Source organism: Streptomyces sp. NPDC042364 (assembly GCF_056437585.1).
Window position 1 is genome coordinate 1 of sequence record NZ_JBWKAJ010000018.1, and the last position, 57,671, is coordinate 57,671.

General features: G+C 72.0%; 49 protein-coding genes and 2 pseudogenes (1 of these 51 running past the window's edge). 35 read left to right on the top strand and 16 right to left on the bottom strand.

What is annotated here, in order from left to right; translation table 11 throughout:
* Window positions 1–265 precede the first annotated feature (265 nt).
* Window positions 266–1,405, top strand: coding sequence for a site-2 protease family protein (locus AC067N_RS28980; protein WP_478681838.1), 1,140 nt, complete (start codon window positions 266–268; stop codon window positions 1,403–1,405).
* Between the two features lie 1,049 nt (window positions 1,406–2,454).
* Here AC067N_RS28980 and AC067N_RS28985 read toward each other — a convergent pair.
* Both AC067N_RS28985 and AC067N_RS28990 read right to left on the bottom strand, forming a co-directional pair.
* A pseudogene (locus tag AC067N_RS28985) lies at window positions 2,455–2,673 on the bottom strand (IS110 family transposase); the annotation flags it as partial.
* 75 nt (window positions 2,674–2,748) lie between these two features.
* Window positions 2,749–3,228: an Hsp20/alpha crystallin family protein gene (locus tag AC067N_RS28990; protein WP_478681839.1), complete on the bottom strand. Its 480-nt coding sequence runs from the start codon at window positions 3,226–3,228 to the stop codon at window positions 2,749–2,751.
* A 442-nt stretch (window positions 3,229–3,670) separates the two neighbouring features.
* Between AC067N_RS28990 and AC067N_RS28995 the strand changes: the two genes are divergently transcribed.
* Together AC067N_RS28995 and AC067N_RS29000 are read left to right on the top strand one after the other, a co-directional pair.
* Entirely contained in the window at window positions 3,671–4,285 is a 615-nt protein-coding gene (locus AC067N_RS28995) for an Rv1733c family protein (protein WP_478681840.1), read from the top strand.
* Between the two features lie 434 nt (window positions 4,286–4,719).
* Window positions 4,720–4,887, top strand: a complete 168-nt coding sequence (locus tag AC067N_RS29000) for an Hsp20/alpha crystallin family protein (protein ID WP_478681841.1) — start codon at window positions 4,720–4,722, stop codon at window positions 4,885–4,887.
* Between the two features lie 95 nt (window positions 4,888–4,982).
* Here the strand turns inward: AC067N_RS29000 and AC067N_RS29005 are convergent, their stop codons facing one another.
* On the bottom strand, window positions 4,983–5,660 hold the full coding sequence (locus tag AC067N_RS29005; RefSeq protein ID WP_478681842.1) for a CBS domain-containing protein: 678 nt from the start codon (window positions 5,658–5,660) through the stop codon (window positions 4,983–4,985).
* A 147-nt stretch (window positions 5,661–5,807) separates the two neighbouring features.
* On the opposite strand from AC067N_RS29005, the gene AC067N_RS29010 reads away from it, so the two are divergent.
* On the top strand, window positions 5,808–6,119 hold the full coding sequence (locus tag AC067N_RS29010; protein WP_478681843.1) for a DUF1918 domain-containing protein: 312 nt from the start codon (window positions 5,808–5,810) through the stop codon (window positions 6,117–6,119).
* 330 nt (window positions 6,120–6,449) lie between these two features.
* On the opposite strand, the gene AC067N_RS29015 is transcribed toward AC067N_RS29010, so the two are convergent.
* Entirely contained in the window at window positions 6,450–7,127 is a 678-nt protein-coding gene (locus AC067N_RS29015; protein ID WP_478681844.1) for a CBS domain-containing protein, read from the bottom strand.
* Window positions 7,128–7,151: 24 nt separating this feature from the next.
* Window positions 7,152–7,553, bottom strand: a complete 402-nt coding sequence (locus tag AC067N_RS29020; protein WP_478681969.1) for a cyclic nucleotide-binding domain-containing protein — start codon at window positions 7,551–7,553, stop codon at window positions 7,152–7,154.
* Between the two features lie 254 nt (window positions 7,554–7,807).
* On the opposite strand from AC067N_RS29020, the pseudogene AC067N_RS29025 reads away from it, so the two are divergent.
* The 12 genes and pseudogenes from AC067N_RS29025 to AC067N_RS29080 form a co-directional block, all read left to right on the top strand.
* Window positions 7,808–8,192, top strand: a pseudogene (locus AC067N_RS29025) (universal stress protein); the annotation flags it as partial.
* A 285-nt stretch (window positions 8,193–8,477) separates the two neighbouring features.
* A complete protein-coding gene (locus AC067N_RS29030; RefSeq protein WP_478681845.1) occupies window positions 8,478–9,359 on the top strand; it encodes an oxygenase MpaB family protein in 882 nt (293 codons plus the stop codon).
* 272 nt (window positions 9,360–9,631) lie between these two features.
* The gene (locus tag AC067N_RS29035) at window positions 9,632–11,242 is read left to right on the top strand and encodes a phytoene desaturase family protein (protein ID WP_478681846.1); all 1,611 of its coding nucleotides are present in this window, start codon (window positions 9,632–9,634) and stop codon (window positions 11,240–11,242) included.
* A 150-nt stretch (window positions 11,243–11,392) separates the two neighbouring features.
* Window positions 11,393–13,945 carry a PAS domain S-box protein gene (locus AC067N_RS29040; protein WP_478681847.1) on the top strand — a complete coding sequence of 851 codons (2,553 nt, stop codon included), beginning with the start codon at window positions 11,393–11,395 and terminating at the stop codon, window positions 13,943–13,945.
* Between the two features lie 133 nt (window positions 13,946–14,078).
* Window positions 14,079–14,816, top strand: coding sequence for a flavodoxin family protein (locus AC067N_RS29045; RefSeq protein WP_478681848.1), 738 nt, complete (start codon window positions 14,079–14,081; stop codon window positions 14,814–14,816).
* 152 nt (window positions 14,817–14,968) lie between these two features.
* On the top strand, window positions 14,969–16,285 hold the full coding sequence (locus tag AC067N_RS29050) for an NAD(P)/FAD-dependent oxidoreductase (protein WP_478681849.1): 1,317 nt from the start codon (window positions 14,969–14,971) through the stop codon (window positions 16,283–16,285).
* Window positions 16,282–17,040, top strand: coding sequence for a DUF1365 domain-containing protein (locus tag AC067N_RS29055; protein ID WP_478681850.1), 759 nt, complete (start codon window positions 16,282–16,284; stop codon window positions 17,038–17,040). Before AC067N_RS29050 ends, AC067N_RS29055 begins: the two co-directional genes overlap by 4 nt.
* Complete coding sequence (locus tag AC067N_RS29060) at window positions 17,037–18,308, top strand: class I SAM-dependent methyltransferase (RefSeq protein ID WP_478681851.1); 1,272 nt, start codon at window positions 17,037–17,039, stop codon at window positions 18,306–18,308. Before AC067N_RS29055 ends, AC067N_RS29060 begins: the two co-directional genes overlap by 4 nt.
* Window positions 18,305–19,624, top strand: coding sequence for a class I SAM-dependent methyltransferase (locus AC067N_RS29065; protein WP_478681852.1), 1,320 nt, complete (start codon window positions 18,305–18,307; stop codon window positions 19,622–19,624). Before AC067N_RS29060 ends, AC067N_RS29065 begins: the two co-directional genes overlap by 4 nt.
* On the top strand, window positions 19,621–20,445 hold the full coding sequence (locus AC067N_RS29070; RefSeq protein ID WP_478681853.1) for a DUF1295 domain-containing protein: 825 nt from the start codon (window positions 19,621–19,623) through the stop codon (window positions 20,443–20,445). Before AC067N_RS29065 ends, AC067N_RS29070 begins: the two co-directional genes overlap by 4 nt.
* The gene (locus AC067N_RS29075; RefSeq protein ID WP_478681854.1) at window positions 20,442–21,137 is read left to right on the top strand and encodes an alpha/beta family hydrolase; all 696 of its coding nucleotides are present in this window, start codon (window positions 20,442–20,444) and stop codon (window positions 21,135–21,137) included. Before AC067N_RS29070 ends, AC067N_RS29075 begins: the two co-directional genes overlap by 4 nt.
* A 120-nt stretch (window positions 21,138–21,257) precedes the next feature.
* A complete protein-coding gene (locus tag AC067N_RS29080; protein WP_478681855.1) occupies window positions 21,258–21,680 on the top strand; it encodes a DUF6924 domain-containing protein in 423 nt (140 codons plus the stop codon).
* Between the two features lie 287 nt (window positions 21,681–21,967).
* Here the strand turns inward: AC067N_RS29080 and AC067N_RS29085 are convergent, their stop codons facing one another.
* Together AC067N_RS29085 and sigK are read right to left on the bottom strand one after the other, a co-directional pair.
* Window positions 21,968–22,720 carry an anti-sigma factor gene (locus AC067N_RS29085; protein WP_478681856.1) on the bottom strand — a complete coding sequence of 251 codons (753 nt, stop codon included), beginning with the start codon at window positions 22,718–22,720 and terminating at the stop codon, window positions 21,968–21,970.
* Window positions 22,717–23,301, bottom strand: coding sequence for an ECF RNA polymerase sigma factor SigK (sigK, locus tag AC067N_RS29090; protein WP_478681857.1), 585 nt, complete (start codon window positions 23,299–23,301; stop codon window positions 22,717–22,719). Before sigK ends, AC067N_RS29085 begins: the two co-directional genes overlap by 4 nt.
* A 202-nt stretch (window positions 23,302–23,503) precedes the next feature.
* Here sigK and AC067N_RS29095 point away from each other — a divergent pair, with 202 nt between their 5' ends.
* Together AC067N_RS29095 and AC067N_RS29100 are read left to right on the top strand one after the other, a co-directional pair.
* The gene (locus AC067N_RS29095; protein ID WP_478681858.1) at window positions 23,504–25,144 is read left to right on the top strand and encodes a serine/threonine-protein kinase; all 1,641 of its coding nucleotides are present in this window, start codon (window positions 23,504–23,506) and stop codon (window positions 25,142–25,144) included.
* A complete protein-coding gene (locus tag AC067N_RS29100; RefSeq protein WP_478681859.1) occupies window positions 25,141–25,995 on the top strand; it encodes a hypothetical protein in 855 nt (284 codons plus the stop codon). Before AC067N_RS29095 ends, AC067N_RS29100 begins: the two co-directional genes overlap by 4 nt.
* A gap of 63 nt (window positions 25,996–26,058) precedes the next feature.
* Here the strand turns inward: AC067N_RS29100 and AC067N_RS29105 are convergent, their stop codons facing one another.
* Window positions 26,059–26,655, bottom strand: coding sequence for a TetR/AcrR family transcriptional regulator (locus tag AC067N_RS29105; protein ID WP_478681860.1), 597 nt, complete (start codon window positions 26,653–26,655; stop codon window positions 26,059–26,061).
* Between the two features lie 86 nt (window positions 26,656–26,741).
* Here AC067N_RS29105 and AC067N_RS29110 point away from each other — a divergent pair, with 86 nt between their 5' ends.
* From AC067N_RS29110 to AC067N_RS29120, 3 genes are all read left to right on the top strand, one after another.
* Window positions 26,742–27,158: a DUF1707 SHOCT-like domain-containing protein gene (locus AC067N_RS29110; protein ID WP_478681861.1), complete on the top strand. Its 417-nt coding sequence runs from the start codon at window positions 26,742–26,744 to the stop codon at window positions 27,156–27,158.
* A gap of 108 nt (window positions 27,159–27,266) precedes the next feature.
* Window positions 27,267–28,379 (top strand): NAD(P)H-dependent flavin oxidoreductase, encoded by a 1,113-nt coding sequence (locus tag AC067N_RS29115; RefSeq protein WP_478681862.1) that lies wholly within the window; start codon window positions 27,267–27,269, stop codon window positions 28,377–28,379.
* Window positions 28,376–29,956 carry an acyl-CoA synthetase gene (locus AC067N_RS29120; protein WP_478681863.1) on the top strand — a complete coding sequence of 527 codons (1,581 nt, stop codon included), beginning with the start codon at window positions 28,376–28,378 and terminating at the stop codon, window positions 29,954–29,956. Before AC067N_RS29115 ends, AC067N_RS29120 begins: the two co-directional genes overlap by 4 nt.
* A 3-nt stretch (window positions 29,957–29,959) precedes the next feature.
* Here the strand turns inward: AC067N_RS29120 and AC067N_RS29125 are convergent, their stop codons facing one another.
* Window positions 29,960–30,778, bottom strand: a complete 819-nt coding sequence (locus AC067N_RS29125) for an SAM-dependent methyltransferase (protein WP_478681864.1) — start codon at window positions 30,776–30,778, stop codon at window positions 29,960–29,962.
* An 82-nt stretch (window positions 30,779–30,860) separates the two neighbouring features.
* Window positions 30,861–33,278, bottom strand: a complete 2,418-nt coding sequence (locus tag AC067N_RS29130; protein ID WP_478681865.1) for a penicillin acylase family protein — start codon at window positions 33,276–33,278, stop codon at window positions 30,861–30,863.
* Window positions 33,279–33,507: 229 nt separating this feature from the next.
* On the opposite strand from AC067N_RS29130, the gene AC067N_RS29135 reads away from it, so the two are divergent.
* Complete coding sequence (locus AC067N_RS29135; protein ID WP_478681866.1) at window positions 33,508–35,007, top strand: acyl-CoA synthetase; 1,500 nt, start codon at window positions 33,508–33,510, stop codon at window positions 35,005–35,007.
* 68 nt (window positions 35,008–35,075) lie between these two features.
* Window positions 35,076–35,981: an alpha/beta fold hydrolase gene (locus AC067N_RS29140; protein ID WP_478681867.1), complete on the top strand. Its 906-nt coding sequence runs from the start codon at window positions 35,076–35,078 to the stop codon at window positions 35,979–35,981.
* Here the strand turns inward: AC067N_RS29140 and AC067N_RS29145 are convergent.
* Complete coding sequence (locus tag AC067N_RS29145) at window positions 35,939–37,558, bottom strand: acyl-CoA synthetase (protein WP_478681868.1); 1,620 nt, start codon at window positions 37,556–37,558, stop codon at window positions 35,939–35,941. The genes AC067N_RS29140 and AC067N_RS29145 overlap by 43 nt on opposite strands.
* Window positions 37,559–37,771: 213 nt before the next feature.
* Between AC067N_RS29145 and AC067N_RS29150 the strand changes: the two genes are divergently transcribed.
* From AC067N_RS29150 to AC067N_RS29170, 5 genes are all read left to right on the top strand, one after another.
* Window positions 37,772–38,572 carry a crotonase/enoyl-CoA hydratase family protein gene (locus AC067N_RS29150; protein WP_478681869.1) on the top strand — a complete coding sequence of 267 codons (801 nt, stop codon included), beginning with the start codon at window positions 37,772–37,774 and terminating at the stop codon, window positions 38,570–38,572.
* A gap of 130 nt (window positions 38,573–38,702) precedes the next feature.
* A complete protein-coding gene (locus AC067N_RS29155) occupies window positions 38,703–39,644 on the top strand; it encodes a Zn-ribbon domain-containing OB-fold protein (RefSeq protein ID WP_478681870.1) in 942 nt (313 codons plus the stop codon).
* Window positions 39,641–40,690, top strand: coding sequence for a thiolase domain-containing protein (locus tag AC067N_RS29160; RefSeq protein WP_478681871.1), 1,050 nt, complete (start codon window positions 39,641–39,643; stop codon window positions 40,688–40,690). Before AC067N_RS29155 ends, AC067N_RS29160 begins: the two co-directional genes overlap by 4 nt.
* Window positions 40,687–41,853: a thiolase domain-containing protein gene (locus AC067N_RS29165; protein ID WP_478681872.1), complete on the top strand. Its 1,167-nt coding sequence runs from the start codon at window positions 40,687–40,689 to the stop codon at window positions 41,851–41,853. The genes AC067N_RS29160 and AC067N_RS29165 overlap by 4 nt, the downstream gene beginning before the upstream one ends.
* Window positions 41,854–41,935: 82 nt before the next feature.
* Window positions 41,936–42,184, top strand: a complete 249-nt coding sequence (locus AC067N_RS29170) for a DUF397 domain-containing protein (RefSeq protein WP_159765505.1) — start codon at window positions 41,936–41,938, stop codon at window positions 42,182–42,184.
* 100 nt (window positions 42,185–42,284) lie between these two features.
* On the opposite strand, the gene AC067N_RS29175 is transcribed toward AC067N_RS29170, so the two are convergent.
* Window positions 42,285–43,283: a glycosyltransferase family 2 protein gene (locus AC067N_RS29175; protein ID WP_478681873.1), complete on the bottom strand. Its 999-nt coding sequence runs from the start codon at window positions 43,281–43,283 to the stop codon at window positions 42,285–42,287.
* 93 nt (window positions 43,284–43,376) lie between these two features.
* Between AC067N_RS29175 and AC067N_RS29180 the strand changes: the two genes are divergently transcribed.
* From AC067N_RS29180 to AC067N_RS29200, 5 genes are all read left to right on the top strand, one after another.
* On the top strand, window positions 43,377–43,847 hold the full coding sequence (locus tag AC067N_RS29180) for a GtrA family protein (protein ID WP_478681874.1): 471 nt from the start codon (window positions 43,377–43,379) through the stop codon (window positions 43,845–43,847).
* Window positions 43,848–43,884: 37 nt separating this feature from the next.
* Window positions 43,885–45,327, top strand: coding sequence for a hypothetical protein (locus tag AC067N_RS29185; protein WP_478681875.1), 1,443 nt, complete (start codon window positions 43,885–43,887; stop codon window positions 45,325–45,327).
* A 120-nt stretch (window positions 45,328–45,447) separates the two neighbouring features.
* On the top strand, window positions 45,448–46,053 hold the full coding sequence (locus AC067N_RS29190; protein ID WP_478681876.1) for a CGNR zinc finger domain-containing protein: 606 nt from the start codon (window positions 45,448–45,450) through the stop codon (window positions 46,051–46,053).
* Between the two features lie 77 nt (window positions 46,054–46,130).
* Window positions 46,131–46,628 (top strand): hypothetical protein, encoded by a 498-nt coding sequence (locus AC067N_RS29195; RefSeq protein WP_478681877.1) that lies wholly within the window; start codon window positions 46,131–46,133, stop codon window positions 46,626–46,628.
* Between the two features lie 94 nt (window positions 46,629–46,722).
* On the top strand, window positions 46,723–49,107 hold the full coding sequence (locus AC067N_RS29200) for a glycoside hydrolase family 95 protein (RefSeq protein WP_478681878.1): 2,385 nt from the start codon (window positions 46,723–46,725) through the stop codon (window positions 49,105–49,107).
* A 74-nt stretch (window positions 49,108–49,181) separates the two neighbouring features.
* Here AC067N_RS29200 and AC067N_RS29205 read toward each other — a convergent pair whose 3' ends face one another.
* Together AC067N_RS29205 and AC067N_RS29210 are read right to left on the bottom strand one after the other, a co-directional pair.
* On the bottom strand, window positions 49,182–51,155 hold the full coding sequence (locus AC067N_RS29205) for an N-acetylmuramoyl-L-alanine amidase (RefSeq protein ID WP_478681879.1): 1,974 nt from the start codon (window positions 51,153–51,155) through the stop codon (window positions 49,182–49,184).
* Between the two features lie 220 nt (window positions 51,156–51,375).
* The gene (locus tag AC067N_RS29210; protein WP_478681880.1) at window positions 51,376–52,518 is read right to left on the bottom strand and encodes an aminoglycoside phosphotransferase family protein; all 1,143 of its coding nucleotides are present in this window, start codon (window positions 52,516–52,518) and stop codon (window positions 51,376–51,378) included.
* Window positions 52,519–52,752: 234 nt separating this feature from the next.
* On the opposite strand from AC067N_RS29210, the gene AC067N_RS29215 reads away from it, so the two are divergent.
* Window positions 52,753–54,249: a DNA-binding protein NsdB gene (locus AC067N_RS29215; protein ID WP_478681881.1), complete on the top strand. Its 1,497-nt coding sequence runs from the start codon at window positions 52,753–52,755 to the stop codon at window positions 54,247–54,249.
* 95 nt (window positions 54,250–54,344) lie between these two features.
* On the opposite strand, the gene AC067N_RS29220 is transcribed toward AC067N_RS29215, so the two are convergent.
* Complete coding sequence (locus AC067N_RS29220; RefSeq protein ID WP_478681882.1) at window positions 54,345–55,769, bottom strand: PP2C family protein-serine/threonine phosphatase; 1,425 nt, start codon at window positions 55,767–55,769, stop codon at window positions 54,345–54,347.
* Window positions 55,770–56,241: 472 nt separating this feature from the next.
* Here AC067N_RS29220 and AC067N_RS29225 point away from each other — a divergent pair, with 472 nt between their 5' ends.
* The gene (locus tag AC067N_RS29225) at window positions 56,242–56,655 is read left to right on the top strand and encodes an SsgA family sporulation/cell division regulator (protein ID WP_055540398.1); all 414 of its coding nucleotides are present in this window, start codon (window positions 56,242–56,244) and stop codon (window positions 56,653–56,655) included.
* A 55-nt stretch (window positions 56,656–56,710) separates the two neighbouring features.
* Here the strand turns inward: AC067N_RS29225 and AC067N_RS29230 are convergent, their stop codons facing one another.
* Window positions 56,711–57,671, bottom strand: partial view of a baeRF3 domain-containing protein gene (locus AC067N_RS29230; RefSeq protein WP_478681883.1) — the 3' portion only. Its footprint extends 101 nt past the window's final position; the window shows 961 of its 1,062 coding nt (coding positions 102–1,062); its start codon lies off the right edge, out of view; it ends in the stop codon at window positions 56,711–56,713.

Consider the following 57,671-nt stretch of genomic DNA (forward strand, 5'->3'; position numbering starts at 1 on the left):
GCCGACAAATCCGAAACAGGACAGTCAGCGACGTCAGTCAGAGGGTGAGTCAGGCTCATCAGCAGAACCACCAGTCACATGATCACTGTCAGAGGGTGTACTGGGATCAGAGGGATCAGTTCGGCGAGAGGTCCGGGGCGAGCGCGGCCGACCCGTGGCACTGCCATGGGGGATGGGGCCCAGGTGCTCGTGCCGGCGACCGTGGCAGATGGGACGGGGCGGGACGGCTGTCCGTCGGGTGACGGCCTGAGCAGGGGAGAGCGCTGTGCGGGCGACGTTCGTTCTGGGCCGGATCGCCGGGGTCCGGGTGGGCGTGCACTGGAGTGTCCTGTTCATCTTCGGCGTCGTCGCGTTCGGTCTGTCCCAGGGCCGCCTCCCGGAGACGTATCCGGGGCGTGCCTGGGCGGTGTACTGGGCGGCCGGCCTGTGCACCGCAGTGATCTTCTTCGCTTCCCTCCTCGCGCATGAGCTGGCGCACGCCGTCGTGGCCCGGCGCAACGGGGTCGAGGTGGACGACATCGTGCTGTGGCTGCTGGGCGGAGCCGCTCGGCTCAAGTCCGAGGCGTCCAGCCCCGGCAGGGAGCTGCGGATCGCCGGTGTCGGCCCCCTCGTCAGTCTCCTGCTGGGCGGGCTGTTCACCCTCGCCACCTGGCTGCTCGACCTGGCATCCGCCTCCGGCATCGTGGTGGAGATGGCCGCCTGGCTCGCGGGCATCAATGTGCTGCTCGCCGTCTTCAACGCGCTGCCCGCCGCCCCGCTCGACGGGGGCAGGCTGCTGCGCGCGTTCCTGTGGTGGCGTACGGGAGACCGGCTGCGGGCAACCGCCGGCGCCACCGCGGCGGGGAGGGTCCTCGGGTGGCTGCTGGTGGTCCTCGGGCTGGTCGCGTTCATGCGGACCGGCGCGTTCGGCGGTCTGTGGCTCGCGCTGATCGGCTGGTTCCTCATCGCCGCTGCCACCGCCGAGGGACGGCAGGCCCAGCTGCGCGGCGTGCTCGCCGGAGTCCCTGTGCGGCACGCCATGACGCCCGAACCGCTCACAGTTCCCGCGGACACCACGGTCGCCGGCTTCCTCACCGATGCGCGCTACCGCTATCGCCACTCGGCGTTCCCGGTGACCGAGGACGGGGCCTCGGTCGGGCTGGTGAGCCTCGACAGAGCCCGGAAGGTGCCGCAGGCCGAGGCCCATGCCGTGGCGGTGAGGGACGTCATGGTGCCGCTGTCGCAGACGACCGTGGTCGAGCCGGACAGCCCACTGGCGGATCTGCTGCCGCGCATGGAGCCGGGAGCCGAGCACCGGGTCCTGGTCATGGATCACGGCAGGCTCGTCGGAATCGTCTCGCTCTCGGACGTCAGCCGCACGGTGACCTGGCTGATGAACACCGCCGGGCGGCGCGGTGGTCCGTGACCGTGGCACATCACCACCGGGCGGGCCAGAGCGGGCAGTGCCCCGCTTTGACCTGTTCGCCCGCCTCCCGACCGCGCTCGCTGGGATTGCTGCCGACCGACGGTCGTCGCGGCGGCGGGAGCACGTCGAAGAGAGGGTGACGGGAATGGACATCGCACCGGTGGAAGAGAGCCCGTTCCGCTTCCGCGTCGAACGGCAGGGCCCGATGCGTGTGCGGGGGTCGTCTTCGCGACGCGGGAGCTTCTTCTGCCGCAGGCCGCCGAGGACAAGGCACTGGAGCAGGTCGCCCAACGTGGCGACCCTGCCCGGCAGTGCTTCGTATGTGGCGAGATGGTCCCCGCAACCGACCGAGCCAGAACGAACCGGATCCGGCGCCGTCCTGTGCGAAGACATCGCGGAGCTGCTCCGGACGCCAGGAGCGCTCTGGTAAGCAGGGGCAGGCGGCGCCGGTCCGCTTCGTCGGCGGCCCAGGCGAGCGCCGCGCGTCTGCCGGGGTCAGGGTCGAGGCCGACCACGATCGGGCTTCGTCCTTGTGCATGGGCCATCGCCGTCTCCCTCGGTTTCTTGGGCCGGCGGATCGGGCCGGGTGTCGGTCACCGGCGGCCGAATCGGTCTCTTCCGGCGTCGGAGAGCGTCTACAGGCCCTGGGAGAGCAGGAGTTCGTGGGCGAGTCGTGCACCGCGGGCCGCTTCCTCGGGGGGGACGTCCTTCGACGGGATGTCCTCCAGGCCACGGGCGAGTACCCGGACGGCCTCGGCCAGGGTCGCGACCTGTGCCTCCAGCCGGCTCAACCTGGCCTCCGGTCCGGGCGTGGCATTGGCTTCGTCGGGATGGGGCTGTGCCATGTCGTGCCTCCTTACGTTGTAGGTGGGTTGATTCCGGTCACTCGTAGGATCGGGAGGCCCAGGGATGCCGGGTGTGGCTTGGTGCCTCCAGCCCGTCGGTGGCTTGAAAGGATTGGCCGCTCGGCATCCCGCGACGACTCGACCACTCATTGGGATGCGCGCGACAAGATCGCTTGGTAAGGACACGCTGGCGAGGTCGTCTGCGAGGACCCGCTGGCTATTGCCGGTCAGCAGCGCGATCATCAGCGCGGCTCCGCCGGCGTTGAGGTCGATGGCCCAGGTCACCGGCTCGCCCTCGCTCAGCGCAAGGACATCGGCGATCAGTTTGAGCAGGGCGGCCTCGTCGTTGGCCACCCTGCGCGACAACTTCCGTCTGCCGCCGGTGTCGATCACCACGCAGTGATGTTCGGCCTTGCCCGCGTCCGTGGAAGGGGGATCGCCACTCGAGCGGTGGGGCGGGTGGCACGGTCCGCCCCGCCACCGAGCGCCTGCGCGGCCTCAGGCTTGGGAGACCTCGATGTGTTTGGGCTTGGCCGCCTGGGCCTTGGGCACGGTGACGGTCAGCACCCCGTCGGCCAGCGTCGCTGTGATCTCGTCCGTCTCGACTGAGGCCGGCAGTAGGGCCCGGTACTCGAAGCGTCCGGTGCGCCGGGTGCTGCGGCGCATAACGCCCTCGCGCTCGCTCTCCTTGTACTCTCCCTCGATGCACAGTTCCCGCTCGCTGATCTCGACGTCGATGTCCTCGCGCTTGATCCCGGGAAGCTCCGCCTCGACCACGTAGGCATCGTCGGTCTCGTGCAGGTCGGCCAAGGGCGAGAAGGCCCTGAGGGCGGGCGCGGCGCCGGCGGTGGCTTCCAGGAAACGGTTCATCCGCTCGAAGAGGTCGTCGAACTCGGCGGCGATCGGCTCGCCCCAGCCCAGCGAGTGGAAGGGCCGTTCCAGGCGCTGGCCGGGCCGGCGGTGTACGGGCAGAGTCATCGAGGTTCACCTCCGCGAAACGACGGCTGTCGGGTCAACTTCCATGCTGCGCGCCCGCACCTCCCCCCGCGAATCGACCACCGAACCCCCGCGTCTTCGACATCGGGGCGGGGCGCCATGGCGGCGATCCGCGCAGGACGGGACATCGGTACCCGCATCACCGCCGACTGACGTCGGGGCAGCGCCCGGTCTGCGCCGGCGCGTGATGCCGCTGCATCGCCGGCGCGTGCCGATGTCGTCTCGGCCCGGGCGCAGCCCTGGTCGGCGGTGGTTGTTCCCCGGATCTGACCGGACGGGCGGAGACGGACCACGTCGACGGTCGGCCCCCGGGGCCGGAAGTCGTCCCCGCAGGGACCTTCGGCCCTGTGACCGGAGGCCGGTGCCGTCCCATGGTGGGACGAGTGGTGGGAGAACGGACCAGCGACCTGCTGGAGGCCGAGTCATGAGTGCACAGAATTCGCCGCACGCGTCCGGTCCGCTCCCGCCGCACCAGGAGCATGCGTCAAAGGGGGCTAAGGGGGCGAACCCGCTGCGACGTACGTCCGACAGGTTCGAGTCCTGGTTCCGCGGCTTGCTGATGCTGCTCCTCGTCCTCGGCCTGCCGGTGGCCGCGCTCAGCGCGGGGCTGGCGGCGTACGAGTCGTCGATGCGCACCGTGCAAGCCCAGTCGGCGCAGCGGCAGGAGGTCACGGCGCGACTGACGTCGAACGTCAAGGGCGTCAGCACAGATGGGAAGCAAACGGCGCAGGTCCGCTGGACCGACGACAACGGCACGGTGCGGACGGGGACGACCCTCGTGAAGTCGGGAACGACGAAGGGTGCCACCGTGCGGGTGTGGGTGGACCGGGACGGCGGACTCACGAGTCCGCCGATGAGTGAACTCAACGCGACGACCACCGGCTGGTTCGTGGGCGGTATGGCCGCGCTCGGTGTGGGCGCCGCGTTCTGCGCGGCCCGGGCAGGCATGCGCCATGTGCTGGACCGGAGAAGGTACGCACAGTGGGACACCGAGTGGGACTTGGTCGAGCCCCTGTGGTCCGCGCGCTTCCGCCGGTGACGGGCAGGAAATCCGGAGGGGGACGAGGAGACCACGCCGATGCCCGACGCGACGATCACCGACCCGTACGAAGTGAGGATGGCGGTTGCCCTGCCTCCGCGAGGGAACGAGCGGCCCCGCAAACGCTCCGCCTCATTCGCCCGCGACCTGCTCTTCCAGCGCGGCTTCCTGGTAGCCGCGGGGGCTGGAGTCGGTCCGGGACCAGCTGTCAGGTCTTCATGTCGGCGCGGAGAACGTCACCCCTGCGCGTCCGCGGAGTACCGGCCGCGGCGGGATCTTCAGCCCCTGCTCGGCCTGGAATCCACCGGCGACGTACGGGCGGCGGCGGAGGGGCGGATCGTGGCGGCGGGAGAGCCCGTGCCGGAGGCGACGGCGCCTCTCCCGCAGGCGCGGCCGGCATCCACGGTGAGGCCAAGGAAAAGGAACACACCGGGGTGGTCCGAAGGCATACCCGCCGCACAGGGCAGTTCGACTACCGCGCGACTCCGCCGCCGAACTCCGACACCGAGGCGATCACCGCGGACCTGGCGAGCGGAGTCCTCACGGCGCGCGTCCCGAGAACGGAGGCGGCGAAGGCGCACCGCATCGCGATCACGGGCTGAGCCGGGGTGGCTCAGCCGTGCGCCGGGCAGCGTTCCGGGGCCGGCAGGCAAGGGCCCGTTCCCTCCACGCGAGGCCGACGGCTCCGCCGGCTCCCTCAGGTGGCAGTGGTGGAGGACCGTCGGGCGTCGTCGGTCCGGTACGCGAGGTGCTCGGAGACCGAGACCACGCCGTCGACGCTCCGGCACAGTCGCTCGATGACGGGGATCAGAGTCCTGAACTCGACCGAGCCCCTGAGGTCGACCCGTCCGTCGCGCACCTCGACCGTCACCTCGGAGGGAGCCAGCATCATCGTGCGTCGCAGCACGTCCTCGGTGATCTCGTCGCGGATGGCGTCGTCACGGCGCAGGAAGATCCGCAGCAGGTCGCCACGGCTGACGATGCCCAAGAGGCGGTCCGTCTCGTCCACTACGGGCAGCCGCTTGACGTGCTGGGCCTCCATCAGGCGGGCGGCCTCCACCACGCTCCACTCCGGACGCGCGCACACGGCGGGAGCCGACATCAGTTCCTCGGCGCGCGAGCCCTCGGCCTTGGCCCGCTCCCATGCCTCCAGGTGGGGAACTGGAACCCTGCCCGAAGGGTCGGCCTGGTCGGCGCTCTTGCGCAGCAGGTCCGCCTCGGACACCACACCCATGGGGCGGTCCAGTTCGTCCACCACGGGCACAGCGGTGACGTCGTTCTCCGCCAGCAGCCTGACGATCTCCTTGAAGGGCAGGTCACGCCGCGCCTTGACGACGTCTCGGGTCATGAGTTCCGCGACCGTTCGGTGCTGCATGTCGCCTCTCCCGTTCTAGGTCGTGACCGTGTCATGCCCTTCGGGTCAGCCCGCCTCCGCGGATACGGGCCGGTCGTCCCAAGCGGCTGCGTGCCACGCGTGGCACGTTGGATACAGCACCACCATTCTGAGGAGAGTACGGCGATCATGCGAGCTCACCTCGGCGACCAGCTCGTCATCGAGAGTCAGAAGACCGGCGCGACCAGGCGCGATGGCGAGATCGTCGGACTCCACCACGAGGACGGAACGCCCCCTATCGACGTGCGCTGGTCGGACACGGACGAAGTGACACTCCTGTTCCCCGGGCCCGGGCGCACATCCGGCAGGTGGAGCACGGGCGGCCCGGGACGACCCGCGGGCCTTCCCAACCGGAACCGGACACGGGTGAGGCGGAAGCGGTGGCAGACGCCGCTCCGCGGGCCGGGACACCCAACCGAGGCGACATCGGCCGGCGTGTGACCGTCGAACGCCGCAGGCACCGGCTCAGCCGAGACCGGCCCCGCACCGGTCAGGCCATGGAATGCGTCTTCCTGCTGCCGGCCACCCCGAGGCCCTGTCCGGTTCCCTCGCCACCCCCACCTCTCGAATGGACCGGCCTGCGTCGGCCGTTGGGCGACCCGTGCCCGCGACGGGCCACACCCAGTTGCTCCCGCGCCTGGTTCGGCCCCGGAGGGCCCGGCACGCCGCGCCGCGCGGTCTCGGACGTTCTCGACATCCAGCCCCGACCCGCCATCCGGCCCCGGCTCGCCCGAGGGGCCGCAGCCGGCCGGCTGCCGGCCTCGCACCCGGTCACCGAGTCGACCCGGGCCCGTCCCGACCGGCCGACTCGCCGGTGAGCTGTGGCTCGACGTCCACGACGCCCTCCACGGCGCGCACGAGGCGCACGGCGACCGAGATGAGCGAGGTGTCACGGATGTGTCCACGGAGCGTGACGACTCCCTCATGAACGTTCACGTGGATGCCGTGGCTGAAGGCGGGGAACAGGTACGACACCACGGTGCGGCGGACCTCCTCCTCGATCTCCTCGTCCGGCCGCAGGAAGACCTTCAGCAGGTCGGCGCGGCTGACGATGCCCTGGAGCATGTCGAGTTCGTCGACCACGGGCAGCCGTTTGACGTGCCGGACGGCCATGATCCTGGCCGCCTGCGCCAGGGTGACGTCCGGGTGGACCGTGATCGCGGGGGTGCTCATGAGCTCCCCCGCCGTCACCGCCCCGGCCTTGGCGACATCGGACAGGCGCCGACGTTGCTCGAAGAGACTCGGGTCGCTGTCACGGAACTCCTCCTTGGGTAGCAGGTCGGCCTCGGAGACGACGCCGATGACACGCCCTTCTCCTTCCAGGACCGGCATGGCGCTGACCTTCCACCGCTCCATGGTCTGCACGATCTCCTTGAAGGGAGCGTCGCGTCCGACGGCCACGACCGTCTGGGTCATCACATCGCTGACGATGTGCGGGGTCTCAGGCACGGCGATACTCCTCGTCTCGCCTTGTCAGGGCACCTCGCCGGAGCCCTGGGGGGCGTACAGGTCGAGCAGCCGCACCCGGGCGGACCTGAGCCGGTCCGCGATCACGCCTACGACGTAGGTCAACAGCGCGTGATCCAACTCCGGTTCGTTTGCGCACAGCTCACGGACCGCAGCCGCGTCGAACTCGTGGGCGCGCACCGGGCTGCTTGCCTGGGCCCCCAAGTGCCAGCGATGGGGAGGGATCAGCCAGGACCAGCCCAGCAGCCCCCCGGCACCGAGATTCTCGATGACCACTGCGCGGCGGCCGGGCACATGTACGTCGAGGGCGACGGTACCCGTGTGGATGATCCAGAAGCGGTCGGCCTTGCCGCCCTCGTTGAAGATGCGCTCGTCGGTCGCGAACGACACCTCACGAGCGAGGGACATGAGCTGCTCGCGATGTTCCTTGGTCAGGGCGCCGAAGACGCCGGTCCTGGCAACCACGATCGCCCTCCTTCACCGCGCCCCGGAAGCGGAAGCGGACTCGTATCAGGCCGATGCGACGGCCGTGGCGGCGACAAGAGGAAGGAAACCCCGTTCTCGCTCCCGCCGCATGACTCCACGATCGCCGCAAAACGCGACAGTGCAACCTGGGCCGAGGGCCCCCTTCGACGGCCGGTCCATGTGTCGCGACGGAACCCATGCGGTGCGACGGTACTGACAGGGGCTTCCGGCACGACGCCGTGGACTGGACGGTGGACGAGGCCGCGCGCCCCGGGCTGTCCCCTGCGGCTCGTTCACGCCTCTTTGCGGGAGCGGTACGAGTGAGGCAGCCCGTACTTCGGTACTGACCGTCCAGCCGGAGAGGTCATGGCCCAGCACATCGCGGCGTCCTGCGCGGAACGCGCCCGGCTGCGCAACCCAGAGGTGACGGTCTCCAGCGATGTACTGCCCGATGACGCCGCGCCCGCGCTGCTGGACGCGGCTCATGAATCCTCTGCGTTGGTCACGGGCTCCCGCGGCCGGGGTGGGATCGCCGGGCTCCTGCTGGGGTCGGTCCGACCAGCGGTGGCCGCCCGTGCCCGCCCGTGCCGTGTGAAACACGACCGTGCGGCTGAACCCGCGGTCATCGACCCCGTCGGTGCCATGAGCATCGACGTCTGTGCCATGAGCATCGAGAAGGCGTCCGCGTCTCGGTAGCGCAACACCGGCGTGGACACCTACCACTTCTGCTCCGCCCACTGCGCCACCGCATTCGACGCCGGCCCGGAGCGCTACACCTCCGGCGCTTGTTCGGCCACCCCTTCGAGGGGAATGATGCTGAACGGTCGACCACATGCGCGAGCCGACAGCGACTCGAGAGGGCCTCACATGACCGTGATCCGACCCGAGGGCGTGGACGCCCTGCACAGAGGCGATCCCGGACTCTTCGGCCCCGACTCGGTGACCTGGCAGACCCACGGCGACCCCATGATGTGGATCGCCGGGATCCGCGCGCTCTACCTCCAGGCCCTGCACCCCCGGGCCGTACGCGGGGTCATGCAGAACTCCGACTTCCGCAAGGACGCCTGGGGTCGGCTGTTGCGCACGGCGAACTTCGTCGGCACTGTGTCGTACGGCACCACGGAGGCCGCGGAGAGGGCCGCCGCCCGCGTCCGGAAGATCCACAGCATGCTCACGGCCACCGACCCCGACACGGGGGAGTGCTACGGCGTCGACGAACCCGGTCTGCTGCTGTGGGTGCACTGCGCCGAGATCGACTCCTATGTGCACATCCTGCTCCGCTCGGGTTTCCCCCTCGGCGAGGCGGCAGCCGACCGGTATGTGGCCGAACACCGGGTCAGCGCCCGCCTGGTGGGTCTCGACCCGGCCGAAGCGCCCGGCAGCCGAGCCGAGCTGGCCGCGTACTTCGAGAGGGTCCGCCCCGAACTGGCCGCCGGACCGGAAGCGCGCGACGTGGACGCCTTCCTGCGCCGCCCGCCCACACACCCGTTGCTCGTACCGGCACGCGAAGCACTCTGGCGGCGCGTGGCCGACCTGGCGTACGCCTCCCTGCCACCGTATGCCCACCAGTTGTACGGCAGGCCGGCCCCCGCACCGGCGGTCGTCACCCGCCGGCTGCGGCGCACCGGCTTCCTGCTGCGCCGCGTTCCGGCACGCGTGCGCTGGCAACTCCCGCCCCAACACATCATCCGGGCCATGGCGCGACTCGGCCCCGGCACGCGACCGGCACCGCACAAAGTCATGAGATAGGCCGCCGTACCGGACCGCCGCCCCGTCCCCGTGTCCTCGGCGCCGACCACTCCGGCGCCCTCGCGCGGCCGCGACGACGAGGGCGCCCTGCCCGGAGCCGCTCGGGCCCGGCCCGAACCGGTGAAGCGGTACCGCAGGGTGGCGGAGCCACGACAACAGTGGGCCCCGGCCCCGGCCGCGGGCGCGCGGCCCCCCGACTTCCCGAACCGCGGCGTTGGTCCACCTGCCCCGGCCCCCTGGCCGACCCCGATCAACGCGTGTTACCAAGAGCCATGCCTGCCACCCCCGCCCCCCAAGCGCACCCCGGCCGCCCCGCGGCCCGCCCCCACGGCTCCTACGACGCGGTGATCGTCGGCGGCGGCCACAACGGCCTGGTCGCCGCCGCCTACCTGGCCCGTGCCGGGCAGTCCGTCCTGGTCCTGGAGCGGCTCGGGCACACGGGCGGCGCCGCCGTCTCCACCCGCCCCTTCGCCGGGGTCGACGCCCGGCTGTCGCGGTACTCCTACCTGGTCAGCCTGTTGCCCAAGAAGATCGTGCGGGACCTCGACCTCGCCTTCCGCGTCCGGGGCCGCACCATCTCCTCGTACACCCCCGTCGAACGCGACGGCCGCCCCACCGGTCTGCTCGTCGGCGGCGGTGAGCGCCGCACCAGGGAGGCGTTCGCACGGCTGACCGGATCGGAGCGCGAGTACGAGGCGTGGCGGCGTTTCTACGGGATGACGGGCCGCGTCGCCGAACGGGTTTTCCCGACCCTCACCGAGCCGCTGCCCACCAGGGACGAGCTGCGGGCCCGTGTCGACGACGAGGACGCCTGGCGCGCCCTCTTCGAGGAGCCGCTCGGCGTCACCGTGGAGGCCGCCTTCGGTGACGACCTGGTGCGCGGCGTCGTGCTCACCGACGCCCTGATCGGCACCTTCGCGGACGCCCACGACCCCACCCTCAGCCAGAACCGCTGCTTCCTCTACCACGTGATCGGCGGCGGCACGGGCGCCTGGGACGTCCCCGTCGGCGGCATGGGCGCCCTCACGGACGCCCTGGCCGCCACGGCGCGCGCGGCCGGAGCGGTCCTCGCCACCGGCCACGACGTACGGAAGATCCAGACCGACGGCCGGTCCGCCGAGGTCACCTACCGGACGCCGGACGGGGAAGGCACCGTCGCCGCCCGGCACGTCCTGGTCAATGCCTCGCCCCAGGCACTCGCGGCCCTGACCGGCGACGCGCCTCCGGCGCCCGCCGAAGGCGCACAGCTCAAGGTGAACATGCTGCTCAAACGGCTCCCGAGGCTCCGGGACCCGTCCGTCGACCCGCGCGAGGCCTTCTCCGGGACCTTCCACATCGCCGAGGGCTACGACCAGCTGGCGGCCTCCTACGCGCAGGCCGCGGCGGGCAGGCTCCCGGAGGCGCCGCCCTCCGAGATCTACTGCCACTCCCTCACCGACCCGACCATCCTCGGCCCGGACCTGGTCGAGCAGGGCTACCAGACGCTCACCCTGTTCGGGCTGCACACACCCGCGAGGCTGTTCGAGGCCGACAACGACTCCGTGCGCGAGGAACTACTCAAGGCGACCCTCGCCCAGCTCGACGCCCATCTCGCCGAGCCCCTCGCCGACTGCCTCGCGACCGACGCCGAGGGACGCCCCTGCATCGAGGCCAGGACCCCCCTCGACCTGGAACGCGACCTGGGCCTCCCCGGCGGCAACATCTTCCACCGCGCCCTCGCCTGGCCCCACACCCAGGAAGGCACCGGACGCTGGGGTGTGGAGACCCGCCACCCGAACGTCCTCCTGTGCGGCGCGGGCGCCGTGCGCGGCGGCGGTGTCAGCGGGGTGCCGGGTCACAACGCGGCGATGGCGGTGCTCGAAGACCTCGGCAGCCCGTCCTGATCCCAGGGTCCCGGTCAGCCCGTCCCGATCCCCATTGCCCTCCGCTCTCGATCGCGCATTCCGGCCGAGCGGGCGACCCTGTATGTACCTTCCTTTTCGCACCTGAGCCGAAGGTGCGGATACGGCTTCGTCCACAGGGTTGAGAACGCGGTGACGGGAGAACAGCGGGCGTCCGAGCCGCTCGGCGCCGGCGGAGTGACACAGGCCGAGGGCCTGCCGTTCCATGCCCCGGTCCTGGCTGCCGCTCGGGTGGCGGCCCAGGCCGCGGCCCTGGTGGCCGCCCTGCTGGGCGGGTTGACCGTGGCCGGATGGATCATCGACGTCGACGCGCTGAAGCGCCTGCTGCCCGGTGCCGGAACCTCCATGAAGGCGAACACCGCCGTGGCGGTCCTCGCCCTCGGCCTCTCCCTGTTCCTGGTCGCCCATCGACCGGTCGGCACAGACGCGCCGGGGCGGGTTGCGGAAGGCCCGCCCTCCGGGGGGAAGACGAGGTTCTCGCAGCCCGCCCTGGCCGCGGCCCGCGCGGCCGCGACCCTGACCCTCCTCATCGGCGGACTCACCATCCTGGAGTACCTCACCGGTGCGGGATTCGGCATCGACGAACTCCTCTTCGAGGACGACACCGCCAACGTGGCGACCGGGGAACCCGGCCGGATGTCTCCGAACACGGCCGCCGCACTGATGCTCGGGGGAGTGGCGTCCTTGTCCGCGAGCACACCCCGAGCACCGGCCTGGGTCAGTCAGGTCCTCGGCCTGGCCGTCATGTCCCTCGGCATGTTGCGCCTCTACGGGGGCGCCTACGGGGTGCCCGAACTGGAGCGGTTCGGCGCCTACACCGGCATGGCCCTGCACACCGCGCTCGCGCTGGTGCTGCTGGGTACCGCCGCGTTCCTGACCCGACCTGACGAGGGCCTGGCGGGACTGCTGATGAACGCCGGCACCACCGGCGCCCTCGGGCGTCGGCTGTTCGCCACCGTCCTTGTCGTACCGCCGTTGCTGGGATGGGCCGTCCTGGCGGGCGAGGACAGGGGACTCTTCAGTTCACGGCTGGGCATCGCCGTGCTCGTGGCCGGCCATGTGGCCGTGTTCACGGCGGTCGTCCTCTCGGCCTCGGCCGTGGGCCGCGGTATCGAGGTGGCCCACGCCCGCGCCGAATGGCAGGTCCGGCAGAACGAACTGCTCCAGGCCTTCATGGACCACACGCCCGCAGCGGTGTACATCAAGGACCTTCAGGGCCGCTTTCTCGCCGTCAACACGATGTTCGAGGCGAACACGGGCCTGTCCAGGAAGCAGGTGCTGGGCCGACGGGACGAGGAGGTCCTGCCGCCCGGCCTCGGACGTCACGCGCGCGCCGCCGACCTCGCCATGCTCGCGCGGGGCGCGCCCGTGCAGCGCGAGAAGCTGATCGTCCTGCCGGGGGGCTCGCGTGACGTCCTCGCCTCCTTGTTCCCGCTCAACGACCCGAACGGCACGCCCTACGCCGTGTGCGGCGTGGTCACCGACATCACCGATCGGGTCGCGGCCCAGCGGGAGGTGGAGCGAGCCCATCGGCGATTCGTGGCGCTCCTGGAGTCCGCGCCCGACGCCACCCTGATCACGGACGGCGACGGAACCATCGTCATGGCCAACGCTCAGGTGCAACGCTTGTTCGGCCTCGCGCCCGGCGACCTCATAGGGCACGCGGTCGTCGAACTGGTGCCCCCTGCGCGCCGCCGACGGCACAGCGCGCTGCTCGGCGCCTACCTGCGCCTGCCCGACCCCGGGCCGGCGGTCGTGGACAGGGACCTGTACGGCCGGCACCGCGACGGCTCCGAGTTCCCCGTCGAGGTGAGCGTCAGCAGACTCCAGGCCGAACAGGAGATCCTGGTCGTCCTGACGGTGCGGGACATCACCGGGCGCAGACAGGCGGAGGCCGCGCGCGCCGAACGTTACGAGCAGCACCGGCACATCGCCTACACCCTCCAGCACAGCCTCATGGGGGAGCCGCCCCTCCTCCCGCACCTGCCCAGTGCGCACCGGTATCTGGCCTCCGTCCAGGACCCCGGGGTCGGCGGGGACTGGTTCGATGTCATCCCCCTCGACAAACGCCGCACCGGCGTCGTCGTCGGCGACGTGATGGGCCGGGGCCTGGAGGCGGCGGCCGTCATGGGGCAGCTGCGCGCCGCCTCGCACGCGCTGGCCCGCACCGACGCGATGCCCAGCCGGCTCATGACCGCGCTGGACGCCTTCGTCGGTGACCTGGCGGACCAGCTCGTCACCTGCGTCTACCTGATCCTGGACCAGGACGCGGACGAGGTCACCCTGTGCTCGGCCGGCCATCTGCCCGTCATCGTCCTGCCTCCGCACGGGCCCGCCTGCCGTCTGCGGTCACCCGTGGGAGTGCCGCTGGGCGTCAACGACCCGGCGGGCGGCGGGGTGCCCTTCGAGGAAGCGACGCAGCCGCTCCTGCCGGGCAGCACCCTCGTGCTCTACACCGACGGACTCGTCGAGAGACCGGGCACCGACATCGAGACCCAGATCGACGTTCTCACCCACACCCTCGACAGCGCCCTGGAGGGAGCCTCCGCGGACCCGGAACTCCTCGACCGGGCGGCGGACCGGCTGATCACGACCCTCCTCCCGGACCCGTCCGCCCATGACGACGACGTGACACTGCTGATCATCCATGTGCCCGGGCCGGAGGAGGAGGGCGCGTGCGGCTGATCGCCGAGGGCCCCCTGGCCCGCGCAGTCGCCGTCAGAGGTGCCGCACCCGGAGCCCGGCGACACACGAGCGGTGGCACACAGGCGGTGCGTCGTAACCGGACAAAAAGGGCATCGCGCGAGACGCTGCCCCCATGACAGCTCCTTCCGCGCCCGCCGCCGACGCCGCCTACCGCTTCGACGACCTGACCGCCCTGTTCATCAACTGCACACTCAAGCCGTCCCCGCAGCTCAGCCATACCCAGGGCCTCATCGACAGGAGCGCGGCCATCATGATGTCGCGCGGAGTCACCACCTCCGAGGTCCGGGCCGTCGACCACGACATCGCGCCCGGTGTCTACCCGGACATGACCGAGCACGGTTTCGCCACGGACGAGTGGCCCGCGCTGTACGAGCAGGTGATGGCCGCGGACATCCTGGTCGTGGCCGGGCCGATCTGGCTCGGTGACAACAGCTCCGTGACCAAGAAGGTGATCGAGCGCCTCTACGCCTGCTCCAGCGAACTCAACGCGCAGGGACAGTACGCGTACTACGGCCGCGTCGGCGGCTGTCTGATCACCGGCAACGAGGACGGCGTGAAGCACTGCGCGATGAACGTCCTCTACAGCCTCCAGCACCTCGGCTACACGATCCCGCCCCAGGCGGACGCCGGCTGGATCGGCCCGGCCGGCCCCGGGCCCTCGTACCTCGACCCCGGCTCGGGCGGACCGGAGAACGACTTCACCAACCGCAACACCGCGTTCATGACCTGGAACCTCATGCACATGGCGGCCCTGCTGAAGCGCGCCGGAGGCATGCCGGCCCACGGCAACCAGCGCACGGAGTGGGACGCCGGCTGCCGCCCGGGAGCCGACAACCCCGAGCACCGCTGACCCGTTCCTCGCAGGTCACGGGAGTCCCGGCCGTCCACCCGGCCCCGTTCGCCGCCGCCCGCGCCACATGATTCACCGCCCCGCCAATCCAACGCCCGACCTGCTCCGGATTACGCGAGAACCCGGATCACGGAGGGTGGGAGGAAGAGGCGATGGATCCGCTGGCACGAGGGAAGGCTCCGCACGACTCGGAGCACACGGCACGCTACGGACGGCGCACGGCCGTGGTGGGCGCCGGGGTCGCGGGACTGACCGCCGCGTACATCCTGGGCCGGACCGGTCACGTCACCGTGTACGAGGCGGACGACCGGCTCGGCGGGCACGCGCACACCCATGAGGTGACCTCGGCCCACGACGGACGGGTCCACCGCGTGGACTCCGGGTTCATCGTGCACAACCGGCGCACCTATCCACGGCTGCTGCGGCTCTTCGACGAACTAGGCGTCGCCACCCAGGAATCGGACATGAGCATGTCGGTCCGGTGCGAGGGGTGCGGGCTGGAGTACGCCGGCGCCCGGGGCCCCGCCGGACTGTTCGCCCGGCCCGGCAACCTGCTGCGCGGCCCCTATCTGCGGCTCCTGGCGGAGGTGCCCCTCTTCCACCGGGCGGCCCGGCGGCTGCTCGCCCGGGGCGGTGAACCACCGCTCACCCTGGGGGAGTTCCTGGACCGGGAGGGCTTCTCCACCTACTTCCGCACCCACTTCATGACCCCGGTCGTCTCGGCCGTCTGGTCCTGCGACGCCGCCACCGCCCAGCGCTACCCGGCCGCCTATCTGTTCCGCTTCCTGGAGCACCACGGACTGCTGTCGGTGGGCGGCTCACCGGTGTGGCGCACCGTCACCGGCGGATCGCGGGAGTACGTCGACCGCGTCGCCAAGCACATCGGCGAGGCCCGCACCGGCACACCCGTACGCGCCGTACGACGCCATGCCGACGGCGCCGTGGTGACGGCCGCCGACGGCACCACCGAGTCGTACGACGCCGTCGTGATCGCGGTCCACCCCGACCAGGCGCTGCGGCTGCTGGCCGACCCCACCGAGCGCGAGCGGGACGTCCTGGGCGCGTTCCGCTACTCCCGCAACACCACCCTGCTGCACACCGACACCCGGCTGCTGCCGCGGTCCCGGGGGGCCCGCGCCTCCTGGAACCATCTGCTGCCCTCCTGCGACGCCGGCGCCGACCGGGTACGGGTCAGCTACGACATGAACCGCCTTCAACGCCTGGACGCCGCCGAGACGTTCGTGGTCACCCTCGGCGGCGAGGACCGCGTCGACCCCGGCCGGGTGCTGGCCCGCATGGTCTACGAACACCCCGTCTACACCCCCGAGTCGGTGGCCGCCCAGCGCCGGCTGCCGGAACTCAACTCCTCCGTCTGCGCCTTCGCGGGCGCCTACCACGGCTGGGGATTCCACGAGGACGGCTGCCGCTCGGGCGTCGAGGCCGCCGCGGCACTGGGAGCGCGCTGGTGAACGCCGTACCGGACACCGCCGAACCCGCCCTCTACTCCTGCGTGATCGCCCACGTACGGACCGCCCCCCGGCGCTACTCGCTGCGGCACCGCACCTATCTGTGGCTCCTCGATCCCGACCGGCCGCCCCGACTGCCCCGGCTCCTGCGGCCGTTGGCCCGGTTCGATCCGCGCGACCACTTCACCGGCGACCAGCCCTCCATCCGGGCCGGTCTCGACGCCTTCCTCGCCGAGCGCGGCGTGCGCCTGGACGGTGGCCGGGTGCTCATGCTCACCCACGCGCGCGTACTCGGGTACGTGTTCAACCCGCTCACCCTGTACTGGTGCCACGGCCCCGGCGGCGAACTGCGCTGCGTCGTCGCGGAGGTCCACAACACCTACGGCGGACGGCACTGCTACCTCCTGGCGGCGCGGGGCACCGGCACGGCGAACGAGCCGTACCACGCCGACAAGGAGTTCTACGTCTCGCCGTTCCTCCCGGTCGACGGCCGCTACCGCATGCGGCTGCCGTCGCCCGGAGCGCGGCTCGACCTGACGGTCCACCTGGACCGCGAGGACGGCCGCACCCTCACCGCGACCGTCCGGGGCACCCGGCGCGAGGCGACCGCGCGGACCCTGCTGCGGCTGGCGGCCCGCCACCCCTGGTCCACCCTCGCCGTGTCGGCCGCCATCCGGGCCCACGGCGTACGCCTCTACCTGCGGGGACTGCCCGTCCACCCGCGACCCGACGACCGCATCCCGGAGAACGCCGCATGACCACAGCAGAACCCCGTATCGTCCCCGGCGGCCCGACCGCCCCGGCCGATCCCGCGCGCTGGCCCGATGTCGCGGCCGTCCCCGCCGCCTCACCGCTGCGCACCGCCGTGACCTCGGCGCTCGTCCGGCGCGCCCTGCGCGACCTGCCCCTGCGCGTCCGGCTCACCGGGACCGGCACCCTCGGCCTGGGCGGTCCCGTGCTGGAGGTGCACGACCCGGCCGCCTTCCACGCCCGCGTCGGCACCACCGGCCTCGTCGGCTTCGGCGAGTCGTACATGGCCGGTGAATGGGACGCCCCCGACCTGGTCGGCGCCCTCACCGTGCTCGCGGCACACGCCGCCGACCTGGTCCCGGCCCCGCTGCAACGGCTGCGCGGATGGTGGACGCCGCGGCAGCCGCACGAGGAGCGCAACACGCCCGAGGGGTCACGCACCAACATCAGCCGCCACTACGACCTGTCCAACGACCTGTTCGCCCTCTTCCTCGACGACACCCTCACCTACTCCTCGGCCGTCTTCCGCGGCTTCCCCGCCCACTGGGACCGGCTCGCCTCCGGCCAGCACCGCAAGATCGACCGCCTCCTCGACCTGGCCGGGGTCGGCGAGGGCACCCGGCTGCTGGAGATCGGCACCGGCTGGGGCGAACTCGCCCTGCGGGCCGCCGCCCGCGGCGCCCACGTCACCTCCCTCACCCTCTCCCGGGAACAGCGCGACCTGGCCCGCGACCGCATCCGCGCGGCGGGACTGGACCACCGGGTCTCCATCGAACTGTGCGACTACCGCGAGGCCCGGGGGGAGTACGACGCCGTCGTCAGCGTCGAGATGATCGAGGCGGTCGGCGCCGAGTTCTGGCCGGCGTACTTCCGCGCCCTCGACCAGCGGCTCGCCCCCGGCGGCCGGGTGGCGCTCCAGGCCATCACCATGCCGCACGAGCGGATGCTCGCCACCCGCGACACCTTCACCTGGATCCACAAGTACGTCTTCCCCGGCGGACGCATCCCCTCGACCCGCGCGATCGAGGAGACCGCCCGCGACCACACCGGGCTGCGCCTCGCCCGGCGCGACGCCTTCGGCGCCCACTACGCCGAGACGCTCCGCCTGTGGCGGGAGCGGTTCACCGAGCGCGCCGACGAGGTCGGGGCACTCGGCTTCGACGAGACCTTCCGCAGACTGTGGACCTTCTACCTGGCCTACTCCGAGGCCGGGTTCCGGGCCGGCTACCTCGACGTGCACCAGTACCTGTTCGACAAGGAGGACGCTGCCCGATGACCACCACCGCCCCCACCACCAGGGCCCGTTCCGGCGCCGCCCACCTGCTCACCGTCCTCGTCGAGGACGCCCTCGGCGGTCCCCCGCCGGTGCGGCTGCGCGCCTGGGACGGCAGCGAGACCGGCCCGGCCGACGCGCCCGTGGTCGTCGTGCGGTCCCGGCGCGCGCTGCGCCGGCTCCTCTGGCAGCCCGGCGAACTGGGCCTCGCACAGGCGTACGTCACCGGCGAACTCGACATCGAGGGCGACCTGGCGCAGGGACTGCGGACCGTCTGGGCCGCGCACCGGGAGCTGGGTCTGCGCCCGCCGAGGCTCACCCCCGCCGACCGGGCCCGCGCCCTCGCCACCGCCGTACGGCTCGGCGCCGTCGGCCCCCGGCCGCCCGTCCCCGCCTCCCAGGCCCGGCTGCGCGGCGGTCTGCACAGCCGGGCCCGCGACCGGGCCGCCATCAGCCACCACTACGACCTCTCCAACGACTTCTACGCCCTGCTCCTCGACGAGACCATGGCTTACTCGTGCGGCTACTGGGCCCGGGAGGACCCCGGCTTCGGTCCCGCCGACGCCCAGCGCGCCAAGCTGGAGCTGATCTGCCGCAAGCTCGCCCTGGCACCCGGAGCCCGGCTCCTCGACATCGGCTGCGGCTGGGGTTCGCTCACCCTGTACGCGGCAGAGCGGCACGGCGCCCGGGTCACCGCCGTCACCCTGGCCCGCGAGCAGGCCGCGTACGTGCGGGAGCGGGTCCGTGAACGTGGTCTGACCGACCTGGTGGACGTGGTCTGCCAGGACTACCGCGACATCGAGGGCGGCGCCCACGACGCCGTCGCCACCGTCGAGATGGGGGAGCACGTCGGCGACGCCGAGTATCCGGCGTTCGCCGCCGCCCTGCACCGGCTCGTCCGGCCGCGCGGCCGGGTGCTGGTCCAGCAGATGTCCCGCGGCCGGGTCGCCCCCGGCGGCGGGCCGTTCATCGAGGCGTACATCGCCCCCGACATGCACATGCGCCCACTGGGCGGGACCGTCGGCCTGCTGGAGGAGGCGGGACTGGAGGTCCGGCACACCGAGTCGCTGCGCGAGCACTACGTCCGCACGATCGGCGCCTGGCACCGCACCCTGGAGGAGCGCTGGGACCGGTTCGTCCGGCTGGTGGGGGAGGAGACCGCCCGGGTGTGGCGGCTCTACCTGGTCGGTGCGGCCCTGGCGTTCGAGGAGGGCCGGATGGGCGTCGACCAGATCCTCGCCGTACGGCCCGGTCCCGACGGCGACAGCGGCCTCCCGGCGACCACGCACACCTGGTACGAAGGGCTGGAACGGCTGTGAGCGACTTCCCGTGGAGCGCCTTCGCGCTGAACCTCGCCTGGGCCGCCGCCGCGGCCCTCGCGGTCATGCTCGTCACCTTCGCCGTCGCGGTCCGCCTCGGTATGCACCGGATCGTGGACATCGCCTGGGGCGTCGGCTTCACCGCGGTCGCCGTCGTCACCTACGCCGCCTCCGCGGGCGAGGGCGACAGCGTGCGGCGGCTGCTGGTCACCGCGCTGACGGCGGTATGGGGGCTGCGCCTCGCGGTGCACATCGCCCGCCGGGGCCGGGGCCACGGCGAGGACCCCCGTTACGAGGCCATGCTGTCCAAGGCCCCCGGCAACCGGAACGCGTACGCCCTGCGCATGGTGTACCTGCTCCAGGGCGGACTGGTGTGGCTCGTGTCCCTGCCCGTGCAGGCCGCCCAGTACGTGCCGGGCCCGCCGTCGGCCCTCACCTGGGCCGGTGCGGCGCTGTGGGCGGTGGGCCTCGGTTTCGAGGCGGTGGGCGACGCCCAACTGGCCCGCTTCAAGGCAGACCCCGCCAACCGGGGCAGGGTCATGGACCGGGGCCTGTGGTCGTGGACCCGGCACCCCAACTACTTCGGTGACTTCTGCGTGTGGTGGGGCCTGTTCCTCCTGGCCTGCGACTCCCCGGCGGCGGCTGCCGTCTCCGTGGTATCACCGGTGGTGATGAGTCTGCTGCTCACCCGGGGCAGCGGCAAGCGGCTGCTGGAGAAGCACATGGCCGACCGGCCCGGCTACACCGAGTACCAGGCCCGCACCAGCGGCTTCTTCCCCCGGCCGCCGAAGCGGGCGCGCAGCGGGGCGGGAGCACGATGACACACGGACCACGGCCCGCGGAGGCGCTCCTCCTCCGGGCCTCTCCACCCCGGCCGCGGGCGGCCGTCCTGGTGCTGCACGGCGGGCAGGCGGTGAGCCACCGCCCCACCCGCCCCTGGCAGCTCGCCGCGCTGCGGATGGACCCCTTCGTAAGGGCGGTGTCCGCCGCACTGCCGGACCGGGACGTGCTGGTCGCCCAGGTCCGCTACCGCCTGCGCGGCTGGAACGACCTGCGCGCCGACCCCGTGCGGGACACCGAACTGGCCCTGGACGACCTCGGCGCACGCATCGGCACCGTGCCCACGGTCCTGCTCGGCCACTCCATGGGCGCCCGGGCCGCCCTGCGCGCCGCCGGCCACCCGCAGGTGGCCGGCGTGGTCGCCCTCGCACCGTGGTGGCCGCCGGACGAGCCGGTGGACCACCTGGCGGGCCGCCAGGTCGTCGCCCTGCACGGCGACCGCGACCGGATCACCTCACCCGCCGACTCGGCGCACTGCGTGCGCCGGGCCCAGCACACGGCGGCACGGGCGGGCATGGCCGTCGTCCACGGCGGCGACCACGCGATGCTCCGCCGCCGCCACTTCTGGCACCGCACCGCCACCACGCTCGTCGCCCATCTCCTCGACCCCGCCGACGCACCGGACCCCCTCCCCGAGGAGTCGTACGGCACGGGCGGCTTCCCCGTGCTGTGAAAGAGCGTTCTGTCCTGGCGAGGGTGGGCGGTATCGCCAGGGTGCTCGAGGAGTTCCACCGGAGCGGTGGGTGCCTGGACCGGGCAGTCAATGTCAGCCCTCAGGTGAGAGGATCACGGGATGACTTTGCCTCATCCCGAAGATCTGACCTCGCTGGTCCTGCGTACCGACTTCGGTGACGAGGGAGCCTGGGACGCGGTTCAAGCCGCACTCGACGCGGCTGGCGACCACCCCCATGCCACGTATGTCAGCGAGCTTCGCCTTGCCGGTGTGGAGGTCGAGGCGTTGATGGCCGAAGAGGCTGCTGCGGACGAGGATCACCGGATCTTCTACGTGTTTCTGGCGGACGCGGCCACGATGAAGGAGCCCGGTCACCCGCTCTTGGCCGTGGACCTCTATGACCAGCCTGGACGGACGTTCAGGGTCCCCGCTCGGTGGTTCCCTGACATATCGGCCAACCTCTGCATCGCCAACATGGACTTTGCGGAGTTCGCCGACGCCGCTGACGAGACAGGAACCTTTCGCGGCTTCGACGAAAGCTGACGCCTTTTCGTTGTGAGCCCTCCGGGCGCGGCAGGCTTTCGTGGGCGCGGGCCGGGCGCCGGGAGTGCATGAGCCAGTCGAAGGCTGGCTCGACGACCCGGCGCCGCGGGGTGACCGTGAATCCCTTCTCGCAGGGGTCGCGGCGGATGACTGACGACGTTGGTGCACGGATTTTCCCCGGTGGCGGTACTTGGCACGGCCGGGGATGTGAGTGAGGAAACGGCCCGGACTCCGCCACGCGGGGTCCGGGCCTCCTCTTCGCCATCCGAGGCGGTCGCCCGCGCCGGTCAGACCGGGAACGGCAGCTGGGCGAGCGGGGTGGAGGTCGGGTGGTCGGAGCCGCCGTCGGGTTCGAGGGTGATGCCCAGGCCGGACGCGCCGTCGACGGCTCCCCGCATCAGGACGGTCTGGTCGGCGCGCTCGGGGTCCATCAGACCGGCAGGCCGCATGGCCCCGCGGTCGTCGAACCAGAGCTGGTAGACCATGCCGCCAGGCGGACGCGTCATCCCGGAGGCGACGAACACGGCCCGGTCCCGGCTGCGGGAGACGACGACGGCACCGGACGCCCCGTCCGTCAGCTCGGCGGCCTGCACCTTGGCGTCCGGCGCGGCCAGGACGGCGGCGATCTCGTCCGCCGTCCGCGTGGCGCGCCGCACCTCGGCGCGGGCGTCCTCCGCCTCCTGGTGCTGCCACACGGCCGTCCCGCCCAGCCCCGCGGCCGCCGCGAGGCAGGCGGCCAGCGCCCAGCGGGAGAGCACCCGGGCCCGCGACCCGGCCCGACCCCGGCGGGTCTGCCCCGGCCCGCCCGGTGTCTCCTGCCGGACGGTGGTGATCCGGCGCAGCACCTGGTCCCGCATGCCCGCCGCGGGCGCCGTGGCCACGGCGAGGCCCAGACGGGCCGCCGTCGCCGACAGCTCGGCCGTCTCCTGCGCGCAGGCCTCGCACCCCGCGAGATGGCGCTCGAAGCGCCCGGCCTCCTCGCGGGACAGGGCGTGCAGCGCGTAGGCCCCGGTCAGACGGTGCGGATCGACGGCCCTCACGCGGTCACCCCCAGGCAGTCGCGCAGCCGGATGAGTCCGTCGCGCAGCCGGGTCTTGACGGTCCCCAGCGGCAGCGCGAGCGCCTCGGCCACCTCGCGGTGGGTGAGCCCCCGGTAGTACGCCAGAGTGACGGCCTGGCGCTGAACCTCCGTCAGCGTGCGCAGACAGCGCCGGACCTGTTCCCGCTCCAGCCGTGCCTCGACATGCTCCACCACCTCGTCGTACTCGGGCAGCCGCGCCAGCAGCGCCGCCCTGTGGTCGCGGGCCGCCGCGGCGTCCACGGACCGCACCCGGTCCACCGCCCGCCGGTGGGCCAGGGTGAGGATCCAGTTGATCGCCGTCCCCCGGTCGGACCGGTAGCGGGGCGCGGTCCGCCACACCTCCACCAGCACCTCCTGTGCCACCTCCTCCGACTGCGCCCGGTCCCGCAGCACCGCGACCACGACGCCCAGTACGGGACCGGCCACGGAGTCGTAGAGCCGGGCGAACGCCTCCTCGTCCCCCAGGGCCACCAGTCCCACCAGCTCCTGGAGGTCGGGCTCCGCCGAGGGATGCCTGCCGATACGCACCGCTTCTGTCACCGAGGGCCTCCACCATCGCGCCGTGTCCGGATGTAATCCGTTCCTGTCGAGCCCCCGGTTCGGTTGCACCCGTACGAAAGTCCACGTGGTGGACGGCGGGTGTCGCACCGCAACCGGAGTGGCCGAAAATGTGTCTCAGCACGCGTGGTCCTGTTCCGGGGCATTGGGGGTTCCGGCGGCACGGCGGCCTTGGGGGGCTGGAATGAACACATGGGCGGTGCCCGGGTACACCGAGTCGCTGGAGCTCGGGTCGGGGGCGAGCGGGCGGGTCGTGCTCGCCGTGCACGAGGAGACCGGTGTCCCGGTCGCGATGAAGTACCTCAGCGAGTCACTGCGTGACCGGCCCGGCTTCGTACGCGACTTCCGGGCCGAGGCTCGGCTCCTCGCCGGTCTGGAGAGCCTCTACGTCGCCGAGCTGTACGAGTACGTCGAGAGCACCGACGGCGCCGCCATCGTGATGGAACTGGTGGACGGCGTCTCGCTGCGGACCCTGCTGACGAGGGAGGGCCCGCTCGACCCGGAGGCCGCCCTGGTGATCCTCAAGGGCTCGCTGCTCGGTCTGGCCGACGCGCACCGGGTCGGTGTGGTCCACCGCGACTACAAGCCCGAGAACGTCATGGTCGTACCGGACGGGGCGTCCAAACTCGTCGACTTCGGGATCGCGGCCGACGCCGGCACCAGCGCCGGTGCCGCCGGCACCCCCTCCTACATGGCCCCGGAACAGTGGACCGGCGCGCCCGCCTCGCCCGCCGCCGACGTGTACGCGGCCACGGCCACGTTCTTCGAGTGCCTGACGGGCCACAAGCCCTACGCGGGAGACAATCTCGCCGCCCTGGCGCTCCAGCACGTCGACGCGCCCGTCCCCGCCGAGGAGGTCCCCGAGCCGGTGCGGGACCTCGTGCGGCGCGGTCTCGCCAAGAACCCGGGCGACCGTCCCTCGCACGCCGAGGAGTTCGTCGCCGAGCTGGAGGCGGCCGCCGGAGCCGCTTACGGCCCCGACTGGGAGGAACGCGGCCGTGGCCGGCTCGCCGCCCTGGTGGCCCTGCTGGCACTGCTGCTGCCCTCGGCCCGCAGCACCCCGGAGACCACCACCGACACCGCCCGGACCGTGCTGAGGCAGGGACCGCGCCACGACTGGGCCCGGGCGTGGCGCCCCGGCCGCCCGGGGCTGGCGGTCTCCGGCGCCGCGCTGCTCCTGGGCGCCTTCCTCACCTACGGTGTGCAGCACGCACCGGCGGCTCCGCAGGAGGCGGCGCAGGCCCTGGCCACCACCAGCGTTGCGCCCGGCGCCGGGGCGTCGGCGCCCACCGGTCCGGCCGGGACGCCCTCCTCGTCGTCCTCGGCGTCGCCGTCGTCCTCGCCCAGCGCTTCCGCCGACCCGTCGGCCTCGGCATCGGACAGCGCCGGCACGGGGGATCCGTCCCCGTCCGCCACCACCGCTCCGCCGACGGAGTCGACGCCTCCGACGGAGACGACCGCCGAGGCGACACCGACGACCGAGTCCCCCAGTGCCCCGAGCGCGCCCGCCGTCAAGGACGTCACGATCACGGGCTTCCGGCAGACGGGCCCGACCACCGCCACGGCGACGATCGAGATCACGGCGGACGGTCCCGGGCCTCTCTCCGTCACCGTCTCGTGGCTCTCGGGCGGGATCCGGCAGCTCACCCCGGACGGCGCCGCCCAGACGTTCCAGCGCAGCGGTTCCGGCAAGTACACCCTCACCGTCGACCACACCTTCGGGGGCGCGGGCTGCTACTGGGCGGTGCGGGCCACGACCACCCCGGCCTCCGCCGACGGCGGCGCCTCGCAGCAACTTCTGACCAGGCAGTGTGACATCAGATGACCGCACAGTACGACCGCGATGCCGCGTCCGCCGAGGGCCAGGACAGCGAGCCCACGCAGGTGCTCGACACCGCTGGCCGGCCCGCCGCGCACGACACCTCCGGCTACGACGACCCCGGCTACAGCGCCACCGTCCTGGGCAGCCAGTGGATCCAGCGGCCCGACCCGGACACCACCCTGGTCGAGCCCGACACCACCATGGCGGAGAAGCGGGACGCCATCCCGGTCGGGCCGGACGGCACCCTCCTCAAGCCCGACACCACGCTGGTGAAACCGGACACGACCCTCGTCAGGCCGGACACCACGCTGGTCGGCCCGCCTGCCACGGAGGACCCGCTTCCGCCGCCCGACCGCACCGACGGCACCGTGCTGCGTTTCGGCCCCGGCGTGACGGCCACCGTCGCGCAGCGCACCCACCGGACGCTGCCCACGATGCCGCCGCTCCCCGCGCCCCCGCGCCGACGTCGCCTGCGCAGACACGCGCTGCCCGCGCTCGTGCTGCTCTGCGTCATCGCCTTCCTCGCCTGGCAGCGCCTCGGCCCCGCCGTCGAGGTGCGCACGGTGTCGGTCAAGGCCCGTCCGACGGCGCTGGGCTGTGATGCCACGGCCGACATCGTCGGTCTCGTCACGACCGACGGCCGCCCCGGCACCCTCACCTACCGCTGGACCCGAAGCGACGGCACCGACTCGGGCGTCCTGCGCGAGGTGATGGTCCGGGGCCAGACCCGGGCCCGGCTCCACCTCCTGTGGACCTTCGAGGGCAAGGGCCGCCACACGGCCCGCGTCGACCTCCACATCCTCACCCCGACCACCCACAAGGCCACCAAGCGCCTCACCTACACCTGCCCCTGACCGCCCTGTGAGGAACCGGCCGTCCGGATCGACGGCCGCTCGGGCACGCCCCTGCCTCCCGGCCTACTCGTGGCGGCGCCGGGCCGTTTCATGGACCGAGGTCAGGGCGCACAGCGCCTGGTCCAGGGCGGTGAGCAGGGGCTCGTGCTCCTGCGGGCTGTACAGCATGCGCAGTGCCAGGCCGTCGGACAGCGCGATGACCGCATCGGCGATGGCCGCCGCGTGGGGTCCGTGCCCGGCCGACTCCAGCCAGGTGGCCAGGGCCTCACGGATCTCCTGGTCGATCTGCCGCCGGATCGCGGCAAGTCGGGGGTGGTGTGCCGCGTGCACGGCGAAGGCGAGTTGCGCGGTTGCCTCGGCGCGCCGCTCGGCGTCCACGGGGAGCGTGGCAAGGATCAGGTCGCGCAGCGCCTGGCGCAGGGGCAGTGCGGTGTCCACCTCGGCCATCCGGCGCTCGGCGCGCTCACCGGCCAGCTCGGCGGCGAACGTCAGCATCTCGTCCTTGGTGCGGAAGTACTTCTGAACGGCGCCGGGGGAACGGCCCGTCGCGGCGGCCACGGTGCGCACGCTGACCTCGTCGAGGCCGCGTTCGGCGACCAGTTGGAGAAGAGCCGCACCGATCTGCCGACGCTGTTCCTCCCTGTCGACGGTCCTGGGCATCGGTCGTGCTCCCATCTTTTAGGATACAGTCGTATTCTAACCTTCCGTCAGGTGAGGTGCTGTCGCGCCGAAGAGGGGAGCAAGTGGTGGATGGCCGACGTGAGCCGCCGGTGCCCGCTGTGCGGGTCTCGGACCGCGACCGCGACGAGACGCTCGGTGTGCTGGCCGTGGCGCTGGCCGAGGGGCGGCTGGACCCCCATGAGCACGAGAACCGTTCCACGCGTGCCCTGCGGGCACGTACGTCCGATGAACTCGCCGAGCTCACAGCCGACTTGCCCGCACCCGCGCCGACCCGCCCGGAGCAGGACCGCAAGGACCTCGGTGACTGGCTGGCCGAATGGCGCTACTGGCTCGGTGGAGCGGTGATCATGTCCGGGGTCTGGGGTGTGCGCTGTATGCAGAAGGGAGAGCTGACCTATTACTGGCCGGTCACACCACTGGGGGTGTGGGCGGCCGTGCTGATCGCCATCGCCATCTGGCCGCGCGGCACGGGTCGGCAGTGATGGAGGGCCTGGACGCGCCGCCTCCCAAAGGACCGGGGCAACACAAAAACTGACGGTGCATCAGAAAAGCCCTTCCCTCGTCCGGGGGACTGCGGCATCCTGCGCACCATGCAGACGGAGCTGAGCCAGAAACTCGGAGTCGAGTACGCCGTCTTCGGCTTCACGCCGTTCCCCGCCGTCGCCGCCGCCATCAGCAGGGCCGGCGGCTTCGGGGTGCTCGGCGCGGTCCGCTACACGGCCCCCGACGACCTCAAGCGCGACCTCGACTGGATCGAGGCCCACGTCGACGGAAAACCGTACGGGCTGGACGTCGTCATGCCGGCCAAGAAGGTGGAGGGCGTCACCGAGGCGGACGTCGAGGCGATGATCCCGGAAGGGCACCGCCAGTTCGTCAAGGACACCCTCGCCAAGTACGGCGTCCCGGAGCTCGCCGAGGGCGAGGCCTCCGGCTGGCGCATCACCGGCTGGATGGAACAGGTCGCCCGCACCCAGCTGGACGTCGCCTTCGACTACCCGATCAGACTGCTCGCCAACGCCCTCGGCTCCCCGCCCGCCGACGTCATCGACCGCGCCCACGAGCAGGACGTGCTGGTCGCCGCGCTGGCCGGCAGCGCCCGCCACGCCCGCAAGCACGCGGACGCCGGTATCGACATCGTCGTGGCCCAGGGCTACGAAGCCGGCGGCCACACCGGCGAGATCGCCTCCATGGTGCTCACCCCCGAAGTCGTCGACGCCGTCGCCCCGTTGCCCGTGCTCGCGGCAGGCGGCATCGGCAGCGGGCAGCAGATCGCCGCCGCCTTCGCGCTCGGCGCCCAGGGCGTGTGGCTCGGCTCGCTCTGGCTCACCACCACCGAGGCCGAACTGCCCTCCCCGCGGCTGATCGGGAAGCTCCTCGCCGCCGGCTCCGGCGACACCGTCCGCTCCCGCGCCCTCACCGGCAAACCCGCACGCCAGCTCCGCACCGAATGGACCGACGCCTGGGACGACCCGCAGGGCCCCGGCGCCCTCCCCATGCCCCTGCAGGGACTGCTCGTCGCCGACGCGGTCTCCCGTATCCAGAGGTACGAGGTGGAGCCGCTGCTCGGCACCCCGGTCGGCCAGATCGTCGGCCGGATGAACAGCGAGCGCAGCGTCCAGGCCGTCTTCGACGACCTCACCCGGGGCTTCGAGAAGGCCGTGGACCGCGTCAACCGGATCGCCGGAAGGAGCGTGGAACAGTGAGCAGGGCCCCTCAAGGGCAAGCCGCCGCCGGACAGGCCCCCCAGGGCTTCTGGGCCCAGGCGACCGCCGACCCCGACCGCACGGTGCTCGTCGCCCCCGACGGCGAGGAGTGGACCGCAGGGCGCCTGCACGGCGACGCCAACCGGCTGGTGCACGGGCTGCGCGCGGCCGGCCTCGAACGCGGCGACGCCTTCGCCGTCGTCCTGCCCAACGGCGTGGAGTTCCTCACCGCCTACCTCGCCGCCACCCAGGCCGGCTTCTACCTCGTCCCCGTCAACCACCACCTCGTGGGCCCCGAGATCGCCTGGATCGTGTCCGACTCGGGCGCCAAGGTGCTCATCGCCCATGAACGGTTCGCCGAGGCCGCGCGCCACGCCGCCGACGGGGCCGGGCTACCGCACAGCCACCGGTACGCGGTCGGCACACCGGTGGGCTTCCGCCCGTACGCCGAACTCCTCGACGAACAGCCGGAGTCGCCGCCCGACGGCCGCACCCTCGGCTGGGTGATGAACTACACCTCGGGCACCACGGGCCGCCCGCGCGGCATCCGCCGCCCGCTGCCCGGCAAGCTCCCCGAGGAGTCGTATCTCGGCGGATTCCTCGGCATCTTCGGCATCAGGCCGTTCGACGGCAACGTGCACCTGGTGTGCTCGCCGCTGTACCACACGGCCGTCCTGCAGTTCGCGGGCGCGTCCCTGCACATCGGGCACCGGCTGGTGGTGATGGACAAGTGGACCCCCGAGGGCATGCTCCGCGCCATCGACACCCACCGCTGCACCCACACCCACATGGTCCCCACCCAGTTCCACCGGCTCCTCGCGCTCCCCGAGGAGGTGCGCGCCCGCTACGACGTGTCGTCGATGCGGCACGCCATCCACGGCGCCGCCCCCTGCCCGGACCATGTGAAGCGAGCCATGATCGAGTGGTGGGGGCACAGCGTCGAGGAGTACTACGCGGCCAGCGAGGGCGGGGGAGCGTTCGCCACCGCCGAGGACTGGCTGAAGAAACCCGGCACGGTCGGCAAGGCCTGGCCCATCAGCGAACTCGCGGTCTTCGACGACGACGGCAACCGCCTGCCCCCCGGTGAACTCGGCACCGTCTACATGAAGATGAGCACCGGCGGCTTCTCGTACCACAAGGACGAGGGCAAGACGCGCAAGAACCGCATCGGCGACTTCTTCACCGTCGGCGACCTCGGTCTCCTCGACGAGGACGGCTACCTCTTCCTGCGCGACCGCAAGATCGACCTCATCATCTCCGGCGGCGTCAACATCTACCCCGCCGAGATCGAGGCCGCCCTCCTCACCCACCCCGCCGTGGCCGACGCCGCCGCCTTCGGCATCCCGCACGACGACTGGGGCGAGGAGGTCAAGGCCGTCGTCGAACCGGCCCCCGGCTTCACCCCGGGGCCCGTGCTCGCCGAGGAGATCCTCGCCCACTGCGCCCGCGAACTCGCCGGGTACAAGAGGCCGAGGAGCGTCGACTTCACCGACGCGATGCCCCGCGACCCCAACGGCAAGCTCTACAAGCGGAGGCTGCGCGAACCGTACTGGGAGGGCCGGGACAGGGCCGTGTGAGCGTCACGGCTTGCGCGCCACCCCGCCGACCGCGATCACCTCGCCGGACCCGCGAGGGCCCTCCGCGGGATCGGGGCGCCAGTCGTTCAGCGGGACGACCCCCGGCTCCAGCAGCTCCAACCCCTCGAAGAACCCGGCGAGTTCCTTCGGCCCGCGCAGATAGTAGGGGACGGCGCCGCTCTCGTTGTACTGGCGGGTGGCGTCGGCGTTGGCCTGGTGCGTGTCGACGCTGTCGTTGAAGGCGAACCAGCTGCCGGCGGGCAGGGCGTCCATCAGGGTTCCGATGATGGCGCGGGCCCTGTCGTAGTCCGCGATGTGCCCGCTGACCTGCATCATCGTCAGCGCGACCGGCTGGGTGAGGTCGAGCGTCCGCGCCGCCTCGCGCAGCACGGTCGCGGGGTCGTGCAGATCGGCGTCCACGTAGTCGGTCGCGCCCTCGGGTGTACTGGTGAGCAGGGCCCGCGCATGGGCCAGGACCAGCGGGTCGTTGTCCACGTAGACGATCCGGGCCTCGGGCGCCACCCGCTGGGCGATCTGATGGGTGTTGTCGGCCGTCGGCAGCCCCGTGCCGATGTCGAGGAACTGACGCACTCCCGCCTCACCGGCGAGGAAGCGCACCGCCCGGCCGAGGAAGGCACGGGAGTCACGGGCCAGGTCGGTGATGCCGGGGAACACCGCGCGGAAGGCGTCGCCCGCCTCGTGGTCGACGGGGTAGTTGTCCTTGCCGCCGAGCCAGTAGTTCCAGATCCGGGCCGAGTGCGGCACCGTTGTGTCGATCTTGGCGAGAGCGTCGGTCTCCGGGCGTAACGAGTCCTGCGCCACCGGGTGGCCTCCTCAGGGGAAAGTGGTCATATGCCAAGGACATGGTGCCGCCCCGGGTGGGACGGCACCACACCTCCCCCGATCATTGGCTCACGCGCACCACCTTGAGCTTCGGGGACGACCGGATGTCCTTCTCGCAGAACCGGGACGTCACCCACTTCCCGGCCGAGAACAGCCGGGTCTGGTCGAGGTAGTGGGGTGAGTTCGGGTTCGAGGACTGCGCGTACGTCAGCAGCGTCCGGGCCACCGGGCAGCGGCTGCCGTCCCAGCCGACCGCCTGGATGTGGCTGGAACCCGACGCCACCTCGGCATAGCCGCCGGCGGCGGCGTTCCACGAGGACTCGATCTTGTTCCAGACGCCCAGCGACTCCGTGCCGCCGTGCACCGGGACGCGCCGGCCGCCCCGGACGACGAACTGGTGATCGCCGAGCTTCGCGTCCAGCGCGATGCCCGCCGTCCGCAGCTCCGCCACCGTGTCGGCGAGCGCCGTGGCGAAGCCCGGCGCGGCCGTGTTCAGCGTGTTCGGCGTGTGCACCGGGTCGGCAGCCGAGAACGGCACCTTCCACAGCTGCGCGTTCGGCACCGCACGGGTCAGCTTGCGCCAGAACCGGTCGTAGAGCAGCGCGCCCCGGCTGCCGGTGCCCGCGGTCCGGTCCCACGCCGCCAGCGCACCGCACGCCTCGGACACCTCGACGGCCGTGCCGTCACTGCCCGTCGCCCTGCCGCCCGGCAGCGCGGCGCACGCCCGCACCACGTCCGCGACGGCCAGATCGGCCGCGGGCACCCGGTTGGCGAACTGCTGCCGCTGGAGGTCCCGTACCGTCAGACCGCCCCGGTCGGCCATCGCGGCGGCGTCCTCGACCGCACCGCGCGTCCGCATCGACCGCTGCGTGCCGACGGTGCCGAAGACCCGCTCGTACCCCGTGAGCGGCTGGTCCGCGTTGGCCAGCCACGCGCTGTCGTTGGAGTTCTCCGCGTACGGCGCGTCCTTCAGCGTCGGCATCCTGGAGGGCCCGAAGATCCCCGGCTGCACGGCGTCGGCGTCCCGGCCGGGCGCGCAGTCGCCGCGCGAGCCGTCGAGGACGGCGACACCCGCCTCCGGATAGGTGGTCTCACCCAGCGGAGTCGAGCAGCGTGCCGCCAGCTCGTCGGTGATCCGGGGCACCACCTGCGACTGGGTGAAGAGGGTGTGCCCGGCGGAGTCGGCGGCCACGGTGTTCACCCACGGCAGCCCCTGGTGCCGGGCGAGCGTCTTCAGCACGTCCGCGGTGCCGCGCGCCTTGGCGAAGCCGAGGGAGGTGTCGGTGAACCGCAGGTTCACCGCGTTCGGGTCGGCCAGCGCGTACGCCGTGCCGGCCGTCCACGGCAGCGGGATGTCACGGCCGAGCGAGGTGACGACGGGGCCGTACCGGGTCCACCACTGGGTCCGGGTCACCTTCGAGCCGTCCTGCACGACGACGGTGACGGTCCGCTTCGTCATCCGCTCCGACCTGCCGTCGACCCGGTACGCCGTCGGGTCGGCCGGATCCAGGGTCAGCTGGTGCAGATTCATCGGGACACCGGTCGCGACCGTGTGGCTCCATGCCACCTTCGCGTTGAACCCGATCTGGGTGATCGGCGAGCCGAGCAGCGCGCCGCCGGAGACGTTCAGCTCGCCCGGGATCGTCTGCTGGGCCTGCCAGAAGCGGCGGCCCCCGGCCCACGGGTAGTGCGGGTTGCCCAGCAGCAGGCCGCGCCCGTTCGCCGTCGTGTCACCGCGGAACGCGACCGCGTTGGAGCCCATGTCGGCGGCGCCGGAGGAGAACAGCTCGCTCGCGGCCCGCGCGGCGGCCCGCACGTCCGGCGCCGCGGCCTTGGTGGCGGTGCCGGGGGCGGGCGGCCGGGCGGTGGCGATCGCGTCCACGAGCCGCCCCTCCCCGCCGAGCACCGCCAGGGCGTACGCGCGGGAAAACACGTCGAGCGTGCTCACCGGCCGCACCCAGGCGGCACCCCTGCACGCGGGGTCGGTGATCCGGTTCCTCCTCAGCCAGGCGTTGTACCCGGCCGCCCAGCCCCGCATCAACTCCTTCACCTCACGGCTGGGGCCGAGCGGCGCGGGCCGCTCCAGCAGCCGCCGCACGGTGCCGGTGTCGCGGACGCCCCGGAAGTACAGATCGCTGGTGAGGTTCTTCGCCGCCGAGGAGAGCGAGAAGTCGGGCGCGGTGTCCGGCCCGAAGTGTCGCGACCGTTCGCCGCGCACGGTCACGAACCCGTCGGCGAGCACACACACCTGGTCGGCGGCCTGCGCCCACCCGGTGCCGAAGCCCAGGTCCGCGTAGTCCTCGGCGACGATGTGCGGGATGCCGTACTCGGTGTAGCGGATCACGGCGGACAGCCCGCCGTGGGACGGGTGTTGCCCGCCGCCGCGATCGCCGTCCGCCGCGTCGGCCGAGGGGAGAGCGGCCGAGGCGGTGAGCAGGGCGACGGCCGAGACGACGAACTGTCTCAGACGAGTGCGCAAGGGTGCCTCCCGACGTGGTGGAGGGAAAGGGCGGTTGAGCCTGACAGCGCGTTCGTACGTAGTCCATGTGTGCGTCGATCTTCACCCTGGTTGACTCGTGTACCAGGCGGCGAAGTTGAGCCGTTTCACGCCATGCGCAGCGGATTCCGGCAAGGTGCGCGGCAGGCTTGACCGCGCTCGCGCGGCCGAACGAGGATCACGCCGGAAACCGGTGGACGAAGGGGCGAGCATGACGGCTGGACGCACTGTGACGGTCGACGGGGTGCTGCGGCGCAGTGCCCGGCGCACCCCGGCACGGGTCGCGATCCGCTACGGCGACCGCAGCTGGACCTACGCCGAACTGGACGACGCCGTCTCCCGCGCCGCACGCGCCCTGCGGGAGACCGGACTCCAGCGGGGCGACCGGGTCGCCGCGTACGGCCACAACTCGGACGCCTACCTGATCGCGTTCCTGGCCTCCGCCCGCGCCGGGCTGGTCCATGTCCCGGTCAACCAGCACCTCACCGGTGACGACCTGTCGTACCTCCTCGGCCAGTCGGGCAGCACTCTCGTCCTCACCGACCCCGACCTGGCGGGGCACCTCCCCGAGGGGGCGCGCACCCTCCCGCTGCGTGACGCGGACGACTCACTCCTCGCCAGGCTCGCCACGGCGGAGCCCTACGACGGCGACGAACCCGGGGCCGAGGACCTCGTCCAGTTGCTCTACACCTCCGGCACCACGGCCCTGCCCAAGGGCGCGATGATGACGCACCGCGCCCTGGTCCACGAGTACCTCAGCGCCATCGCCGCCCTCGACCTCTCCGCCGGCGACCGCCCCGTGCACTCCCTGCCGCTGTACCACTCGGCCCAGATGCACGTCTTCCTGGTGCCGTACCTCGCCGTCGGCGCCACCAACACCATCCTCGACGCCCCCGACGGCGACCGGATCCTCGACCTCGTCGAGTCGGGTGACGCGGACAGCCTCTTCGCGCCGCCCACCGTGTGGATCGCGCTGTCCAACCGCCCCGACTTCGACAGCCGCGACCTCAGCGGGCTGCGCAAGGCGTACTACGGGGCGTCGATCATGCCGGTGCCCGTCCTGGAGCGCCTCAGGGAGCGCCTGCCGAAGCTCGCCTTCCACAACTGCTTCGGCCAGAGCGAGATCGGCCCCCTCGCCATGGTCCTCGGCCCCTACGAGCACAAGGGGCGCATGGACTCCTGCGGACGCCCCGTCATGTTCGTGGAGGCCAGGGTCGTCGACGAGAGGGGCGCCGACGTGCCCGACGGCACCCCCGGTGAGATCGTCTACCGGTCACCGCAGCTGTGCGAGGGCTACTGGGACAAACCCGAGGAGACCGCCGAGGCGTTCCGCGACGGCTGGTTCCACTCCGGCGACCTCGCGGTCCGCGACGCCGACGGGTTCTTCACCATCGTCGACCGCGTCAAGGACGTCATCAACTCCGGCGGTGTCCTCATCGCCTCCCGCCAGGTCGAGGACGCCCTCTACACCCATGACCGGGTCGCCGAGGTCGCCGTCGTCGGACTGCCCGACGACCACTGGATCGAGGCCGTCACCGCGGTCGTCGTCCCGCGCGGCGAGGTCACCGAGGCCGAACTGGTCGCCCACGCACGAAAGAAGCTCCCTCACTTCAAGGCGCCGAAAAGGGTGCTCTTCGTGGACGAACTGCCGCGCAACGCGAGCGGCAAGATCCTCAAGCGCGATCTCCGGGACCGGTACGCCCAGGCCTGAGCGGCACTTCGGCCCTCGCGCCCCGAACTCCGTTGCGCCGCACCGCCCCGGCCAGCAAGATCGGCTCCATGCCACGCCTCACCGCCCCCGACGGAACCGAACTCGCCTACCACCTGCGCGGCGAGGGAGATCCGCTGATCGTCCTCCCCGGCGGCCCCATGCGCGCCTCCGCGTACCTCGGCGACCTGGGCGGACTCGCCGCCCACCGCCGCCTCGTCCTGCTGGACCTGCGCGGCACGGGCGACTCGGCGATCCCGGAGGACCCGGCGACGTACCGGTGCGACCGGCAGGTCGACGACGTGGAGGCCCTGAGGGCACATCTCGGCCTGGAGCGCGTGGACGTCCTCGGCCACTCGGCCGGCGGCAATCTCGCCGTGCTGTACGCGGCCCGGCACCCCGAGAGGGTGTCCCGCCTGGCGCTGATCACCGCCACCCCCTGGGCGGTGGGCCTGCCGGTGACCGTCGAGGACCGGCTCGCGGCGGCCCGCCTCCGCGAGGACGAGCCGTGGTTCGCCGAGGCGTACCCGCACTTCGAGGCAGCCTGGACCGGGCGAGGCCCCTTCGACGACGAGATGATGCCCTTCTTCTACGGTCGCTGGGACGCCGCGGCCGAGGCCCACACGGCCGCCGAGGTGGCGCAGACCAACGAGGACGCCGCCGACGCCTACGGCTCCGCCGGCGCGTACGACCCCGAGGCCACCCGAGCCGCCCTCGACGCGCTCACCGCGCCCGTCCTCTACCTCGGCGGCGCACTGGACACCGGCCCGACCCCGCAGCTCGTCCGCACCGCCGCCGAACTCTTCCCCGAGGGGGAGTACGCGATCCAGCCCGGCGCCGGGCACTTCCCCTGGCTCGACGACCCGGAGTGGTTCGTACGCCGTGTCACCACCTTCCTCGCCGGGGGCGGCGCGTCTTTCGGGGCCGGGACCGCTCAGCCGTCCGCCGACACCGCCACCGACCGCGCCCACCGGTAGTCCGCCTTGCCACTGGGGGAGCGCTGGATGGTGTCGGTGAGGACGAGCCGCCGGGGGATCTTGTACCCGGCGAGACGGGCGCGGCAGTGGGTCTGGATCTCCTCCAGGGTCGGGCGGGCCGCGCCCTCGCGCAGCTGGACGACGGCCGCCACACGGTTGCCCCAGCGGGCGTCCGGCACCCCGGCGACGAGCGCGTCGTACACATCGGGGTGGGCCTTGAGCGCCTGCTCGACCTCCTCCGGGTACACCTTCTCGCCGCCGGTGTTGATGCACTGCGAACCCCGGCCGAGGACGGTGACCACGCCGTCCTCGTCGACGGTCGCCATGTCGCCGAGGAGCACCCAGCGCTCACCGTCCTTCTCGAAGAAGGTCTCGGCGGTCTTCCGCGGGTCGTTGTAGTAGCCGAGGGGGACATGCCCGCGCTGGGCGACGCGGCCCGGCACACCGACCGGGACCGGCTCGTGCGTGGCGGGGTCCACCACCTGGGTGCGGGCGTGCACCCGGATCCGGAAGCCGTCGCCCGCCCCCGAGTCGTCGGTCGCCGTGCCGTTGAAGCCGGACTCCGACGAGCCGAAGTTGTTCAGCAGCATCGCGTTGGGCACCAGGGCCTGGAACTGCTGCCGCACGGTCTCCGACATGATCGCGCCGGACGAGGACACACTGAACAGCGACGAACAGTCCGTGCCCTTCATCGGGCCGTTCAGCGCGTCGATCAGCGGGCGCAGCATCGCGTCGCCCACCAGGGACACACTGGTGACCTTCTCCCGCTCGATCGTCCGCAGCACCTCCTCCGGCACGAACTTGCGGTGGGTCACGACCCGTTGGCCGAAGTTGAATCCGATGAACGCCGTCAGCGTCGACGTACCGTGCATCAGCGGGGCGGTGGGGAAGAAGGTGATCCCGTCACCGCCGGCCGCGACCCGCTCGGCCAGCTCCTCCGGTGCCTTCACCGGCTCGCCGGTCGGGGCACCGCCGCCCAAGCCCGAGAAGAACAGGTCCTCCTGACGCCACATCACGCCCTTGGGCATGCCCGTCGTGCCGCCGGTGTAGATGATGAACAGGTCGTCGCCCGAGCGGGCCGGAAAGCCCCGCCCGGCGGACCCGGAGGCCTCGGCCTCGGCGAACTCCACCACGGGCGGTTCGGGCGCGTCCGGCGCGGGGGTCCCCACCCGCACCAGATGCCGCAGCCTCTCCGCCCGCGGTACGGCCCTCGCCACGCGCCCGGTGAACTCCGCGTCGAACACCAGACCCGCCAGATCCGCATCCCGGTAGAGGTAGACCAACTCCTCTTCGACATACCGGTAGTTGACATTGACCGGCACGAGCCGCGCCTTGAGACAGCCCAGGGCGGTCTGGAGGTACTCGATGCCGTTGTAGAGATGCAGACCCACGTGTTCGCCGGGCCGTAGCCCGCTGTCCAGCAGATGGTGACCGATGCGGTTCGCCGCCGCGTCCAGCTCCGCATAGCCGAGCCGTCGGTCCGCGCCCGAACCGGGGATGTCGAGATGGGCGAGCGCCGCCCGGTCGGGGACGACGTCGACGACCGACTCGAACAGGTCGGCAAGGTTGTACTCCACCGTGCTCCTCCTGACCCCGGGCGCGCCTGGCGGATGGCCGCCATCCGTCGGTTGCCGGTCATCAGAGCAAAGGGGGCGGTGACTGTGAAGGGCCCGCGCAGAAGAAATCTGACTGACTGTCAGAAAACTCTTGTACTGGCTCCTCGCCTCCTGCAACCTGTTCTCGTTCCGCAGATCGGAACCTGTTCTCGCCCTGCCCCACGGGAGGAAGCGATGGGTGGCACGGAACACCTCACCGTGCGGCGCGAAGGCGCCACACTGGTGCTCACGCTCAACCGGCCCGAGGCCAGGAACGCGCTCTCGCTGCCGATGCTCGTCGGCCTGTACGACGGCTGGGTGGCCGCCGACGAGGACGACGAGGTCCGCTCGATCGTCCTCACCGGCTCCGGCGGCTCCTTCTGCGCCGGGATGGACCTCAAGGCCCTCGCGGGCAAGGGCATGGCGGACCAGGGGTACCGGGACCGGCTCACGGCCGACCCCGACCTCCACTGGAAGGCGATGCTCCGCCACCACCGGCCCCGCAAACCCGTGATCGCCGCCGTCGAGGGCCACTGCGTCGCGGGCGGCACCGAGATCCTCCAGGGCACGGACATCCGTGTCGCGGGGGAGTCGGCCACGTTCGGCCTCTTCGAGGTGCGCCGCGGCCTCTTCCCGATCGGCGGCTCGACGGTCCGCCTCCAGCGGCAGATCCCCCGCACCCACGCGCTGGAGATGCTGCTCACCGGCCGCCCGTACACCGCCCGCGAGGCCGCCGCCATCGGACTGATCGGGCATGTCGTGCCGGACGGCGAGGCCCTGGCGAAGGCTCTGGAGACAGCCGAGCGCGTCAACGCGTGCGGCCCGCTCGCCGTGGAGGCGGTCAAGGCGTCCGTGTACGAGACGGCGGAGATGAGCGAGTCGGACGGCCTGGCCGCCGAGCTGAAACGGGGGTGGCCGGTCTTCGACACCGACGACGCGAAGGAAGGGGCGCGCGCCTTCGCCGAGAAACGGCCCCCCGTTTACAGGCGGGCGTGAGCGCTCCGCCGGCGGCGGCTCCCGGGCGGGGGACGTCCTCAGTTGCTCGCGCCCGGCGGTGGAGCCGCGTGGTGGCCCCGTCTCGCGCCCCTCTTCCGGGTCGCCCTCTTTCGAAGGAGTAACCCTGCCGATGTCCGCAGTCCTCAAGGCACCCCTGACCGTCGAGTTCCCCTTCACCCGCTCGCTCGGGCCCGTGCAGAGCGCCTTCCTCACCGGGCTGCGCGAACGCGTCGTCCTCGGCGTGCGCACCCGCGACGGCCGGACCCTCGTCCCGCCAGTCGAGTACGACCCCGTCACCGCCGAGGAGATCCGCGACCTCGTCGAGGTCGCGCCCACCGGCACCGTCACCACCTGGGCCTGGAACCACGCCCCACGTCGCGGGCAGCCCCTGGCCACCCCCTTCGCCTGGGTCCTCGTACGGCTCGACGGCGCCGACACCGCCCTCCTCCACGCCCTCGACGCCCCCGCCCCCGACGCCGTACGGACGGGCATGCGCGTACGCGTCCGATGGGCCGCGGAACGCTCCGGCGCCATCACCGACATCGCCTGCTTCGAGCCGTACGACGGGGAACCGGCCGAACCGACCGGCCACAGCGGCGAGTTCGTCGACGCGGTGACCGGCATCGTCGCCCCGGCCCGCCTCGACTACACCTACTCGCCCGGCCGCGCGGCCACCGGCTACATCCACGCCCTCGCCGAGCGCCGCACGGTGGGCGAGCGCTGCCCCGCGTGCCGCAAGGTGTACGTGCCGCCGAGGGGCGCCTGCCCCACCTGCGGCGTGGCCACCGCCGAGCGGGTGGAGGTCGGACCGGCCGGCACGGTCACCACGTTCTGCATCGTCAACATCAAGGCGAAGAACCTGGACATAGAAGTCCCGTACGTCTACGCCCACATCGCTCTGGACGGCGCCGACCTCGCCCTGCACGGCCGGATCGCCGGCATCCCCTACGACCGGGTGCGCATGGGGCTGCGCGTCGAACCCGTGTGGACGGAGGGCGCCCGCTACCCCGACCACTACCGGCCCACCGGCGAGCCGGACGCCGCGTACGACACGTACAAGGAGCTGCTGTGAACCGGGAGATCGCCGTCGTCGCCTTCGCCCAGACCGACCACCGGCGCACCAGCGACGAGTCCTCCGAGGTGGAGATGCTCATGCCGGTGCTGCACGAGGTGCTGGAACAGACCGGCCTGAAGACCGCCGACATCGGCTTCACCTGCTCAGGGTCCAGCGACTACCTCGCCGGCCGGGCCTTCTCCTTCACCCTCGCCCTCGACGGCGTCGGCGCCTGGCCGCCGATCTCCGAGTCGCACGTCGAGATGGACGGCGCGTGGGCGCTGTACGAGGCGTGGGTGAAACTCCGGACCGGGGACGCGGACACCGCGCTCGTCTACTCCTACGGCAAGTCCTCGCCCGGCTCGGTGCGCGACGTACTGACCCGGCAGCTCGACCCGTACTACGTGGCCCCGCTGTGGCCCGACTCCGTGGCCCTCGCCGCCCTCCAGGCCCAGGCGCTCATCGACGCGGGCCGCACCGACGAGCCGGCGCTCGCGGCGGTCGCGACCCGCAGCCGCGCGGACGCCCGCGACAACCCGCACGCCCAGCTGCGGGGTTCCGTTCCGCAGGGCGAGTACCTGGTACGGCCGCTGCGCACCGGGGACTGCCCGCCCATCGGCGACGGGGCCGCGGCCGTCATCCTCGCGGCGGGGGAGCGGGCCCGGGACCTGTGCGAGCGGCCCGCGTGGATCCGCGGCATCGACCACCGCGTCGAGGCCCACGGCATGGGCGTCCGCGATCTCACCGACTCACCCTCCACCCGTCTCGCCGCAGAGCGGGCCGGAGCCTTCGAACGCCCGCTGGACACCGCCGAGTTGCACGCACCGTTCAGCTCCCAGGAGGTCATCCTGCGCGAGGCACTGCGGCTCGACGACAGCGTGAGCGTCAACCCGTCGGGCGGCGCCCTCGCCGCGAACCCGGTGATGGCCGCCGGACTGATCCGCATCGGCGAGGCGGCCGCCCGCATCCACCGGGGCGAGTCCGACCGCGCCCTCGCCCACGCCACCTCCGGGCCCTGTCTGCAGCAGAACCTGGTCGCCGTACTCGAAGGGGATCCCCGATGAGCAAGGAGCCCGTGGCCGTCATAGGCGTCGGCCAGACCAAGCACGTCGCGGCCCGGCGGGATGTGTCCATCGCGGGCCTCGTCCGCGAGGCGGCGCAACGAGCCCTCGACGACGCCGAGTTGACATGGGCGGACATCGAGGCCGTCGTCATCGGCAAGGCGCCCGACTTCTTCGAGGGCGTCATGATGCCCGAGCTGTACCTCGCCGACGCGCTCGGCGCGGTGGGCAAACCCATGATGCGGGTGCACACGGCGGGTTCCGTCGGCGGATCGACCGCGCTGGTCGCCGCGAGCCTGGTCGCCGCCCGCGTCCACGGCACCGTCCTCACGCTGGCGTTCGAGAAGCAGTCCGAGTCCAACGCGATGTGGGGCCTGTCGCTGCCGATCCCGTTCCAGCAGCCGCTGCTGGCCGGCGCGGGGGGCTTCTTCGCCCCGCACGTCCGCGCGTACATGCGGCGCAGCGGCGCCCCCGACACCGTCGGCTCCCTCGTCGCGTACAAGAACCGCCGCAACGCGCTGAAGAACCCGTACGCCCACCTCCACGAGCACGACATCACGCTGGAGAAGGTCCAGGCCTCACCCATGCTGTGGGACCCCATCCGCTACTCGGAGACCTGCCCGTCCTCCGACGGTGCCTGCGCGATGGTCCTGACCGACCGGGCCGGGGCAGCCCGTGCGCCCCGGCCCGCCGCGTGGATGCACGGCGGGGCGATGCGCAGCGAGCCGACCCTGTTCGCGGGCAAGGACTGCGTGTCGCCGCGCGCCGGCCGCGACTGCGCGGCCGACGTGTACCGGCAGGCGGGCATCGCCGATCCGCGCCGCGATATCGACGCGGTGGAGATGTACGTGCCGTTCTCCTGGTACGAGCCGATGTGGCTGGAGAACCTCGGCTTCGCCGCCGAGGGGGAGGGCTGGAAGCTCACCGAGTCGGGCGTCACCGAACTGGACGGGGACCTCCCCGTCGACATGTCCGGCGGGGTGCTCTCCACCAACCCCATCGGCGCCTCCGGGATGATCCGCTTCGCCGAGGCGGCGCTCCAGGTACGCGGCCTCGCCGGAGAACACCAGGTCGACGGCGCCCGCCGGGTACTCGGACACGCCTACGGCGGCGGTTCGCAGTTCTTCGCGATGTGGCTGGTCGGCGCCGAGCCGCCCACCGCCTGAACCTCCTCCCCACGTGGCCTGTCCGCGGCGGGGACCGATCGCTAGTCTGGCGGGCGGACGACGAACCGGGAGGAGCACGGACGTGGCCGAGAGCACCATGCAGCAGCAGCGCCCCCTCGACGGCTGGCACAAGCCGGCGGAACTGGACCTGAGCAACGCGGACTGGCGGTCCAGCAGCCGAGGGCGGGGAGACGTCCAGATCGCCTTTGTCGAGGGCTTCATCGCCATGCGCAACAGCCGCCGCCCCGAGAGCCCTTCGCTGATCTTCACCCCCGCCGAGTGGGGAGCCTTCGTGTCGGGAGCCAGGGAGGGCGAGTTCGATCTGACCTGAGCGACGGGGCGGTCGCCGTCGGTGGGCTGCCCGGAGCGCCCACCGCCTTGCCCGCCGCCCGTGACGTCGAGCTCATGGCGCGCTGGTGGTCCGAGGCGGGTCAGGGGCCGCCGGGGGCGTTCCGGACGCCTACCCGGCCGGTGCCGACATGGTGTGTGGTGTAGCGCGCCGAGCGGGCCGGCGCCGCATACGCGAGGTGCACGAGCCGGGACTGTTCCTGCCGCATGTGCATCAGCGACTCGAGGATGTACCCGACGAGCAGGACGAGCGCCGCGATCGTCATGACCGCGGCGGCGAGGATCGCCGTGGGGATGCGCGGTACCGTGCCCGTGCGGACGAACTCGGCGATGACGGGGAGGCCGAGGACGACCGAGACGAGGGCCAGCAGCCCCGCGACCACGGTGTGGACGAGTGAGGGCCGCTCGCGCCGCGCCAGATCGAGGATCACCCGCAGGATGCGCCAGCCGTCCCGGAAGGTACGCAGTTTGCTCTCACTCCCGGCGGGCCTGACCCGGTAGTCCACCACCACCTCCGCCGTGGGGAGACGGAGATGGAGCGCGTGGATGGTCATCTCGGTCTCGGTCTCGAACTGGCGGGCCAGCGCCGGAAATGACTTCACGAAGCGCCGTGAGAAGACGCGGTAGCCGCTCAGCATGTCGGTCACGTCGTTGCCGAACAGGGACCGCACCACACCGGTGAGCAGTCTGTTGCCGACCGCGTGCCCCGCCCGGTAGGCGGCGCTGACCGTTTCCCGCCGTGCCCCGACCACCTGGTCGTACGGCCCCTCGAAGAGCAGGTCCACCAGGTCGCGCGCCCGCGACGCGTCGTAGGTGTCGTCACCGTCGATGATGAGCAGGGCGTCGGCGTCGACATCGGCGAAGGCGCGCCGGATGACATTGCCCTTTCCCTTGCGCGGTTCCTCCCGGACGATGGCGCCCGCCTCGCGGGCGACCTCCACCGTCCGGTCGGTCGAGGCGTTGTCGTACACATAGATGTCCGCCTCCGGCAGGGCGGCCCTCAGATCGCGCACCACCTTTCCCACGGCCGCCTCCTCGTTGTGACACGGCACGACACACGCGATCGTCGGAGGCACGGCCACTCCCTACCCGAATCGGCGACACATCAGGTAGGAAATCATGCGATATGGGCGCGTCCAGAGGGTGAGGGCGCGCCGTGTCACTACTCTCGCCGTGTGTCGGTCCTCGCGTCCGTGGCGCTGCGTGCGCGCGACGCCATCAGGGGTGTCTGGCGCGAGGTCACCAAGTTCGGGGTGGTCGGGGCGCTGTCCTTCGTCGTGGACAACGGCGGCTACAACCTGCTGGTGTTCGGGCTGCCCGGCGGCGCGGAGGGCGGAGTGATGCGCGCCGCACCCGTCCAGGCGTCCGTCCTCGCGACGGGTGCCGCCGCGCTCTTCAGCTGGGTGGGCAACCGCTACTGGACCTACCGCCACCGGCACCGCGACAAGATGGCTCAGGAACTGGCCCTCTTCCTGTTGGCGAACTGCGTCGGGGTCGCCATCACGGCGGGTACGGTCTACGCCTCGCGGCACCTGCTCGGACTGGAGTCGGTACTCAGCGACAACGTCGCGCGTGCCTTCGGCTGGGTTCTCGCCACCCTGTTCCGGTTCTTCGCCTACCGGCGCTACGTCTTCGTCGCGCCCTGATCATTACGGTTTCACCGACGCTGTTAGCATCCGCCGCATGGGACGAAATGTGCGGTTTCAGGGTGAAAAGCTCTGGCCCTGGGGGTTGGCCGCTGTCGCCGTGGCGTGTTGCCTGGGCACGACCATCGTGTTCGCCCCCGGGTATCTGAGTCCCGACAGCATCGATCAGCTCAGGCAGGCCATGGGCAGGACGCCGCTCACCGACTGGCACCCGCCCGTGCTGAGCCTGGTGTGGCGTGCCCTCATCGCCGTCACCGGTACGCCCTCGTCCATGGCCGTCCTCCAGTCCCTCGTCTTCTGGGGCGCCCTGTGGGTGGTGGCATGGTGTGTCTGGGACCTGACCGCGAGCCGCGCCGGTTCGCTCGCCGTCCTCGGCATCGGGCTGACTCCCCCCGTACTGACCTTCGTCGGCGTGGTCTGGAAGGACGTCCATGCCGCGGCCGCGCTGCTCGCCGCCTTCGCGGTGGCGTTCGTGGGACTGCGGCTGCGGGACCGCGGCACTTCCCCCGCGGTGCGCTGGGGTCTGTTCTGTGCGGGCGTGCTCTTTCTGGCCTACGCCATGCTCGTGCGCAAGAACGTGTTCCTCGCGGCGATCCCCCTCTTCGTCCTGCTCGTCCTCGCGCTGTGGCGCGCACCCGGGCGCCGCACCTGGGCCGTGTGCACGGCGGCACTCGTGTCCGCGCTCGTCCTGCCCACCGTCGCGATCTCCCGGCTCGCGCACCCCGTCGAGACGAGACAGGGCGCGCAGATCATGCTCGACGACCTGGTCCACGTACTGACCGTGGAGGAACTGCGGTCGGCGAACGTCTCGCCGGACCTCCGCAACCGCCTGGTGGCGGCCGCGGAGAAATGCCGCAGCGTCGGCGCGCTGTCGGACGCCTACTGGGCCTGCTACGAGCGCCGGGCGGACGGAATGGCCAGGGACGCGGACGCGATCACGTCCCTGTGGCTGAGCGAGATGAGCGGACACGTTCCCGGCTATCTCCAGTACCGGCTGCGGCTCTTCGCCGGCCTGCTCTTCGAGACCGGATACCCGTACCAGGCAGGGGTCTTCGGCAACGACCTCGGCATCGAAGTGGCCCACCCCCGACTGGAGGACACCCTCGACTCGTACGTCAGGGGGGCGGCCACTGATCTGCGGCCACTCTTCCGGGGGTGGTTCTGGCTCGCCGTCGCGCTCGTCCTCACCGTCCGTCCCGGCAGGGGACGGTTCTCCCCCTGCATCCGGGCGCTGGGCGTCAGCTCGGCGGCCTACGTGCTCGGATACCTGCCCATCATGCCGGCGACGAACTACCGCTACATCTACTGGCCGGCGCTCGCTTGCGCACTCGGTCTCCTGCTGCTCTTGCTGGACCGTCGGCCCACCGCACCCGCGTCGACCGGCTCGGGTGCCGCGCGAACCGGCTCCGCAGTCACCCTCGCAGGTGCCGGGCCGGCGCATCGGCCGTCGGACCCCGAAAGCCGGAGCGGGGCACGGTGAGATCACCCCGCCCCTCCCGCGCCCGACCGCCGCGAGAGACACGAACACCCGACCGCCGCACACAAAGGACGCGCACACCGACGCGATCTAATGGATGCCCGGTCGTTTATCATTAACTTCATGGAGCAGTCGATCAGTCGGGACGCGCGGCTAGCCCTGGACCTCGCCCTCACCGTGCGCCACGACGGCGACGGCGGTGTCGCCGACGACCTGGCCGAGCCCGCCGGACTGACCACCTGGGTCCGGGCCCACGCCGACCTCCTGCCGGACGCCGCCGGCTTCACCGCCGACGAGGCCGCGCTCGCCGCCGTCCGTGACCTCCGGGGCGCCGTCCGTGCCCTGTTCGCCCGCGCCGTCAGCCCCGACGAGCCCAGCTCCGCCGACGCCGCCCGACTGCTTCCCCTTCCCGAGGCCCTGGAGCGCCTCAACCGGGCCGCGGCCGAGACCCCGACCGTTCCGGTGCTGACCTGGTCGCCCAGCGCCGAGCCGGTCCTGCGCCAGGAACCCGCGACCGGCGGTGACCCGCTCACGGCCGTACTCGCCCGCGCCGTCATCGCCTTCCTCGCGAGCCCCGAACGTCGGCGGCTGCGGGCCTGCCACGCACCCCGCTGCGTGCGCTACTTCCTGAAGGAGCACCCGCGCCAGGAATGGTGCAAACCGGCCTGCGGCAACCGGGCCCGGGTGGCCCGCCACCACGAGCGCCACAAGGCGTCCGCCGGCCGGTGACGAGCGCCTTCGCCTCCGCTCCGGCAATCGCCTCGCCCAGCCGACACCGACCACCTTCGGACACGTACCATGGCGGCATGTCCTTCCTCCGCCGCCGCAGTGCCACCCCTGCCGGGCCCGAATTCGACGTACTGGCCATGGACCCGGGCGACTGGCCGGGCAATCTCGGCGCGGGTCTGCTGCCCGCGCCCGACGGAAGTTGCCAGGGCGTCTTCCTGCGCTACGACCTGTACGGCGGCCGTGGCCCCGCGATGATCATCGGCAACCTCCCGGAGGGCTCCCCGGCACGCGAGGTCGCCGAGGGTGAGGTCCCCTTCGAGGTGGCCCAGCTGCTGCTGGCCCTGGAGAACGAGGAGGACATCACCGTCGTCGGCTCCGAGGACATGCCGGTGATGCAGGGCGACAACCTCCTGATCGTCCGCCGTCTGAAGCTCTCCGAGTCCCGGATCTCCTGCGTCCAGTTCGACCGCAGCGACAACGTCCTGGTGACCATCGCCGCCTGGGACCGGCCCATCACCGACGATCTCTACGCACTGTTGAAGCCGCTCCCCGCGGAGCTGTTCCAGCAGGCCTGATCCCCTGAGTTTCCAGTGTCCCGCGGGCGTATCGTCCGCGGGTTCTGTCGTGCCCTCTTGTTGACTGAGTCGTCGGACCATTACGGTCCGACGTATGCCTCCTGAGATCTCTCGCAGAGCGACTCTGAAGACCGCCCTGGCGGGTGCAGCTGCGTTCAGCCTGGCCGCAGGGCCTCTGGTGCAGTCCGCAAACGCCGCTGATTCATCCGATGTATCAGGATCGGGGTTCGAGGTGTCGGCGGATGAGCGGCAGGCGCCCCTGACGCTGTGGTACACCGCGCCCGCCGCCGACTGGGAACGCGAGGCCCTGCCCATCGGCGGCGGCGCCCTCGGCGCCACGGTGTTCGGCACGCTCACGTCCGAGCGGCTCCAGTTCAACGAGAAGACCCTGTGGACCGGTGGCCCCGGCTCCGCCCAGGGCTACGACCACGGCAACTGGAGCGAGCCCCGCCCCGGCGCCATCGCCGCAATCCAGGACCGTATCGACGCCGAGACGAGCGTCGACCCGGAAGCCGTCACCGCGCGCCTCGGCCAGCGGCGCGTCGGCTACGGCCACCACCAGACCTTCGGAGACCTCCGCCTCGACCTGCCCGGAGCCCCCGAGACCGTCCCGGCCGACTACCGCCGCACCCTCGACCTGCGCGAGGCGGTGGCGACCGTGACGTACACGCACCGGCAACGGCGCCACGCACGGGAGTTCTTCGCCTCCCACCCGGACGGCGTGCTCGTCGGCCGCCTCACCGGAGGCGTCACCCTCACCGTGCGGTACACCTCACCCCGCTCCGACTTCACGACGACCGCCACCGGCGACCGGATCACCGTGCGCGGTGAACTCACCGACAACGGGCTGAGGTTCGAGGCGCAGATCCGTGTCGCCGTCACGGGCGGCACGCTCACCGCGAACCCGGACGGCACGCTCACCGTCACCGGCGCCGACAGCGTCTGGTTCGTCCTCGCCGCGGGCACCGACTACGCCGACACCTACCCGGACTACCGGGGCGAGGACCCGCACGCCACCGTCACCGGCACCGTCGACGACGCCTTCCACAAGGGGTACCGGAAGCTGCGGTCCCGCCATGTCCGCGACCACCGGGCCCTCTTCGACCGCGTGTCACTCGACATCGGCGGGGAAGCACCCCACGTCCCCACGAACGACCAACTGGCGGCCTACACCGGCGGCACGACCCCCGCCGACCGCGCCCTCGAAGCCCTGTACTTCCAGTACGGCCGCTACCTCCTCATCGCCTCCTCCCGCGCCGGCTCCCTGCCCGCCAACCTCCAGGGCGTCTGGAACAACAGCACCACACCACCCTGGTCGGCGGACTACCACACCAACATCAACATCCAGATGAACTACTGGCCCGCCGAGGCCGCCAACCTCGCCGAGACCACGGCCCCCTACGACCGCTTCGTCGAAGCACTGCGGGCACCCGGCCGGCGCACCGCGAAGGAGATGTTCGGCTCACGCGGCTGGGTCGTCCACAACGAGACCAACCCGTACGGCTTCACCGGCGTGCACGACTGGGCGACCGCCTTCTGGTTCCCCGAGGCCGCCGCCTGGCTCACCCAGCAGATGTACGAGCACTACCGCTTCGGCGGCTCCACCCGCTATCTGCGCACCACCGCGTACCCGGTGATGAAGGAGGTCGCCGAGTTCTGGCTGGACAACCTGCGCACCGACCCCCGCGACGGCACCCTCGTCGTCACGCCCGGCTACTCCCCGGAACACGGCGACTTCACGGCGGGCGCGGCCATGTCCCAGCAGATCGTGCACGACCTGTTCACCAACACCCTCGAAGCCGCCCGCGTCCTCGACGACAGCCCCGCCTTCCGCCGGCAACTCGCCGATACACTCGACCGGCTGGACCCCGGTCTCCGGATCGGTTCCTGGGGCCAGCTCCAGGAGTGGAAGGCCGACCTCGACGACCCCGAAGACGACCACCGCCATGTCTCCCACCTGTTCGCCCTCCACCCCGGCCGCCAGATCGAACCCGGCAGCCAGTGGGCCGAGGCGGCGAAGGTCTCGCTCACCGCACGCGGAGACGGCGGCACCGGCTGGTCCAAGGCATGGAAGATCAACTTCTGGGCGCGGCTCCACGACGGCGACCACGCCCACAGGATGCTCGGCGAACAGCTCAAGTCCTCCACCCTGCCGAACCTCTGGGACACCCACCCCCCGTTCCAGATCGACGGCAACTTCGGCGCCACCTCCGGTGTCGTCGAGATGCTCCTCCAGAGCCAGCACGACGTGATCGAGATCCTGCCGGCCCTTCCCGCCGCCTGGCCCGACGGCTCCGTCCGCGGCCTGCGCGCCCGCGGCGGCGCCACCGTCGACGTCACCTGGTCCTCGGGCACCGCCTCCCGTATCGCCCTCACCACCTCCCGCACCCGCGAACTGACAGTCCGCAGCAGTCTGTTGAAGGACGGAGAGCTGACCTTCCGGGCCGTCGCGGGCCGGCGTCACATCTGGTCCCGGTAGCCGAACGGCGTCGGCCCCCGGCGGCGACCCACAGGTCACCGCCGGGGGCCGGCCCACCCGCCTCCGGGCACCGTTCAGATCACGGGCAGCACCCGCACGTCGGCCGCGCGCACGAACGCCACCCGGTGCCCGAACTGGATCTCGTAGTAGACGTCCTCGCCGGCCACGACCTTGTGCCCCGAGGTGTCGAAGGAGACGGCGTAGTAGTACTCGCCCTTCAGTCGGTCGCCCGCCACGTACCGCTGTCCCTCGAGGAACCTGTACGGCAGCGGGGACACCGCCTGGACCGGCACACCCGTCGGGTAGGCACCCTTCTCCGGGTAGGCCCTGCCGTACACCGGGACCTCCGCGAGCCCCTTCCGGGGCGTCACGACCAGCCCGGCCGCGCCGACCGCCGTGGGCTGCGTCGCAGGGTTGTGGAACCACGCCTTCTGGCCGAGGTACCAGATCGCCGTCCACGCGCCGCGCCGCTCGGCGACCGCGTACTGCTGGCCGGTGGAGACCCGTGAACCGAGGTCGTTCACGTCGATCGTGGAGGCGCCGCCGTCCGGACGCAGACCGATGTCCTTGATGAGGGGCGAGGTCGCGTCGGGCTCGCTGTACAGGCGTACCGCGCTGGACCCGTGCACCGCGCACGGCTGCCCCTTGGCGGCGCAGCCGGTGAACTCGGGCCGGTTCTCCGCGTAGTCGGGCAGGACGGTGACCATGCGGCTGTTCTCGCCCGCGGTCGGTCCGAACGGCCTGCCGAGCAGCTCGAAGTAGTGGCGCCAGTCCCAGTACGGGCCGGGGTCGGTGTGCATCCCCGGAATCGTCGCCGTCGTCGGGCCCGGCACGGTGTCGTGGCCCAGGATGTGCCGACGGTCCAGCGGGATACGGTACTTGGCGGCCAGGTACTTCACCAGCCGCGCCGACGTCCGGTACATCGCCTCCGTGTACCAGGCGTCCGGCGACGCGAGGAACCCCTCGTGCTCCAGACCGATCGACTTGGCGTTGACGTACCAGTTGCCGGCGTGCCAGGCCACGTCCTTGTTCTTCACATGCTGGGCGATGTGCCCGTCCGTGGACCGCAGCGAGTAGTGCCAGGACACATACGTCGGGTCCTGGACCAGCTTCAACGTGGTGTCCCAGGTGGCCTCGGTGTCATGGACGACGATGTACCGGATGCGCTGCGACGTCGGCCGGTCGGCCAGATCGTGGTTGCCGTAGTCCTGGTCGCCGAACTCCTCGTACGGCGCCGGGATCCACTCGCACGACACCGTGCGCGGGCACTCGGTGCCGGCCGCCGCCGGGGCGCGCAGCCCGCTCCGGGACAACTGCCCGGTCCCGGGGGCGAGCCCCGGCTCGGCGGGGAGCACCACCCGCTGACCGGCGTCGGTGACCCGGTGGGCGCCGTCCCGGATCACCGCGAACACCTCGTTCGCGTACGCCGCCGCCGTCGCGCGGTCGTCGGCGCCGGAGAACCGCGCCACCGCCCCGTACCAGTCCGCCGGGTCGGCGCTCGGCTTCCGGCCCAGCTCCCGCTGGGCCTCCGCCAGCAGCGCCGCACCGCCCGCCACATTGGCCGCGGCGTCCGTCCGCAGCGTCTCGGCCGGCAGCCCCGTCAGCTCGGCCGCCCTCGCCAACGTCCGCAGACGGGGCGGGAGATCGGCCTCCTCGGGCAGGTCCGCCCCGGACCGCAGTGGCGCGCGTGAGTCGTCCCCGCGCGGGTCCTCCGCGCCCTCGCTGTGATGCGGGGTCTCGGCCAGCGCCGAACGCGCGTCCGTGAGGTGCATGGGGCCGTAGCCACCGGTGACGCTCGGGGCGCCGCCGTGCGCGTCCCAGCGCGACTGGAGATAGGACACACCCAGCAGGACGCTGCGGGGCACCTCGTACCGGGCGGACGCCGTGGCGAAAGCGCCCTGCAGCCGGGCCGAGGACGACGACTGGCTGCCCGGCGGCGCCGCGCCCAGCAGCGGCAGCATCAGCACCGCCGGCGCGGCGGCGACCGCAGTAGCGCGGAGACGTCCGCGGCGGGGGGTGGGCCTGCGGTCGGTGGGGGATCCTCGCAAGGCGGCCTCCTGAAACGGTGGGGCGTTGGCGGGGCGTGCGGGGCCGAACGTGCACCAGTGCTATCGGTCCGCCGACGATCCGTCAATCAGGCCCGGCCGTGCCTCCGTTCCCCTCCATCCCCCTGCCACGACGTCCCTGGTCCGTGGCACGCCGGACTGCCGAGGGCGAAGGTCCGCGGTGCGCCGGTGTGCAGGGCGCGCCGCGGACCTTCGTTTCCCCTCAGCGAGTGCCGACCGCCGCCCGTACGGCCTTGCGGGCCAGCTGGCAGTCGTCGTGCAGCCGCCTGAGCAGCAGCCGCTGTTCCTCGCCGGACGGCGCAGCAGCCGGGTGGGCCGGGCCCGGTGCCGCCGGGGTCGTGTCGTGCATCGAACGCTGCACGGCCGTCTCGTACGTACGGATCTCACGGGTCAGTACGAGCATCAGATTCACCAGGAACGCGTCCCGCGAGGCCGGGCCCGCGGACTGCGCCAGCTGACTGATCTGACGGCGCGCCACGGGGGCGTCCCCCAGCACCGCCCACAGGGTCGCCAGGTCGTAGCCCGGCAGGTACCACCCCGCGTGTTCCCAGTCCACCAGCACGGGACCGGCCGGTGAGAGCAGGATGTTCGACAGCAGGGCGTCGCCGTGACAGAACTGGCCCATGCCCTGACGGCCCGCGGCGTGCGCGATGCCGTGGAGGAGTTTCTGCAGATCGCCCATGTCCCGGTCGGTGAGCAGACCCAGCTCATGGAATCGGGAGATCCGCTCCGCGTAGTCGAGCGGAGCGTCGAACGTGCCGGCCGGCGGCCGCCAGGCGTTCAACCGGCAGATCGCGCCGAGCGCCGCCCGGATGTCGGCGCGCGGCGGCGCCTCCACCGGATGCCGCTGCAGTGCGGCCACCCGGCCCGGCATCCGCTCGATGACCAGGGTGCAGTTGTCCGGGTCCGCCGCGATCAGTCTCGGCACCCGCACCGGAGGGCGGTGCCGGACGAACGAACGGTAAGCGGCTATTTCGTGCCGGAGCCGCTCCTCCCAGATGGAGGAGTGGTCCAGTAAACACTTGGCGACGGCCGTGCTGCGCCCTGTCGTACCGACGAGCAGCACCGAGCGGCCGCTGCGGCGCAGCACCTGGACCGGGGCGAACTCCGGACAGATGCGGTGCACCGACGCGATGGCCGTGCGCAGCTGCGCGCCCTGGGGGCCGGACAAGTCGAGTCTCCCGCTGAGCGGCTGGGGGCCGAACCCCGCAACGCGCCGAGCCCGGCCGGCACCGAGTCCGGGGGCCGCCGTGCGGGTGGGGTCGAGGTAGGGGCCGCTGCCGCCCGGCTGGCGGGGTGCGAGCGGCCGGGGCGGAGCGGACACGGAGGACGATGCTGTGTACATGGGCGAATACAGATCCCTTCGTGTGCCTGCGATGTCACGCGCTACCCGCCCCGGCCGCCCGGGGACACCCTGGGGAGTGCCTGTCGGGCGACCGGGCCGGGGTGGCGCTTTCCTACCTGACACCGGATGGCCCATGGCACACCATGTAGCGCACCCTGGCGAAGCCTGGCGAATAGTCCCCCTGCAACTGACAGCGGGCTACATTCAACTCAGCCGAGAACCTGGGGGCTTGACGTGAGCGGACAACCCAACACCCGACTTTCAGACCTGTTCGGCCTGGCCGGCTGGTCGAAGGGCGAGCTCGCGAGGCTGGTCAACCGGCAGGCGGCGGCCATGGGCCATCCGCAGCTGGCGACCGACACCTCACGGGTGCGGCGCTGGATCGACATGGGAGAGATCCCGCGTGATCCCGTGCCGCGGGTGCTGGCGGCGCTGTTCACCGAGCGTCTCGGCCGTGTCGTGACCATCGAGGACCTCGGTCTGGTCCGGCACGGGCGTACGGGGAAGCGGCAGGGCGGCGGGAATGCGGAGCATCCCGACGGTGTGCCGTGGGCGCCCGAACGGACTGCCGCGGTCCTCACCGAATTCACGGGAATGGACCTCATGCTCAACCGACGCGGCTTGGTGGGTGCGGGCGTCGCGCTCACCGCGGGATCAGCACTCAGCAGCGCCATGCACGACTGGTTGCACACCGACCCGGCTCTCAAGGCCGACGCTCCCGACCTCGACGACCCCCTGCAGGCCGACCCCGTTGGGTTCGACCGCTATGAGGCCGCCCCCATCGGATCGCAGGAGATCGAGGAACTGGAGCGCTCGGTCGAGGTGTTCCGGGCCTGGGACGCGGCCCGTGGCGGCGGGCTGCAGCGCAAGGCTGTCGTGGGACAGCTGAACGAGGTGGGAGGCATGCTCTCCTACCGCCACCCCGAACATCTCCAGCGGCGTCTGTGGGGCGTCGCCGCCAACCTCGCCGTCCTCGCGGGCTGGATGTCGCACGACGTCGGCCTTGAACCCACCGCCCAGAAGTACTTCATCATCGCCGCCCACGCCGCCAGGGAGGGCGGGGACCGGCCCCGGGCCGGTGAGGCCCTCTCCCGGGCGGCCCGGCAACTGGTGCACCTCGGCAAGCCCGACGAGGCGCTCGATCTCATGAAGCTCGCCCAGTCCGGCTCCGGCGAGCAGGCGCTGCCCCGTACCAAGGCCATGTTCCACACCATCGAGGCCTGGGCTCAGGCGTCCATGGGCAAGGGCCAGGCCATGCGCCGCACGCTCGGGCAGGCGGAGGACCTCTTCGTCTCCGACAAGGGCGACGGCCCGGCGCCGAGTTGGATGCAGACCTTCAAGGACGAGGACCTGTACGGCATGCAGGCGCTCGCCTACCGCACCCTGGCCGAGTTCGAGCCCGGCGCGGCCGTGCACGCCCAGCACTACGCGGAGAAGGCCCTGGCCCTGCGCAACGACGGACGGGAACGGTCGAAGATCTTCGACCATCTCTCCATGGCGTCCGCCTGCTTCATCGCGGACGACCCCGAGCAGGCGAACCGGTACGCGCGGCTGGCCCTGATGTCGATGGGGACGAACTCCTCGGGCCGCACCTGGGACCGGCTGCGTCAGATGTACCGGCTCACCGGCCAGTACTCCAGCTACCCGAAGATCCAGGACCTGCGGGAGGAGATCGAACTCGCCCTGCCCAAGCCCCGGTCGAGGAACGGGGGCGACACCGCGTCGGCGTGATCGCCGGCCGTAGGCCCTCCTCGGCCCCGACTCGATGTGAAGCGAGTGCGTCGGCCGTCAGTCGCCCCCCGTGAGAAGATCACCGCTGCTCGACGTCAGGCGATGACCCGGGCGACGAGGACACAGGCGTCGTCCTCGCGTTCACCGTCGCCGAACTCCTCCACCACCGCCCGTACCCCGTCCCGGGCCGTACGCGCCTCCGCGAACCGCGGGGCCAGGTCCAGCAGCCGGTGGACGGCGGCCCGTCCCCCGGGGACCAGTCCATCGGTGTGCAGCAGCAGCACATCACCCGGCCGGAGCGTCACCTCGGCCTGCCCGTAGACGGCACCCGAGGTCGCTCCGAGCAGGGCACCGTCCGGTGCCGGCAGCACCCGCCCCGTCCCGTCGCGGAACAGCAGCGGGGCGGGGTGCCCCGCCTGTGCCCACACCAGGGTGCGGGTCGCCGGGCGGTAGCGGCAGCACATGGCACTGCCGAGGGCGGGCTGCACGGTGGCGTCCAGTAACTGGTTGAGGCAGGCCATCAGCTGCCCCGGCTCGGATCCGGCCATGGCCATACCGCGTACCGCGCCGATCAGCGTCGCCATGCCCGAGGTGACGGCCACGCCGTGGCCGGTGAGCTCACCGATGCTCAAAAGGCTGTCACCGTCGGGTAGTTCGAGCGCGTCGTACCAGTCACCGCCGATCAGGGCGGTCGTCGAGCAGGGCAGATAGCGGGCCGCCAGGTCAAAGGTCTCGGGCCCCCGGTGCGGGAGTCGCAGGGAGCCGCGCCACGGCGGCAGCACCGCCTCCTGGAGCTCGACCGCCAGCCGGTGTTCCGCCCGCGCGATGTGCCTCCGGCGTTCGAGTGACTCGCGTGTCTCGCTCACCGCCCGCTGGCTGCGCCGCAGCTCGCTGACGTCCCGCAGAACCGCCCACATGGACGCGGTGTTGCCGTCGTCGTCGAGCACGGGTTCGCCCATCATGTGCACCGTGCGCACCGTGCCGTCGGGCAGCACGATCCGGAACTCGCCGTCGATGCGCCTGGCGTCGATCAGACAGTCCGTCACCATCGCCGTCAGCTGCGGCCGGTCCTCCTCCAGCACCAGTGACGGCAGTTCGTCGAGCGTGAGTGCCGGGGCGGCCGGATCGCGGCCGAGGATCTCGTACAGCTCCCCGGACCAGCTCGCCTCGTCCGTCAGGAGGTTCCACTCGGCGCTGCCGACCCGGCTGAGCAGCGAGTCACGCCGGGGTTCCGCGACCGGTACGGCGGGGGTGCCGGCCTCGTCCCCTCCGGACGTCGGGGCCGCGGGGCCGTCCCGCAGCTGGGCCAGGTGCTCGTCGAGGTCGTCGAGTTGATGGAGCGCCAGATCACACAGGGCCCGCTGCCAGCGTCCCTCGGCGTCCGTCCCGTCGGCGGGTGTGTCACGCCGTACGGCGTCCATGTCGCCGCGCAGCCGACGTGTCTGCGAGATGAGCGCGTCGACCGTGCCGCGTCGGGGCGGCTGGGCGGCTGGACGATCCGCAGAGAGATGGGACGGCATCACGTACTCCGATGGGGGACGGTACGACCAACGCTGACGGATGGGCCGGTTACGACTGTTGCACAGGCCGCGACGCGCTGTAAGGGATTCGGCAAGACACGATCCGGTGGTGCTTCCGGCATATGCCACAGTCCTCGCGGGCCGGGTCCCTCGCCGTGACCCGCTACGCGCTCGGAGGGTCAAGTCGTAGGAGCAGTACGTTACTTGATGGATCTGTGGGGTCGTCCCGGACCGCCTTCAAGCCCGTGTTCGAGGGGCGTATGTGCGAGCCGCTTTGATCGTGCGGAGCGGTGTCTGTACATCGGAGGGCACCCGGCGTCCGCCGGGCCGACGAGCGGCTCGAGTCCCGGGGAATCGGGGTGACTTGGGTCACAGAGGTGAATCCAGGGAAGCGTCGCGCGCGAATGCCCTTCGCGAGGCCGACGAGGCACGTCGGCGCAGTACCGAACCGGATCCGAAACGGAGAGCGCGCATGACCGTCACACTGGAACAGCCCGCACGAGTCCTCCTGGTCACGGCCGAGGACCGCGAGCTGCCGGTGCCCACCACGCTGCGCTACACCTCCGACGACCCGCTGGCCGTGCACCTCGACTTCCCCGCGGACATCTCGCTCAGCGGCTCCATGGTGACCTGGACGTTCGCCCGTGAACTGCTCGACGAGGGGCTGCGCAAACCCGCCGGAACCGGGGACGTGCACATCTGGCCCTGCGGACGCACCCGCACGGTCGTGGAACTGCACTCGCCGCACGGCATGGCCCTGCTCCGGTTCGACACGGCCGCCCTCCGGCGCTTCCTGGTGCGCACCTTCGCCGTCGTCGGCTCCGGCAGCGAACCGGTGGGGCGCGCCGTCGACCGGGGGCTGACGGCACTCTTCGACGGCGTCTGACCGGCCTCGGGGGCGGTGCGCGGCGTCCGACCACCGCCCGCGGGACGGGGCGGGATCAGTAGCGCAGGACGCCCGCGATACCCCGCGCGTCGCCGAGGGTGCCGTCGGGCACGAACCGCACCTCGGCTCCGGTGTCCAGACACCGCTCGACGATCTCGTCCACGATGTCGTCGCGGGCGTCCAGATCGCCGCTCTCCGCCGGTACGAGGTGGACGCCGCCGTCGGCGCGGACGGTCGCCCGGTAGTTCTCCTCGACCGCCAGGAGCTGGATGCGGCCCTGCTCCGCGTTCTGCCGGACCTCGTCGACCCCGGCCGCGAACGCCTTGCTGCCCCGGGCCGCTTCGAGCCGCCGGGCCACCGCGTCGACGTTCCTGCGGTTCTCGGCCTCGACGATCGGGCCGATCGCCTGCCACACGGCCTCCGGGGTGCCGTGCGCCAGACCGCCGTGCGCGATGTGGGTGGCGTCCTTGGTGACCGTGCCGATCTCGTCGAGGAGGGACAGCGCCGCCGTCTCGCCCGTCACGTACAGGGGGCGTGGATGTGTGCGCAGCACACGGCTCATCGCGGTGTCGGCGTCCCGCAGGAAGTGCCGGGTGTCCTCGTCCCGGAAGGTGCTCGGCATGTCGCCGATCCGCTGCTGCCGCTCGGCGTCGAAGTTGTCGCGGTCCCGGCCGAGGGGGAACCCGCCGGTGCGCGCGGGCGTGACCCGGTCGCCGGCGCCGCTCCACAGCGCGACCCGGTCGGAGTGCGCGGCCACCAGGTTCCGGGTCAGGAAGGTGTCCGCGAGCACCACGCGCTCCGGTACCGGCCGGGCCAGTGACCACACCTGGTGCTCACCCGGCGCCGCGAAGATCACCAGACCGTCCTCGGCGTGCGCCAGGTCCACCTCGGCCAGGGCCCGGTCCAGCTGCTCGACGACGTCGTTGCGCCGCTCGCGGGTGACCGCGGGATCGTGCTCCAGCTGCTTCTTCGCCTCGGCGAGCACATTGCGGAGCCGGACCGGATCCTGGGTGTTC

Coding starts and splice junctions, on each gene's coding strand:
- AC067N_RS29050 (WP_478681849.1), top strand. CDS start 14,969: ATGGATCCGCTGGCACGAGGGAAGGCTCCGCACGACTCGGAGCACACG.
- AC067N_RS29150 (WP_478681869.1), top strand. CDS start 37,772: ATGGGTGGCACGGAACACCTCACCGTGCGGCGCGAAGGCGCCACACTG.
- AC067N_RS29065 (WP_478681852.1), top strand. CDS start 18,305: ATGACCACCACCGCCCCCACCACCAGGGCCCGTTCCGGCGCCGCCCAC.
- AC067N_RS29210 (WP_478681880.1), bottom strand. CDS start 52,518: ATGTACACAGCATCGTCCTCCGTGTCCGCTCCGCCCCGGCCGCTCGCA.
- AC067N_RS29155 (WP_478681870.1), top strand. CDS start 38,703: ATGTCCGCAGTCCTCAAGGCACCCCTGACCGTCGAGTTCCCCTTCACC.
- AC067N_RS29200 (WP_478681878.1), top strand. CDS start 46,723: ATGCCTCCTGAGATCTCTCGCAGAGCGACTCTGAAGACCGCCCTGGCG.
- AC067N_RS29005 (WP_478681842.1), bottom strand. CDS start 5,660: ATGCAGCACCGAACGGTCGCGGAACTCATGACCCGAGACGTCGTCAAG.
- AC067N_RS29225 (WP_055540398.1), top strand. CDS start 56,242: ATGACCGTCACACTGGAACAGCCCGCACGAGTCCTCCTGGTCACGGCC.
- AC067N_RS29030 (WP_478681845.1), top strand. CDS start 8,478: ATGACCGTGATCCGACCCGAGGGCGTGGACGCCCTGCACAGAGGCGAT.
- AC067N_RS29095 (WP_478681858.1), top strand. CDS start 23,504: ATGAACACATGGGCGGTGCCCGGGTACACCGAGTCGCTGGAGCTCGGG.
- AC067N_RS29135 (WP_478681866.1), top strand. CDS start 33,508: ATGACGGCTGGACGCACTGTGACGGTCGACGGGGTGCTGCGGCGCAGT.
- AC067N_RS28995 (WP_478681840.1), top strand. CDS start 3,671: ATGAGTGCACAGAATTCGCCGCACGCGTCCGGTCCGCTCCCGCCGCAC.
- AC067N_RS29185 (WP_478681875.1), top strand. CDS start 43,885: ATGGGACGAAATGTGCGGTTTCAGGGTGAAAAGCTCTGGCCCTGGGGG.
- AC067N_RS29075 (WP_478681854.1), top strand. CDS start 20,442: ATGACACACGGACCACGGCCCGCGGAGGCGCTCCTCCTCCGGGCCTCT.
- AC067N_RS29165 (WP_478681872.1), top strand. CDS start 40,687: ATGAGCAAGGAGCCCGTGGCCGTCATAGGCGTCGGCCAGACCAAGCAC.
- AC067N_RS29045 (WP_478681848.1), top strand. CDS start 14,079: ATGACAGCTCCTTCCGCGCCCGCCGCCGACGCCGCCTACCGCTTCGAC.
- AC067N_RS29140 (WP_478681867.1), top strand. CDS start 35,076: ATGCCACGCCTCACCGCCCCCGACGGAACCGAACTCGCCTACCACCTG.
- AC067N_RS29010 (WP_478681843.1), top strand. CDS start 5,808: ATGCGAGCTCACCTCGGCGACCAGCTCGTCATCGAGAGTCAGAAGACC.
- AC067N_RS29195 (WP_478681877.1), top strand. CDS start 46,131: ATGTCCTTCCTCCGCCGCCGCAGTGCCACCCCTGCCGGGCCCGAATTC.
- AC067N_RS29100 (WP_478681859.1), top strand. CDS start 25,141: ATGACCGCACAGTACGACCGCGATGCCGCGTCCGCCGAGGGCCAGGAC.
- AC067N_RS29035 (WP_478681846.1), top strand. CDS start 9,632: ATGCCTGCCACCCCCGCCCCCCAAGCGCACCCCGGCCGCCCCGCGGCC.
- AC067N_RS29115 (WP_478681862.1), top strand. CDS start 27,267: ATGCAGACGGAGCTGAGCCAGAAACTCGGAGTCGAGTACGCCGTCTTC.
- AC067N_RS29080 (WP_478681855.1), top strand. CDS start 21,258: ATGACTTTGCCTCATCCCGAAGATCTGACCTCGCTGGTCCTGCGTACC.
- AC067N_RS29020 (WP_478681969.1), bottom strand. CDS start 7,553: ATGTCCCTCGCTCGTGAGGTGTCGTTCGCGACCGACGAGCGCATCTTC.
- AC067N_RS28990 (WP_478681839.1), bottom strand. CDS start 3,228: ATGACTCTGCCCGTACACCGCCGGCCCGGCCAGCGCCTGGAACGGCCC.
- AC067N_RS29105 (WP_478681860.1), bottom strand. CDS start 26,655: ATGCCCAGGACCGTCGACAGGGAGGAACAGCGTCGGCAGATCGGTGCG.
- AC067N_RS29220 (WP_478681882.1), bottom strand. CDS start 55,769: ATGCCGTCCCATCTCTCTGCGGATCGTCCAGCCGCCCAGCCGCCCCGA.
- AC067N_RS29190 (WP_478681876.1), top strand. CDS start 45,448: ATGGAGCAGTCGATCAGTCGGGACGCGCGGCTAGCCCTGGACCTCGCC.
- AC067N_RS29060 (WP_478681851.1), top strand. CDS start 17,037: ATGACCACAGCAGAACCCCGTATCGTCCCCGGCGGCCCGACCGCCCCG.